Source organism: Tychonema sp. LEGE 06208 (genome assembly GCF_015207505.1).
Classification (GTDB): domain Bacteria; phylum Cyanobacteriota; class Cyanobacteriia; order Cyanobacteriales; family Microcoleaceae; genus Microcoleus.
Genome location: NZ_JADEWT010000008.1, coordinates 1 through 57,671, shown reverse-complemented (window position 1 = coordinate 57,671; position 57,671 = coordinate 1). Strand labels below are relative to the sequence as shown.

The 57,671-nt window shown below is 45.2% G+C and carries 47 protein-coding genes, 1 tRNA gene and 1 riboswitch (1 of these 49 running past the window's edge); of the genes, 30 read left to right on the top strand and 18 right to left on the bottom strand.

What is annotated here, in order from left to right; genetic code table 11:
* The 10 genes from IQ263_RS03845 to psbM form a co-directional block, all read left to right on the top strand.
* Nucleotides 1-315, top strand: the 3' portion of a protein-coding gene (locus IQ263_RS03845) for a class I SAM-dependent methyltransferase (RefSeq protein WP_194066255.1). The gene continues 453 nt to the left of window position 1, outside the view; only the last 315 of its 768 coding nucleotides appear in the window; the start codon falls outside the window, past its left edge; its stop codon occupies nucleotides 313-315.
* Between the two features lie 341 nt (nucleotides 316-656).
* The gene (locus IQ263_RS03840) at nucleotides 657-3,215 is read left to right on the top strand and encodes an AAA-type ATPase lid domain-containing protein (protein WP_194066254.1); all 2,559 of its coding nucleotides are present in this window, start codon (nucleotides 657-659) and stop codon (nucleotides 3,213-3,215) included.
* 27 nt (nucleotides 3,216-3,242) lie between these two features.
* Entirely contained in the window at nucleotides 3,243-3,464 is a 222-nt protein-coding gene (locus IQ263_RS03835) for a hypothetical protein (protein WP_194066253.1), read from the top strand.
* A gap of 83 nt (nucleotides 3,465-3,547) precedes the next feature.
* Entirely contained in the window at nucleotides 3,548-3,886 is a 339-nt protein-coding gene (locus tag IQ263_RS03830; RefSeq protein WP_194066252.1) for a hypothetical protein, read from the top strand.
* Nucleotides 3,887-3,947: 61 nt separating this feature from the next.
* The gene (locus tag IQ263_RS03825; protein WP_194066251.1) at nucleotides 3,948-4,280 is read left to right on the top strand and encodes a DUF433 domain-containing protein; all 333 of its coding nucleotides are present in this window, start codon (nucleotides 3,948-3,950) and stop codon (nucleotides 4,278-4,280) included.
* A gap of 6 nt (nucleotides 4,281-4,286) precedes the next feature.
* Nucleotides 4,287-4,640: a DUF5615 family PIN-like protein gene (locus IQ263_RS03820; RefSeq protein WP_194066250.1), complete on the top strand. Its 354-nt coding sequence runs from the start codon at nucleotides 4,287-4,289 to the stop codon at nucleotides 4,638-4,640.
* A 239-nt stretch (nucleotides 4,641-4,879) separates the two neighbouring features.
* Complete coding sequence (locus IQ263_RS03815; protein WP_194066249.1) at nucleotides 4,880-6,265, top strand: TIGR03279 family radical SAM protein; 1,386 nt, start codon at nucleotides 4,880-4,882, stop codon at nucleotides 6,263-6,265.
* Nucleotides 6,266-6,404: 139 nt separating this feature from the next.
* Nucleotides 6,405-8,300: a TolC family protein gene (locus IQ263_RS03810; RefSeq protein ID WP_194066248.1), complete on the top strand. Its 1,896-nt coding sequence runs from the start codon at nucleotides 6,405-6,407 to the stop codon at nucleotides 8,298-8,300.
* A 238-nt stretch (nucleotides 8,301-8,538) separates the two neighbouring features.
* The gene (locus IQ263_RS03805) at nucleotides 8,539-8,835 is read left to right on the top strand and encodes a 2Fe-2S iron-sulfur cluster-binding protein (RefSeq protein WP_194066247.1); all 297 of its coding nucleotides are present in this window, start codon (nucleotides 8,539-8,541) and stop codon (nucleotides 8,833-8,835) included.
* Between the two features lie 373 nt (nucleotides 8,836-9,208).
* A complete protein-coding gene (gene psbM, locus IQ263_RS03800) occupies nucleotides 9,209-9,322 on the top strand; it encodes a photosystem II reaction center protein PsbM (protein WP_193970859.1) in 114 nt (37 codons plus the stop codon).
* Nucleotides 9,323-9,875: 553 nt separating this feature from the next.
* Here the strand turns inward: psbM and IQ263_RS03795 are convergent.
* Nucleotides 9,876-10,730, bottom strand: a complete 855-nt coding sequence (locus tag IQ263_RS03795; RefSeq protein WP_194066246.1) for a universal stress protein — start codon at nucleotides 10,728-10,730, stop codon at nucleotides 9,876-9,878.
* Between the two features lie 146 nt (nucleotides 10,731-10,876).
* Here IQ263_RS03795 and IQ263_RS03790 point away from each other — a divergent pair, with 146 nt between their 5' ends.
* The 4 genes from IQ263_RS03790 to IQ263_RS03775 all read left to right on the top strand — a co-directional run bounded on the left by IQ263_RS03790 (nucleotide 10,877) and on the right by IQ263_RS03775 (nucleotide 16,977).
* On the top strand, nucleotides 10,877-11,377 hold the full coding sequence (locus IQ263_RS03790) for an acyl-CoA thioesterase (RefSeq protein ID WP_194012814.1): 501 nt from the start codon (nucleotides 10,877-10,879) through the stop codon (nucleotides 11,375-11,377).
* Nucleotides 11,378-11,565: 188 nt separating this feature from the next.
* The gene (locus IQ263_RS03785) at nucleotides 11,566-12,630 is read left to right on the top strand and encodes a DMT family transporter (RefSeq protein WP_194066245.1); all 1,065 of its coding nucleotides are present in this window, start codon (nucleotides 11,566-11,568) and stop codon (nucleotides 12,628-12,630) included.
* A gap of 22 nt (nucleotides 12,631-12,652) precedes the next feature.
* A complete protein-coding gene (locus IQ263_RS03780; RefSeq protein ID WP_194066244.1) occupies nucleotides 12,653-13,828 on the top strand; it encodes a D-alanine--D-alanine ligase family protein in 1,176 nt (391 codons plus the stop codon).
* 419 nt (nucleotides 13,829-14,247) lie between these two features.
* Nucleotides 14,248-16,977: a right-handed parallel beta-helix repeat-containing protein gene (locus IQ263_RS03775; protein ID WP_194066243.1), complete on the top strand. Its 2,730-nt coding sequence runs from the start codon at nucleotides 14,248-14,250 to the stop codon at nucleotides 16,975-16,977.
* 197 nt (nucleotides 16,978-17,174) lie between these two features.
* Here the strand turns inward: IQ263_RS03775 and IQ263_RS03770 are convergent, their stop codons facing one another.
* From IQ263_RS03770 to IQ263_RS03730, 9 genes are all read right to left on the bottom strand, one after another.
* Nucleotides 17,175-18,131, bottom strand: coding sequence for a DUF6282 family protein (locus IQ263_RS03770; protein ID WP_194066242.1), 957 nt, complete (start codon nucleotides 18,129-18,131; stop codon nucleotides 17,175-17,177).
* A 59-nt stretch (nucleotides 18,132-18,190) separates the two neighbouring features.
* Nucleotides 18,191-19,096, bottom strand: coding sequence for an alpha/beta fold hydrolase (locus IQ263_RS03765; RefSeq protein WP_194066241.1), 906 nt, complete (start codon nucleotides 19,094-19,096; stop codon nucleotides 18,191-18,193).
* A 14-nt stretch (nucleotides 19,097-19,110) separates the two neighbouring features.
* Nucleotides 19,111-19,557 carry a SufE family protein gene (locus IQ263_RS03760; protein ID WP_194066240.1) on the bottom strand — a complete coding sequence of 149 codons (447 nt, stop codon included), beginning with the start codon at nucleotides 19,555-19,557 and terminating at the stop codon, nucleotides 19,111-19,113.
* 357 nt (nucleotides 19,558-19,914) lie between these two features.
* Nucleotides 19,915-20,109: a hypothetical protein gene (locus tag IQ263_RS03755; protein WP_194066239.1), complete on the bottom strand. Its 195-nt coding sequence runs from the start codon at nucleotides 20,107-20,109 to the stop codon at nucleotides 19,915-19,917.
* Entirely contained in the window at nucleotides 20,100-20,564 is a 465-nt protein-coding gene (locus tag IQ263_RS03750) for a hypothetical protein (protein ID WP_228049776.1), read from the bottom strand. Before IQ263_RS03750 ends, IQ263_RS03755 begins: the two co-directional genes overlap by 10 nt.
* 79 nt (nucleotides 20,565-20,643) lie before the next feature.
* A complete protein-coding gene (locus IQ263_RS03745) occupies nucleotides 20,644-21,084 on the bottom strand; it encodes a hypothetical protein (protein ID WP_194066238.1) in 441 nt (146 codons plus the stop codon).
* The gene (gene metE, locus IQ263_RS03740) at nucleotides 21,068-23,314 is read right to left on the bottom strand and encodes a 5-methyltetrahydropteroyltriglutamate--homocysteine S-methyltransferase (RefSeq protein ID WP_194066237.1); all 2,247 of its coding nucleotides are present in this window, start codon (nucleotides 23,312-23,314) and stop codon (nucleotides 21,068-21,070) included. The genes IQ263_RS03745 and metE overlap by 17 nt, the downstream gene beginning before the upstream one ends.
* 592 nt (nucleotides 23,315-23,906) lie before the next feature.
* Nucleotides 23,907-24,053: riboswitch (cobalamin riboswitch) on the bottom strand.
* A 24-nt stretch (nucleotides 24,054-24,077) separates the two neighbouring features.
* The gene (locus tag IQ263_RS03735) at nucleotides 24,078-24,242 is read right to left on the bottom strand and encodes a hypothetical protein (protein ID WP_194066236.1); all 165 of its coding nucleotides are present in this window, start codon (nucleotides 24,240-24,242) and stop codon (nucleotides 24,078-24,080) included.
* A gap of 227 nt (nucleotides 24,243-24,469) precedes the next feature.
* Nucleotides 24,470-24,616 (bottom strand): hypothetical protein, encoded by a 147-nt coding sequence (locus IQ263_RS03730; protein ID WP_194066235.1) that lies wholly within the window; start codon nucleotides 24,614-24,616, stop codon nucleotides 24,470-24,472.
* 316 nt (nucleotides 24,617-24,932) lie between these two features.
* Here IQ263_RS03730 and IQ263_RS03725 point away from each other — a divergent pair, with 316 nt between their 5' ends.
* The 5 genes from IQ263_RS03725 (at nucleotide 24,933) to IQ263_RS03705 (ending at nucleotide 34,406) form a co-directional block, all read left to right on the top strand.
* Entirely contained in the window at nucleotides 24,933-25,106 is a 174-nt protein-coding gene (locus IQ263_RS03725; RefSeq protein WP_228049775.1) for a PleD family two-component system response regulator, read from the top strand.
* The gene (locus IQ263_RS03720) at nucleotides 25,093-25,701 is read left to right on the top strand and encodes an adenylate/guanylate cyclase domain-containing protein (RefSeq protein WP_194066234.1); all 609 of its coding nucleotides are present in this window, start codon (nucleotides 25,093-25,095) and stop codon (nucleotides 25,699-25,701) included. Before IQ263_RS03725 ends, IQ263_RS03720 begins: the two co-directional genes overlap by 14 nt.
* Before the next feature lie 108 nt (nucleotides 25,702-25,809).
* Nucleotides 25,810-26,745: a spermidine synthase gene (locus IQ263_RS03715; protein ID WP_194066233.1), complete on the top strand. Its 936-nt coding sequence runs from the start codon at nucleotides 25,810-25,812 to the stop codon at nucleotides 26,743-26,745.
* Nucleotides 26,746-27,032: 287 nt separating this feature from the next.
* Nucleotides 27,033-32,204: an AAA domain-containing protein gene (locus tag IQ263_RS03710; RefSeq protein ID WP_194066232.1), complete on the top strand. Its 5,172-nt coding sequence runs from the start codon at nucleotides 27,033-27,035 to the stop codon at nucleotides 32,202-32,204.
* A 273-nt stretch (nucleotides 32,205-32,477) separates the two neighbouring features.
* Nucleotides 32,478-34,406, top strand: a complete 1,929-nt coding sequence (locus tag IQ263_RS03705) for a phospholipase D-like domain-containing protein (RefSeq protein WP_194066231.1) — start codon at nucleotides 32,478-32,480, stop codon at nucleotides 34,404-34,406.
* Between the two features lie 95 nt (nucleotides 34,407-34,501).
* Here IQ263_RS03705 and ccmS read toward each other — a convergent pair whose 3' ends face one another.
* The 6 genes from ccmS to IQ263_RS03675 all read right to left on the bottom strand — a co-directional run bounded on the left by ccmS (nucleotide 34,502) and on the right by IQ263_RS03675 (nucleotide 43,173).
* A complete protein-coding gene (gene ccmS, locus IQ263_RS03700) occupies nucleotides 34,502-34,933 on the bottom strand; it encodes a beta-carboxysome assembly chaperone CcmS (RefSeq protein ID WP_194066230.1) in 432 nt (143 codons plus the stop codon).
* 167 nt (nucleotides 34,934-35,100) lie between these two features.
* Nucleotides 35,101-36,900: an ABC transporter ATP-binding protein gene (locus IQ263_RS03695; protein WP_370588956.1), complete on the bottom strand. Its 1,800-nt coding sequence runs from the start codon at nucleotides 36,898-36,900 to the stop codon at nucleotides 35,101-35,103.
* A 208-nt stretch (nucleotides 36,901-37,108) separates the two neighbouring features.
* Nucleotides 37,109-38,572, bottom strand: a complete 1,464-nt coding sequence (locus IQ263_RS03690) for an RtcB family protein (RefSeq protein ID WP_194066228.1) — start codon at nucleotides 38,570-38,572, stop codon at nucleotides 37,109-37,111.
* Nucleotides 38,573-38,872: 300 nt separating this feature from the next.
* On the bottom strand, nucleotides 38,873-39,778 hold the full coding sequence (locus IQ263_RS03685; RefSeq protein WP_194066227.1) for a hypothetical protein: 906 nt from the start codon (nucleotides 39,776-39,778) through the stop codon (nucleotides 38,873-38,875).
* A 652-nt stretch (nucleotides 39,779-40,430) separates the two neighbouring features.
* Nucleotides 40,431-42,266, bottom strand: coding sequence for an APC family permease (locus IQ263_RS03680; RefSeq protein ID WP_194066226.1), 1,836 nt, complete (start codon nucleotides 42,264-42,266; stop codon nucleotides 40,431-40,433).
* Nucleotides 42,267-42,333: 67 nt separating this feature from the next.
* Nucleotides 42,334-43,173, bottom strand: coding sequence for a prephenate/arogenate dehydrogenase (locus IQ263_RS03675; RefSeq protein ID WP_194066225.1), 840 nt, complete (start codon nucleotides 43,171-43,173; stop codon nucleotides 42,334-42,336).
* Between the two features lie 38 nt (nucleotides 43,174-43,211).
* On the opposite strand from IQ263_RS03675, the gene IQ263_RS03670 reads away from it, so the two are divergent.
* The 11 genes from IQ263_RS03670 to IQ263_RS03620 all read left to right on the top strand — a co-directional run bounded on the left by IQ263_RS03670 (nucleotide 43,212) and on the right by IQ263_RS03620 (nucleotide 54,192).
* On the top strand, nucleotides 43,212-44,777 hold the full coding sequence (locus IQ263_RS03670; RefSeq protein WP_194066224.1) for a pentapeptide repeat-containing protein: 1,566 nt from the start codon (nucleotides 43,212-43,214) through the stop codon (nucleotides 44,775-44,777).
* 95 nt (nucleotides 44,778-44,872) lie between these two features.
* Entirely contained in the window at nucleotides 44,873-46,435 is a 1,563-nt protein-coding gene (locus IQ263_RS03665) for a pentapeptide repeat-containing protein (RefSeq protein WP_194066223.1), read from the top strand.
* Between the two features lie 313 nt (nucleotides 46,436-46,748).
* On the top strand, nucleotides 46,749-48,278 hold the full coding sequence (locus tag IQ263_RS03660) for a pentapeptide repeat-containing protein (protein ID WP_194066222.1): 1,530 nt from the start codon (nucleotides 46,749-46,751) through the stop codon (nucleotides 48,276-48,278).
* A 22-nt stretch (nucleotides 48,279-48,300) separates the two neighbouring features.
* The gene (locus IQ263_RS03655) at nucleotides 48,301-49,812 is read left to right on the top strand and encodes an ATP-dependent DNA helicase (protein ID WP_194066221.1); all 1,512 of its coding nucleotides are present in this window, start codon (nucleotides 48,301-48,303) and stop codon (nucleotides 49,810-49,812) included.
* 65 nt (nucleotides 49,813-49,877) lie between these two features.
* Nucleotides 49,878-50,090: a DUF2839 domain-containing protein gene (locus IQ263_RS03650; RefSeq protein WP_194066220.1), complete on the top strand. Its 213-nt coding sequence runs from the start codon at nucleotides 49,878-49,880 to the stop codon at nucleotides 50,088-50,090.
* Between the two features lie 109 nt (nucleotides 50,091-50,199).
* A tRNA-Val gene (locus IQ263_RS03645) sits at nucleotides 50,200-50,271 on the top strand.
* Between the two features lie 127 nt (nucleotides 50,272-50,398).
* On the top strand, nucleotides 50,399-51,199 hold the full coding sequence (locus IQ263_RS03640) for a TIGR04255 family protein (protein WP_194066219.1): 801 nt from the start codon (nucleotides 50,399-50,401) through the stop codon (nucleotides 51,197-51,199).
* Between the two features lie 4 nt (nucleotides 51,200-51,203).
* The gene (locus IQ263_RS03635) at nucleotides 51,204-51,608 is read left to right on the top strand and encodes a hypothetical protein (protein WP_194066218.1); all 405 of its coding nucleotides are present in this window, start codon (nucleotides 51,204-51,206) and stop codon (nucleotides 51,606-51,608) included.
* 6 nt (nucleotides 51,609-51,614) lie between these two features.
* Nucleotides 51,615-52,196, top strand: a complete 582-nt coding sequence (locus IQ263_RS03630) for a hypothetical protein (RefSeq protein ID WP_194066217.1) — start codon at nucleotides 51,615-51,617, stop codon at nucleotides 52,194-52,196.
* 173 nt (nucleotides 52,197-52,369) lie between these two features.
* Nucleotides 52,370-53,311, top strand: a complete 942-nt coding sequence (locus IQ263_RS03625; RefSeq protein WP_194066216.1) for a nucleotidyltransferase domain-containing protein — start codon at nucleotides 52,370-52,372, stop codon at nucleotides 53,309-53,311.
* A 119-nt stretch (nucleotides 53,312-53,430) separates the two neighbouring features.
* Nucleotides 53,431-54,192 (top strand): nucleotidyltransferase domain-containing protein, encoded by a 762-nt coding sequence (locus tag IQ263_RS03620; protein ID WP_194066215.1) that lies wholly within the window; start codon nucleotides 53,431-53,433, stop codon nucleotides 54,190-54,192.
* Nucleotides 54,193-54,344: 152 nt separating this feature from the next.
* Here IQ263_RS03620 and IQ263_RS03615 read toward each other — a convergent pair whose 3' ends face one another.
* Both IQ263_RS03615 and cobJ read right to left on the bottom strand, forming a co-directional pair.
* Complete coding sequence (locus tag IQ263_RS03615; RefSeq protein WP_228049774.1) at nucleotides 54,345-54,932, bottom strand: hypothetical protein; 588 nt, start codon at nucleotides 54,930-54,932, stop codon at nucleotides 54,345-54,347.
* A gap of 778 nt (nucleotides 54,933-55,710) precedes the next feature.
* Nucleotides 55,711-57,534 carry a precorrin-3B C(17)-methyltransferase gene (cobJ, locus tag IQ263_RS03610; protein ID WP_194066213.1) on the bottom strand — a complete coding sequence of 608 codons (1,824 nt, stop codon included), beginning with the start codon at nucleotides 57,532-57,534 and terminating at the stop codon, nucleotides 55,711-55,713.
* Nucleotides 57,535-57,671: the final 137 nt, after the last annotated feature.

Sequence of the window (57,671 nt, the reverse complement as noted above, 5' to 3'; positions counted from 1 at the left end):
AAAGTTGATGCTTACAACTATATTGAAAAACTGCGCGATCCATCTCACACTCGCGCTTTGACTCTGGAAGAGTTGCCAAAATTAGTTGCTGATGCCAACCTTCACAATGTGAACTTGGCATTTTACAAAGTAGAATTAGAACTAGAACAGCAGTTAGCGGCTTCTTTTCCAAACCCAGGGGATGGCGATAAGCTGCGACAAATTGTTAGAGATGATATTGGTGTTGACAGTCTGGGAATTGGCGCACATTTGCGAGGGGATGCAATTCATTATGCGGTTCCCATCGCTGTGATTGTGGGGGAAAAAGCAAAGTGATAGTTAACAAGTAAAGGGAGCATCTCAGTTTGGCAAAAAGATTTTTTTTGTAGTGAGAGCGTCCCCCCTCGCGAGTGGTACAATAGGCGAGGGGGGGCCCTCGCACTATAAGTAGAAAGGCGTAAATATTTGTAGTTGGGATGAGGCAGGAGTCAGGAGACAGAATGCAGGAGGGATTGGGGTTTGAGCCTCATTTATCTTTCTTAACACAGTTGTGTTTTTCCCCACCGACTTACTTAAATGCCAAACTGAGATGCTGCTACTGGTGGCAAAAATCAATTAAAATTAAATAATTTATCCTACACCAAGCAGCACAATTCTATTTTCGCCGAGGCTAAGCGATGTCTACCGAAAAATTAGTTAACTGGCTCGAATCAAACACCGAATTAGGCATATTATCCCGCGAGATTTTACAGGCGATCGCGCTGGAAATGGAAATGGCAACTTTTCCCACGGGATTTCGAGTGGTAATCGAAGATACGCCCGTCACCAATCTCTACATCCTAGAAAGTGGACAAGCCGATCGCTACCGGCGCAAACAACCCGGTTTAATGTGGGGGAGTAGTTTGTTACCGGGGGCGATCGTCAATTTATCAGCCCTCCAACGATCGCAACCGGCAGATAGTCGAATTATTGCCCGTACAGAATGTCAATTTTGGGTAATTAGTGCCTCGCGCTGGCGCAGTTTGCTAGAAAGATATCCACGCATCACCGAAGCCTACGCTCAACGCTTGGCCGCGAAATTAGAGCAGCTAGAATCAGAAATCGCCTACGAAAGAGAGCGTCAAAACGCCCTCCGCAGCTATCTAGTACCAAGGGCGAAACGCGGAGTAATTGGAAATAGCCGTTATGCAGTGAAATTGCGCCAACAAATTCGCACAGCATCAAGTGACAATCGATCGGTATTAATCTCTGGCGAACCTGGTTTAGAAAAAGATAACTTAGCAGCTTTAATTCATTTCGGTTCCCACCGCCGCAACGAACCAGTTATTCAGATCAAAAGTGCCTTGCTGCAGGCTAATGGAGCAGAATTATTCGGGCGTTTGGGCGGCAAGCCAGGATTGTTGGAATGGTTGGGCGAAGGGACGTTAATTTTCAATGACGTGCAAGAATTACCAGCTCAATTATGCCCCCAAATTCAGCAACTATTAACCGAAGGAACCTATACATTAGTAGTCAAAGAAGGACAAATACCACCGCCACCGCGTTCTACTAATGCCCGCATCATTTTAATCTCAGAAATTGTGCAGCCCAAGCTAGATAAGCTGACACAACACAAGATTAAAGTCCCATCCTTGCGGGTACGAAAAACAGATTTAGAAGCACAAGTCAACTATTATCTCAATATCATTGGTCGCAAAAAGAAATTAGTCAAGCCCCAAGTCACACCAGAAGCAATTCGCCGCTTGCAAGCCTACGATTTCCCCGGTAATTTGCAGGAATTGCAGGGAATGGTCGATCGCGCTTTAGTTCAAGCCCAGGGAAGTCAGGTACTAACCGAAGAAGTATTTTGGGCTCAGGCGGCGAAAAAACAAAAATTTCGCCTGAATTTATTAAATATCTATCCTAAATTTAGGCAATTTTTACGGAGTGATTGGTATCCAGATCGCGTGAATTATTGGTTTACCAGTTGGGTATTTGCATTAGTAGTAATCATCCTATTTGTTGCCCCCCAAGATAGAGAGCATAATTTTGCTCTGAACATTTTCTGGGCCTGGTGGTGGCCGTTGATGTTATTATTATTCCCCCTTGTCGGGCGATTGTGGTGTGCCTTTTGCCCCTTTATGATTTATGGGGAAATCGTCCAAAAACTATCGCTGAAAATTTTCCCGCGAACTCTCAATAAATGGCCCCGCCAACTAGCTGAAAAATGGGGTGGTTGGTTTCTATTCGGACTATTTACCCTAATCTTTCTCTGGGAAGAGTTGTGGAATTTAGAAAATACCGCCTATTTATCCAGTTGTTTGTTGTTGCTAATTACGGCGGGGGCGGTAATTTTCTCGCTAATTTTTGAAAGGCGGCTTTGGTGTCGGTATTTATGCCCGATCGGAGGGATGAATGGATTATTTGCTAAACTTTCAATCATTGAACTGCGCGCCCAACAAGGAACCTGCGCCGCGGAATGCAGCACCTACCAATGCTATAAAGGCGGCCCAGGCTTGGGGGAAGGATTAACCACTAATGGATGTCCAATTTATTCCCATCCCGCCCAATTAACTGATAATAAAGATTGCGTCTTGTGCATGACTTGCTTAAAAGCTTGTCCCCATCGATCGGTAGAATTAAATGTGCGCCCTCCGGGAATCGAATTATGGACAACCCATGTTCCTCACAGTTATGAAGTTGCCTTGTTATTTCTATTATTAGGCGGTATCTATCTCCATCGCTTACCGGAAATCGATAGTTTATTGGGGCTGGGCATCAATTTAGAGCAATTTTTACCTCACTTAGGAATGTCGCTCGCGGTGTTAATTATTCCGCCGCTGATTCCCTTAGTAGCTTACGCCGTCATGCAGGCAATTTACCGATTGGGACAAGCAAAAAGTATCCCATTTACAACCTATAAACCTCTCTCATTTGTCTCTCTCGCCTACGGATATCTACCTCTAGTTTGGGGCGGTAGTTTGGCTCACTATTGGCGATTGGGTTTGCAGGAAGGCGGGCGAGTGATTCCGGTAACTTTTGCCACTTTCGGACAAATTAGAGATGATTTACCGAGTTTTGTAGGAGATCCAGCGGTGATTAGCTTTTTGCAAGGTTTTACTTTAATTCTCTCATTGTTGGTGACGATATTTGTGACTCAGAAAATTGCCAAGCGATCGATTAAATCTTTGATTCCTCAGCATTTAGCGAGTTTGTGCCTGATGGTGAGTTTGTGGTATGCGATCGTGGGTAACTAATGTAAAATAAAACCAGGAGGATTTACTATGACTTCACAACTTCAAAAAGCGATCGATCTTGCTCAGTCAATGTCATTGACAGAACAACTTGAACTACTTAAAACACTATCCACTATTATTCAACGCACCCATTCTCTGGAAACTCAAGCTACGACAACAGAGGAAGATACAGATTTTTTACGCCTCAGCTTTCGCCAATCTTGGCAGCAAGCCATGACTGGACAAACATTACCCCTTTCTCAACTTTAGGAGGGTTTAGCACAACTTCTGAAGAATCAGATGCTTTAGTCTTTTCGTTATAATCCCATGAGTAAACTGGCTGGAAGCAAACTATGTCAATACCGAAAAAAGGAACAAGAAAAATTATTGTAGATGGGGAACCTTTCGTCTGGCTAATCCGAAGACAAGCTGCTAATCTGCAAGCAGAATCGGGAAATCTTCATGTTGCTGTCGAACACGCTGATAGATCGGGATCGGTGTTAGTTATTATCACCGATAGAGCTCATTCTCAAGGTTGGAATCCAACAACTAACTGTACATTTATGCCAGTAACACCCTCTGATGTAGCACAATGGATACGGCAAGCGGTGCAACTCGGATGGCAGCCAATGCGATCGGGAATAACTTTTCAGGTGCAGATTGCAGGAGGATGTGCAGAAAAAATATATTAGAGCCGGGAGTGTCGATCGGCTATGCTGAAGATAGAAAATTCACACCGCCCTCAATCTCAAAATGCTACTCGTTCCTACGGCTGAACCAATTCCGCTTGTGGCTGATGCAAACGGTGTCATCCGCATTAGCACAACCAGAGTCACCTTAGATACAGTCCTTACAGCTTTTCTAGAAGGAGCCACAGCAGAAGAAATCCGGGAACAGTACCCGTCTCTTGAACTTTCGGATATTTATTTTGCGATCGGCTACTACTTGCGACACCAATCCGAAGTTGATGCTTATCTGATGGAACGTCAACGTCTTGCCGCAGAAGTTCAGCAGGAAGCAGAAAAGCGTTTTAACCCAGTTGGAATACGCGATCGCTTATTAGCAAGACGCAACCAAAAAGGGTAGTTTTATATGCTGCGATTATTGGCTGATGAAAACTTTAACAATCAAATTGTTCGGGGTGTTTTGCGGCGGAATCCCGATGTTGAGATTGTCCGCGTTCAAGATATAGGACTCAGAGAAGCAGACGATCCAACAGTCTTAGAATGGGCTGCGCTGCAAGGGCGGGTTGTACTAACTCATGATGTAGCAACCATGACAAACTTTGCCTACGATAGAATCGAAGCTGGTTTGGCGATGCCAGGGTTATTTGAAGTCAGCCGCCGTGTTGCAGTGGGTTTGGCGATTGAGGAAATTTTGCTGATTTCTGAGTGCAGTCTGGAAGGAGAATGGGAAGGACAAGTGCGATTTTTACCTTTACGCTAACTGCCATAAAATTGTCATAATTCAATTAATGATACAGATTTAATGTGACTTAATAAATACAATAAATCATTTGAAAGCTTGTGGATTGTGGGTCGATCGCACTTCACAAACACATATTTTTTACTAGGCATCCTGCTTGACAAATGGTATAAATTATGATATGAGTTGAGACTTGATTAAAATAGAAAATTAATTTTTGAATAGCAATTTATCAAACTTGAAAATGCAAGCGCGAACTTATGAGCGAATCCTCAACCAAACCCGCCAGAATTACCAAAGTTATTCCCGACAGCATCGCAGCAGAAATGGGATTTGATGCCGGAGATTCCATCGTCGCTGTCAACGGCCAAAAACCCCGCGATTTGATCGACTATCAATTTCTGTGCGCCGACGAATTTCTGGAACTAGAAGTTTTAGATGCCAAAGGCAAAACTCACAAGTTAGAAATAGAAAAAGAGTATGACGAAGACTTGGGTGTGGAATTTGAAACTGCCCTCTTCGACGGACTAATTCAGTGTAACAATCGCTGCCCTTTTTGCTTTATCGACCAGCAACCTCCGGGAAAGCGGGAAACTCTGTATTTCAAAGATGATGACTACCGCCTCAGCTTTCTTTACGGCAGCTATTTGACTCTTACCAATCTGACTGAAAAAGAGTGGAACCGAATCGAACAAATGCGGCTTTCTCCTCTCTATGTTTCGGTGCACGCTACGGAACCGGACGTGCGGATTAGGTTGCTGAAAAATTTCAGGGCTGGGAAGATTTTAGAGCAAATTAAATGGTTTCAAGAACGCCGCTTGCAAATTCACGCTCAAGTTGTGGTTTGTCCGGGAATTAATGATGGCGAACATTTGGAACGCACTTTGTTGGATTTGGCAAAGTTTCATACCGGAAATATTCCCGCTGTGGCATCGGTGGCGGTGGTGCCGGTGGGTTTAACTCGGTTTCGCCCTGCGGCAGATGAATTAATTGCTGTAACTGCGGAAAAAGCGCGGGAAGTTATCGCGCAAGTGCATCAAATTCAAGGGGTTTTGAGTCAGGGAAAAGCAGGCGGAAAAGCCAAGAAAAAGAATTCAAAATCTGGCTGTATTTGGCTGGCTGATGAATGGTTTTTAATCGCGGGTTTAGATTTGCCGTCGGCGGCTGATTATGAGGATTATCCCCAAATTGGTAATGGTGTGGGTTCTATCCGCCAGTTTATTGGGCAGTTTGAAGCGGCTTTTGCTAAGCTGCAACCGCTGCCGGTTATTCCGCCGCGCCAGTTGGTTTGGGTGGTGGGGAATGCTGTTGAAAAGGCTTTTGGGCCGATCGTACAACAACTAAACCAAATTCCCGGCTTGTCGGTCAACATGGCCGCACTCTCCAGCCGCTACTGGGGACAAACTATCACCGTCACGGGTTTGCTCACCGGGCAAGATTTGCTGGAAGCTTTGCAGGGGCGAGACTTGGGAGATGGCATCTTGCTGCCTTCGGTTATGCTAAAACAGGGTGAACCTCGTTTTCTCGATGACATGACCGTAGAACAGCTAGCTAGCTCGCTGAAAACCCGGATTTTGCCGGTGAGCGGAGTAGAGGAACTAATCTCAGGGGCGATCGGTCTGGCAACTGCTGAAGTTCAATTCTAAATTTTGAATCAAGCATTCAAAAGTTTAAGATGAGTAGGTAATTGTGACTTGTAAATGTTTAGTCCCGGCTACAGACTCGAAAATTGAGAACTCAATCTTGCTCTAAAATTGTCTCTAGAATTGCAGTAATTAAAAAATTATGCGTGTTTTTCGTCAAATCGTCGTGGTCGGAGTGGGCGCTGCAATTACTTTCAGCAACGCCGCACAAACTGCTTCGGCCCAGCCCCCGGCTCAATCTCTCGACAGCTCTGCCAGCTTGAATCAGCTCGAATTAGGCCCGAATATTCGATCGACCTCAAACACAGCGTCAGAACCAGCATCAGAGCCCGAAGAGTCGATCGCCCTTAACCCCCCAACCTCCGAGGCGGCTCCGCAAGGGGAAGCAAATATCGCAGCAACTGAGCCAACCAAGCCCGAGCAAGCATCAAAGCCCCAACAGGCTGCTCCGGCTTCCCCTGCAACTCAGTCTGCACAGAAGGCGCAGTCTGGAACGCCCGCAAATACAGTCTCTCAGCAGCCAATTCCGAGCGGCCCCAACAGTGTTCCGGCGCCCAATTTGCCAGCACCAACTCCCCGCGGCACTCCCATCGAAAGTTTCCCCCCAGTCACCCCGAAGGGCATTTTAGAAACCAACCCTCCGGCTTCCCTAGAACCCAACCCGAATCCGCTGCTGTTTCCGACAAAGCCCGAGGATGTCAGGATCGAGCAAACAGAGTCAATTACCTTGCAGCAGGCTATAGACATCGCCCGCCGCAACAGTCAAACTTTGCAAATCGCCGAGAAACAACTCGAACAAAGTCGAGCGGCCGTGCGCGAACAACAAGCTGCTTTATTTCCAGACTTGACTTTTCAAATGAACGCGAGCCGCCAAGTCAGCGCCAGCGGACAGATTGGGGTGCAGTCCCGGCTACGCCGCAATGAGACTTTGCCGGCCAACCAACAACTGCCGGCGAATTCTCCCGAGTTCGACAATTTCGGCAGCACCAGTCTCAACAACAGTTTGCAGTTGAGCTACGACCTCGACATTTTCGGCCGCCGCAATGCTAACATCCGCGCGGCTAGGGAACAGTTGCGCTTTCGGGAACTGGATTTGGAGCGCCAAGCCGAGCAACTCCGCTTCGACACTGCTGAGGCTTACTACAATTTGCAAAACTCCGACGGACAAGTTGCTATCCGCCAAGCTTCTGTGAGAAATGCCCAGCAAAGTTTGCGGGATGCTGAAGCTTTGGAACGGGCCGGGGTAGGAACCAGGTTTGCGGTATTGCAAGCTCAGGCAAATTTGGCTAACGAACAGCAGCAACTCTCGGTGGCCCGCCGCGACCAGCGAGTGGCCCAGCGCCGGCTGGCTGAGCTTTTGAATATCAGCCAGTCGGCAAACTTGACGGCGGCTGACCCGGTGGAGCAAGCTGGCTCTTGGCGACTGTCTTTGGAAGAGAGTATCGTGCAGGCTATTAAGAATCGCCCTGAGTTGGAACAGCAGTTGGTACAGAGGGATATCAGCAAGCAGCAAAGGCGATCGATTCGGGCGGGGGGACTGCCTCAAGTCAGTGTCAGCGGTTCCTACAACTTCCAGGGGGTAACTTCTGACAATCCAGACCCGTTTTCAACTCGCGGCTGGGCGAGTGGCTATGCGCTGCAAGCGAATTTGACTTGGAATATCTTTGATGGGGGTGCGGTGAGGTCGAGGATCCAACAGCGGGATGCTGATATTGCGATCGCCGAAAGTCGATTTGACCAACTCCGCAACCAAGTGCGCCGGGAAGTGGAACAAGCCTATTTTGGCTTGGAGTCGAGTTTTGAGAACATCGAAACTTCTGAGGCGGGGGTTTTGCAGTCGAGGGAAGCTCTGCGTCTGGCGAGACTGCGGTTTCAAGCTGGCGTGGGTACTCAGACGGATGTGATTCAGGCGGAAACTGATTTGACTAGGGCTGAGAGAAACCGATTGTCGGCAATTGTCACCTACAACCTGGGGCTTTCGTCTCTCCAGCGGGCTGTGAGCAATCTTCCCAGTAATAACCTCTCGGATGCTCCTTGATAGGAGTTTGCCCCAAAAAATGCCACTGTAGGTTAACTCCAAACCCATATCCGATCGGTCATTCCCAATTTTCAAATCTCAAATCTCAAATGCTATGAGATTGGGTTGGGTTGGCTTGGGTTGGGTTGGGGCGATCGACCTTTCATCGCAAAGGATGAGACATCGGGTATGAAACGTTCGACACATTAGTTAATATTTGGTTAGAGAGCTCCATGTCAACTGCGTTAAGGAATCGGTAATGGCCAATATCAAGTTTGTGAAGGAAAATCAGGAAGTCATCGCAGCAGATGGAGCCAATTTGAGGCTCAAAGCTCTAGAAAACCGCATCGACTTGTACAGGTTTTCGGGAAAGATGATGAATTGCGGGGGCTACGGTCAATGCGGCACCTGCATTGTGGAAATTGTCGAGGGAAGTGAAAACCTCTCGCCCCGTACTGATTTTGAGAACCGCAAGCTCAAGAAAAAGCCCGAAAACTATCGGTTGGCTTGTCAAACTACGGTCAACGGCCCGGTGAGCGTGAAGACTAAGCCGTAGCTAGGGTTTGCCAAGTTCTAGGGAAGAAGTCATTAGTCATTAGTCATTAGTCATTAGTCATTAGTCATTAGTCATCAGTCATTAGTCATCAGTCATCAGTCATCAGTCATCAGTCATCAGTCATCAGTCATCAGTCATCAGTCATTAGTGCTGTCGCCTCCGAGCTTTCCGTACAACGTCATCAGTCCGAGGGAAGGAGGAAGAGGGAAGAGGGAAGAGGGAAGAGGGAAGAAGCTGTAGACTTCTGGGGTTCTCGGGTTCTCGGGTTCTCGGGTTCTCCGAGGCTCCTTCTGTCTTCGAGTTTTCCTTTGGCCTTTGAGTGGTATCCTAGTAGTGTGTGTTTTCCTATTTTTTGATAGAGGCGGGGGTCTTCATGGAAGTTAATGATTTAGGTTTTGTGGCAACCATTCTGTTTGTATTGGTTCCCAGCGTTTTTCTCATCATTCTGTACATTCAAACGGCTAGCCGTCAAGGTGGAAAAGAATAGCAATTGCTGCTATTTTTGTCTGGCAAAAGCTAGTTGTAAAAAAAAAGCGCCAACAGTTTTTTTCTGGGGCGCTTTTTTTGTGAACTGTTTGGAAACGAAAATTTAATTATATCAATTCCGGTTGCACTTCTTATGATGTTGACTGTTAACTGTTAACTGTTGACTGTTAACTGTTAACTGTTAACTGTTGACTGTTGACTGTTGACTGTTGACTGTGAATCGAACAACTGAAAATTGCACCGATATAGGTGGTGACTTATAAAAATCATTTATGAATTTCCCTCTAAGTTATCACCTGACGATGCAGCCGGAAACGATATTACTTAGGAATGCAATTTAATAATTGCTCGTTACCAGACTTTTGTCGGTGACAAGCAAAACAAGCAAATCGCTTAAGCGATTTGCTTGCCATTCCTAGGAAGATTTTAGCTACTTTCTTGACAATCTCAAAACTGACGCACGCCGGGAATAAATGGTGCTGAGGTTTTGAGATTGCTCGCGGACGATCGAGAATTACTCGCACTCGCCGCACCCCACCGCTGGCGATGAGAGTTTAGCCCACGACTGTGCGGGCTAGCAAGACGGGACAGTTGGCGTAGACTCTCACGTAGTCGGAGAGGGAATTTCCTAGGAGTCGATCGAGATCCAAAAAGTTTTTGGCAACGTTGGGCCGCCGATCCGGGGAACCGATTACTAATAAATCGGCATTCACTTCGTCTGCAATCCGACAAATTTCTTCCCCGGGCTTACCTGTGGCACTCACGCAGCGGTAGCTAACTCCCAGTTGTTTCGCGAGGGCTACTGCGGAAGCTAATACTGGATCTTTTTCAGCATTTGCTGTTACATCTTCGGTGGATTTTCCAGTCAAATCTTTGGTGACGTGCACTAAAATTATCTGTCCGCCGTTGACTTCTTTGACAAAAGATAGGGCTAGTTCTAAGGATTGTTTGGCGGATTCAGATGGGTCTAGGGCCACCATGACGCGCCGGATTTTTTTGACGTAGATGTCGTCTTTGACCAACAGCATCGGTCTGGATGTTAGCTGGAAAACGTACTGGCTGACTGAGTTTTCCAAAATCGATTGCAGCCGTCCCAATCCCCGAGAACCCATAATCACTAAGTCGGATTTTTCTTCTTCTGCGACTTGGCAAACTGTGGTTTTTGGGTCTCCCTGTTTCAGCCGGGGATTGACTTTGTTGGGATCGATTTTTAAGGACTGGACTGCTTGTGCTAAAATCTTGCCTCCTTCTTCCAACTTTTGGGCCATGCCGTCGGATGTCACTTGGGGCGGCACGACGTGCAAGACGGTGACAGAGCTTTGTTGCAAGGAAGGGATGTCCATCAACATATTAAACATCTCTTCGCACAAGCCACGACCGGCGACGGCTACTAAAATTTTTTCTATCATGGTTGTTTTTTGCAGTAAAAACAGTTGAGTTTTCTTGTGCGACTCTCTCACTAGGGTGTTGGTACTCTAGTGGGTCAATGTCAAGCATAGGCCTGAAGTTTGCTTTATGATTTGTAGAAATGTAGCGTTTTGGAACAATTTGTAACGTGTTAGAGAACGATCGAACTCAACCAGAACTCGCACCGACTGGTGCTATTCAAAATCGACCCGGTATGGACTCTGAGGGCTGGTTTGAATATTTGGTGCGAGTCTACCCTCACCATACTGACTATTCGGGTATGGTTTGGCACGGGACTTATCTGGCTTGGATGGAGGAAGCGCGGGTGGAAAGTTTGCGCTCTCTCGGTATTGAGTATGCGGAGTGGGTGGCGCAGGGTTTGGAATTGCCGGTGGTGGAGCTTTCGCTGCGCTACCACCGCTCTGTGCAAATGGGTCAATTGGTGGCTGTCAGAACGCGGGTGGCGGCGAGTGAGGGTGTGCGGCTGCTTTGGGATTACGAAATTCGATCGCCCGATACGCAGGAGTTATACGTGACGGCGCAGGTAACTTTGGTTGGTGTCGATCGGGACAAGGGCAAGATTATCCGCCAATTGCCGCCGGCGCTCAAGGAAGCTTTGACAAAACTTTCTGTTAAACCTTCAACCTAAGCTCCTGTTAATTATCAAACATATAGTCCTGCACTGGTCGCCAGAAACTGGGTTTTTTGCCAAAAATTTGGTTGTAGCCCTTGATGCCAACAAAAAACCCGGTTTCTTAAGTAAGGAGTGTGTAATTCCTGACCGGGTTTTGGCAGTCTTCTAATTTATACTTTCAGCCTTGGTGGGACTTTTCAATAATGTCAAAAAAGTTGGAATTAGCCGAAGAAAATATTGACATTCAGCACAATATTTTGGCAAATAATCAGTTAATACCTGCGTCAATAGCAGAAGAAACAACTATTGTTTCTGGAAACCCGGACAATTTAAATAACGGTGAATTAGCTGACGAAAGTCAAGGTAAAATTTGGGCGATCGTCTCGCTGTCTGCGGCGCTGCTGGCGGTGTCCCTGGCGGCCATTTTTATTCGGTTGAGCGAACGGGAAATCAGTCCGAATGCTACGGTTTTTAACCGCTTGTGGATAGCAACTGCGGTATTTGGAATTTGGAACGGGGCGGGGGAAGCGCGCCGCCGAATGTCTGGGAATGTAGTTGAAGGGCGATCGAACTACACTCTGAAGGATGTGATGTTATTAACAGCCGTCGGCGTGGTTTCTTCTGCTTCTCTCGGTTTCTGGGCCTGGTCGCTAACTCAAACTAATGTCGCTAATTCTACCGTACTTCGCAACTTAACTCCTTTATTTACTACTTTGGGGGGATGGCTGCTGTTGGGACGGCATTTTGACGGCAGGTTTTTGCTGGGATTGGTAGTGGCTTTATCAGGCGCAATTGCGATCGGCACTACCGACTTGCAAATCGCCGGAGACAATTTTACCGGGGACATTGCTGCTTTGTTATCCGCAATGTTTTATGCAGCAAATCTGCTGATTGCGGAAGATTTGCGAACCAAGTTCCCGGCGACAACTATATTGATGTGGCGCTGTTTGATTGGTAGCCTCTTGATTTTGCCCTTGGTTTTGCTGGAGGGCGATCGAATTTTCCCTTATTCTTGGGAGGGATGGCTGACTGTAATTGCCTTAGCCGTGATTTGTCAAGCTTTTGGCCAAGGACTTCTCATCCACAGTCTCGGCACTTTGTCATCGGGATTTGTCGCCCTTTTTCTGCTGCTAGAACCAGTAATTACGGCGATTATTGCCTGGATGCTATTTTCCGAAAATTTGAGCTTGTTTAATTGGTTCGCTTTCTCTGTAGTTTTGGCTGGAATATATTTAGCCAAATCGAGCAAATATGCCGATCGCAAATAAAACAAAAAAGGAAAAAAATTAAATGGTAGCAACATCAACCGGTATAAATTCCTGGCATTACGAATTGAGTTTGCTCCCTCAATACTTAGAAAAGCTGTTTGCCAAACTGCGGATTGCTGTGGTGTTTGGTGGCAACTGCGATCGCCAGGGAGCCGTAATTTACAAAACGCACAATCCCCGTTCTTGGAAAAGCTACGAAATCGTCGCCCGCGAGATTGCCCGAGCATTAACCGAAATCGGCTTTCAGCACGTCTGTGTCATCCCTGATGACATGAACTTACCCGCACAACTAAAAGAACAAAAAATCCATTTAGTCTGGCTAAATACGGGCGGAGTGCAGGGCTACAATCCTGTTTGTCACACTCCCGCCTTGTTAGAAATGTTGGGAATGCCCTATGTCGGTCACAATCCTTTAAACAGTTCTACTTTAGACAACAAACACGCTTTTAAACGGGAACTGCAATCAGTCGGAATAAAAACCGCTCCGTTTATGACTTGGCATCCTTCCCAAGGAATTTTTCAGCCTAATTTCCACGAGCGTTTTGCCATAGTCTTCGGTGATTATCGAGGGCCTTTTATTGTCAAACCAGTATCCGGCCGCGCTTCGCTGCAGGTTCATTTGATTGACAAAATTGAGGGTTTATCTCAGGCGGTTTCAGAAGTTCACCGAGAAACTCATAATACGGCTTTAATTGAAAAGTATTTGCCAGGAAGAGAATTTTGTGTAGCGGTTTGTGGTTATGTAACTCATGCTAAAGGCTGTTTTACCAAAAATCCAAAACCCTTTGCCTTTTCCACGGTAGAACGAGTTTTTGAACCGGAGGAACGCATCTTTACTTCTATGGATCAAAAGGCGATTACGGCCGATCGCGGGCGGTTGATGGGGGAGGAAGAACCAGAACTAAAACAAAGGTTAATTGAGTTAGCTTGCAAAATATATTGGGAGTTTAGTTTGAACAGTTTGGTGCGGATTGATGTCAGGAGTGATGCTGAGGGTTCACTTTATGTTTTGGAAGCAAATCCGAAACCGGATCTAAAACATCCAGACGAAAATGTGACAAGTTTGGTTACTTTGGGCTTGGCGGAATACGGGATGAGTTATAACGATTTAATTTTTAGTTTGCTGGCGGATAGGTTGGATTATTTGTTGACTCAACATATCGCGATTATTCCTCATATTGTGGATTTACTTCGCTAATTGAACTTTGACAAAACATCTTGTAGGGCGTGCATTGTACGCCGTTGCATTCAAATTTATTGCCAATCTACTGTTGGAGGATTATGCCTTCGCTCCCCCGGTGACCCCGCATCGAAAAGGGGAGCGGAAAATATCAAAGTCAACCCCTACTCCCAGACTATCCGGGGGAGTATGGGGGTATGGAAGGGGGAGCGAGACGCGCGTATCAACGAGAAATACAAAGGTTTTTAGGGTTGACTGGACACCAATGCAACAGACATCTTACCTGTTGAATTTATGTAAATAAATATAAATTGCCGAGCCAAGTAAAAAAAAATGCGCGCAAGTTGTGATAGCTTTGAGCAAGAACAGGATTTGTGGATGTCCATTTTTTGGGCAAGCATCAGGGCAATTCAATTTATATAGATTAGATAAACCAAATGGAAGCATTACTTTTATTAATAGGATTTGGAGGCGGTGCATTAGTCTGCTGGCTAATTTTGAATAAGCGAAATTCACGAAATTTGGTGCGGATGCACGGCTCGCAGGAGGCTATATCGAAGTTAGCGTCGCAGTTGGATGCCAGAACTTCGGAATTGCGCCAAAAGACTGAGATGGAAAATCAGCTTAATTCTGAATTGTCTCAGTTGCAAAATCGCTTGGCAAGTGTGACTGGCGAGCAGGATTTATTAAATAATCAGGTGTCGGAATTGGAAGGGTTTATGGCCCAAATTGCTGAAGAGCGATCGCAAGTTGATGCTTTGATTGCTGATTTGCAGTTTCAGTTAGAAAGCGCAGGGCAAGCTCAGTCGCAGTTACCGGAATTGGCGGAACTTCAAAATCGGCTAGAAGTTGCGACTCTGGAGCGATCGCAACTTGTAGCTCAAATCCTGGAAATGCAAACAGAGCGAGAGGCGCTGGATGCAGAGATCGCTCTATTTCGCGATCGGCTGTCGGAATTTGACAGTCAGTTGGAAACAGCCAGTCAAGGCAAATTGCAGCTACAGTACCAGTTGTCGGAAATTCAAATTAAGTTCGAGCGCTCAATTCAAGAGCGGGAGCAACTGCATTCTCAACTGTCGAATTTGCAAGCTCAATTGGAAAGTGCAGAACAAGAACAGGAAATACTCAATTCTCAATTGGAAACCGCCCGCCAACAAGCAGAACAAACTCTATCTGAATTATTAGAGTTGGAAACACAGTTAGAAGCTGCCAATCGAGATAAAATGCAGTTAAACTCTCAATTGTCTGAGCTGCAAAATCAATCACAGACAGTTATTGGAGAGCGAGAACAACTGCTTTTGCAGTTGTCAGAATTGCAGGCTCAAGTAAATCCCAGCGAGGGAGATAACTCCCAACTTATATCTCAATTATCGGAACTGCAAGCTCAATTAGAAACTGCTAACACTGAGCAATCGCAGCTTGCGGCTCAACTCTCGGAATTCCAAAGTCAAATCGAGCAAGCAAACCAAAATCAAAATCAACTACAATCTCAAATATCCGAGTTAGAAACCCAGTTAGAAAGCGCGCATCAAATTCGCTCAGAATTAGAATCACAACTTGCGGCTCAACTCTCGGAGTTCCAAACTCAAGTCGAGCAAGCCAACCACAATCAAAATCACCAACAATCTCAGATATCTAAGTTAGAAACTCAGTTAGAAAGCGTGACTCAAATTCGCTCAGAATTGGAATCACAGCTGGCGGCTCAACAGTCGGAATTCCGAACTAAAATTGACACAGCCAACAAAAATCAAAATCAACTGCAATTTCAAATATCCGAGTTAAAAAGTCAGTTAGAAAGTGTAACTCAAATTCGCTCAGAATTGGAATCAAATCTGGCAGCTCAACAGTCGGAATTCCAAACTCAAGTCGAGCAAGCTAACCAAAACGAAAATCAACAGCAATCTCAGATATCCAAGTTAGAAACTCAGTTAGAAAGCGTAAGTCAAATTCGCTCAGCATTGGAATCACAGCTGGCGGCTCAACAGTTGGAATTTCAAACTCAAATTGACACGACCAACCAAAACCAAAATCAACTACAGTCTCAAATATCTGAGTTGGAAAGTCAGTTAGAAAGCGTAAGTCAAATTCGCTCAGAATTGGCATCTCAGATGGCAGCTCAACAGTTGGAATTTCAAACTCAAATTGACACAGCAAACCAAAATCAAAATCAACTACAATCTCAAATATCCGAGTTAGAAAGTCAGTTAGAAAGTGTGACTCAAATTCGCTCACGATTGGAATCTCAGTTAGACACTGCTAACAGAGAACGATCGCAACTTGATGCTCAACTCTCAGAACTTCAAAGTCAAATCGAGACAGCCAACGAGAATCAAGCTCAATTGCAACGTCAAGAATCTGAGTTAGAACCTCAGTTAGGAACAGTCAATCAAGAAAGCTTGGAGTTACAATCGCCAATTGTCGAAAAGGGCGATCGAGAAATTCCCAAGGCTGAATTAGCAGACAAAATTGAAAAATCCACCTCACAACCAATAGTTGATAAAAGTCAAGGCCTTATCGTTTGCCAAGAAGGTCAAGGCGATTATACTACTATTAGCGAAGCCGTAAAAAATGCGGCTTCGGGTACGCACATTTATGTACAGCCCGGTTTGTATCGAGAAAGTTTAATCATCGACAAATCTGTGGAAATTATCGGCAGCACAGAAGCGGGTAGCGTCACTGTGGAAAGCACCGACTCAAACTGCATTCAAATGCAAACCGATAGCGCTTTAGTCCGAGGTTTGACGCTGATAGCCACGGGGAAATATTATGCTGTAGATATTCGTAGAGGCGAGTTAATTTTAGAAGACAGCGATATCACTTCTGCCAACTATTCTGTGGTGGTAATTTGTGGCTCCGAGGCGAGTTCGGTAATCCGCCGCTGTCAAATTCACGATGCAATATGGAACGGGATTTTTATCTCGGATAATGGGAAAGCAACGGTGGAAGATTGCAATATTTATAATAACGGCAGTCTGGGAATCGGTGTCGGATTGGGAGGAAAATTGATCGTGCGCCGCTGTCGGATTAATAGCAATGAAGGTGAGGCGATTGTAGTTTACAGAGATGGCATTGCTACAGTAGATGATTGCGATTTAACGGGTAATGCTGGCGGTGCTTGGCGGATTGCAGATAACGGATACGTGCGCGGTAAAAATAATCAAGAATAGAAAAAGTCATTAGTCAGTTGGCAGTTGGCAGTTGGCAGTTGGTAGTTGGTAGTTGGTAGTTGGTAGTTGGCAGTTGGCGGTAGTCATTAGTCCTTAGTCCTTAGTCCTTAGTCCTTAGTCCTTAGTCATTAGTCAACAGTCAACAGCTAACAGCTAACAGTCAACAGCTAACAGTCAACAGCTAACAGCTAACAATTCTAAATCCCTAACAAGCGAGCGGGATTTTTTTTCATCATTAAATCAATTTCAGGTTGAGAAATGCCTTCATCCATCAACTTTTCTACAAATAATTTGTAACCTTCTGCAGGTAAAGGATCGGGTTTTCTTCCCAAATCTGTGCTCAGAACAAAATGCTCGGCTCCGATGAGTTTAATGGCTGTTACCATCTGATTAATGGAAACGTGATGCCAGTTTTTATGTCCGTCATCGGCGGCATTTTCTCCCATCAAATCGTTGACAAATGCTAATTCTAGAAACGCTCCCATCTGGGCTGCTGTTTGCATATTTTCTAGGGACAAACCGGGTACATCTGCCATTGCGTGGGTAATCAGGATGTTTTTAATGTTGAGAAGTCTGGCTTGCCGGACAACTGCCATAACTTCTGCTGAGGAAATGTGTCCGGTTTCCAATACTAAATTATCTCTAGCTACTATCTTGAGTACCGCTGCTGTTTCTGGTAAAAGTTTGCCGTTTTCTGCTACTTTAATCCCGATTCCCGATTTGTGAAAAACCTTTAAATGATGATTGGAATCAACGGTTGGCAGCCACACTACTTTACCGTATTTGCCGCCGATGCGGTGCATTGCTTCTACAGCTTGGGGATTAATCCCGCCTACGGAATGATTGAGAACAATTCCCCCGAAAACTTCGATTTGCGGTACAATTTTATTGACTAGAACTGCCCGTGCTGCGGTGCTGCCATAGTGATTTTTTAAGACAACTGCTTTCATGTGCGCGCTGGTGGCAAATTTAGCTACCTCAAAATCATCCAACCTGCGGGGAATCACATCAGGAGACGAATGGATGTGAAAGTCGATCGCACCTTCAATGATACTTTTTTGTGAGTCCATCGGCTGCAACTGTCCGACAGCATAAACTGGCAGACAAAACCAATAGCAAAAAATTAAAACTAACGTAAAAAAAATAGCCTGCATTCATCCCCTCTTTGCTTCTCTCCTCTGCGCCCTCAGCGTCCTCTGCGGTTCATTACCTCTTAAATAAAAGACTTAACCGCATTTGCCAAATCTTCTGCAAACTCTTCGTGCAGGCCCAAAGTTCCCGGAATAACTCGCGATTCCACTCCCGGTAATTGAGCTAATACTTCCATTTCCGCCTTTGATTTGGGCGGCGCTTTTTCCGCAACTACAACCATCACCGGTACTGTTAATCCTTGGAAGTTGGCGACAAATTCTTCCCGCGTTTTTGCCGGATCTAAACCTCCGGTGACAAAAGCCGCCGAACCAAATCTCGCGCCTGCTTGTTGAGTGACTTTCCGCTTATTTTGAATGAAATCCGCTGTGACTTTGGCGGCATCGGCGTAGACGTGGCGGCGGTACATCAAACTCAGGAATGACGGCGCAGTGTTCAGTTTGTACAGGAATTGACCGATTAAGGGCGATCGTACTAATTCTCTCACCATTCCGTGCCAACCCCTTTGCTGTTTGCTCATTGTCGGCAAAGGCCCGCGCCAAGTCGGTGCAGCTAACACAATCTTTGACCAAACATTCGGCTTTGATTGCGCTAATTGCATCGCATAACCCGCAGCGTGACCGGCCGCAACTACAGCCACAGGACTGTTAAAAACTGACTCTACAAAATCCTTCAAAAACTGATGGTATAATTGCGGTTCGTAGTCGGTGCGCGGGCGCGAAGATTCGCCGAAACCAGGCCAATCTACACTCAAAACTTGAAAATTTGGAGCTAACAACTCTGCTAAAGGACGCATTTCTTCCCGCGTTGAAACCGTACTGAAAGCCGGCAGTAACAATACGGGTTTTCCTTCTCCCCTGGTTTCGTAAATAACTTCAATCTGTGTTTCTTTCCAGTTCCAGAGATATTTCTGAACTGTCGCGGGATAGTTGCTAGAATTAGATTTGGTTAAATCGGCAGTCTGAATCATGGCTGTTTTTCCGGTTAGTTTGCTTCTGCTTGCGCGCTCAATTCGCAAGCCACTGCTTTATTTTTCATCATTTGAAAGATGTTATAAAATCCGTTAGCGCGGGAAGGTGTCAGGCTCACATTCAATCCCGTATCTTGAATAAAATCTGGGGTAATGCTAACTATTTCAGCAGGCGTTAATCCGCTCAAGCCTTCCACAAGCAAGCCAACTAATCCTTTGACTAACTGAGCGTCAGAATCGCCTTGATACAAAACTTTTCCGTCGGTCAAATTTGCGGTAATATAAACTTGCGATACGCAACCAGAAACTTTGTTTTCTGGGAGTTTATCGCTTTCGGTAAATGCTGGGAGTCGCTTTGCATACCACAGCAGTTGTTCGTAGCGCTGTTTCGGATCGGAGTGTCGCTGGAAGCGCTGGACGATTTTAGCTAGGGCTGCGGGTAGCGCGGTATTTGCGGACATGATTTCGAGTAGCGGTTGAATTTGCTGATCTTGTACATTCTATTGTACCAGTAGGGCGATCGATATAGTCCTGGACGCATCGATCGCCAGAAATCGGGTTTCTGACACCCGCGCACATCCAAGAAACCCGGTTTCTGCGATAATTTACGCATCCCCACCAAAATTGAGGAATAAACCGGGTTTCTGACACCCCGCGCACATCCAAGAAACCCGGTTTCTGCGATGCTGTTGTTAGTGTTTTGCGGTACTAAATTAGTAGCAAAAAAATCAAAAGCGACAGTATTTTCCGCTGTGACAATAGCGCAACAGATTAGCTCAAAAACCCGGTTTCTTTGGTCTTGATGCGTCAGTCCTGAATTAGTCAGATCGTTCAGAGAGAGAATCCTGTTCAGGAAGATGCAGCTTTGCTATTTGCGATCGCACTATTGCTATTCGGACAAACAATGCACCGCTAGCCAAACCGATCGCAAACCGAAACCCCAACACTAAAAAACCCTCTAACTTGCGTTCGGCAACTGGTTCCATCCCAACTTTGTGTAGTATCAATTGCATCGTAGATTTTCTTCGTTCAAACGGGTGAACTGAGGTTGGAATTCTTCCCATTCTTTGCAGATTTGCTCGTAACATTGCGAGGGCGAAATCGGTAGATTTCGCAGATAAAAGAACGTGACTTCCCGACCGGATTCCAGCAGCAGAATGATGTCTTTACTAGGGTTATAGGTATCTGCAGCTTGCAAAATATGACCGTTCATGTGGTGATTTTGCAGGATAGCGGTGTCGGGAGCCAATAACCAAGCATTGAGAAAGGGAGCCAAACGACTGCGGGGAACAAAATGCGATTGGAATGTTTCACCAGTAACTCCCATCAATGGGTTATTAAGACTACAAATTACTGCGCCTCGTTCACCATTCAGATAGCCAACCCAAGCGTTATAGCCTAACACCAGCAGATTAGTTGCAATAAAGGATTGCTGCCAATCTTCGCTATTTGTTTCAGATGTCATCATGTATTAAATATCCAGTATCAAGTTATCAACCTATGCGAAATATGAATCGAGTTTAATTTAGGCATTAAGATCGGAATTTTTACGGTATCAAACTTGGTTGAAATTCCTCCCAGCGCCTACAGACTTGTTCGTGGCAATCGGCAGGAGAAATGGCTAGTTTCCTTAATAGATTTACCTCTGTTTGACGACCAAATTTCAGCAATAGCAGAATATCTTGCTCTGGATTGTACTTCACAGTTGCTGCTATCACAGATGGAATATTCGATGAGTCAACGGATAGCGATCCCAGATAAAATTGCATCAAATTCACAGGAATAAACTGAATTTGAAAAGGAATTGATTCGAGGCTTGTCATTGTAGAATCAAGAACTTGAGTATCTACATCACAGACCACAACACCCCGCCCGAAAAACTCAAATCCCTTCCATGCTGTATAACCAATAACCAGCAAATTGGTATGAATAAATCCCTGTTGCCAATAGCCAAAATTTCCTTGCCAAACGCTATTTTCCGGTCGCATTTACTTCCTCCCGCAGGATTTTGGCAGCTTCCACCATATTTTTTAGCGCCGGAATTACTTCTTCCCAACGTCGTGTTTTCAAGCCACAATCGGGATTTACCCAAATTTGTTGAGTTGGTAGATTAGCAATGCCAGTTCGCAGTTGTTGCAAAATCTGTTCCGTCGTTGGCACCACTGGACTGTGGATGTCATACACGCCATTACCTACTTGATAGGTGTAACCTGCGGCGGTTATTTCATGCAGCGTTTGGTTATTGCTGCGGCTATTTTCAATCGAAATTACATCGGCATCTAACCGTTCAATATCTTTGATGATATCGCCAAATTCGCAGTAGCACATATGCGTGTGAATTTGAGTTTGAGGATGAGCGCTTGCGGTAGCCAGAAGAAACGCATCTACAGCCCAAGACAGGTATTGATTCCAGTTTTCTACTTTCAGAGGTAAGCCTTCGCGCAATGCTGGTTCATCTACTTGAATTACTTGCGCTCCTGCTGCTTCTAAATCTGCTATTTCATCCCGCAAGGCCAAAGCTATTTGAAATGCTTGTACTTGTCTGGAAATATCGGTGCGCGGATATGACCAATTTAAAATTGTTACGGGAGCTGTTAGCATTCCCTTAACGGGTTTTTGCGTCAATGATTGCGCTACTTTGAACTCGCGCACAGTCATTGGATCAGTGCGAACAACATCACCGTAAATAATCGGCGGACGCACGTAACGGCTGCCATAGCTTTGTACCCAGCCATTTGCCGTGAAGGCGAATCCATCCAACTGTTGTCCGAAATATTCCACCATATCGGTGCGTTCAAATTCGCCATGCACCAACACATCTAGCCCAATTTCTTCTTGGATTTTAATGCTATCGGCAATTTGAACGTCGATCGCAGCTTGATAGTTTTCTTGACTCAATTCACCCTTTTTGTAGCGCAGCCGCAGTTTTCGCACTTCCGGGGTTTGAGGAAACGAGCCGATCGTTGTGGTGGGAAAAATGGGCAGAGAAATCTGTTTCGACAACCGCAAGCCGTAGGATAATTTGCGTTGAAAGTCATTGGTTGTCAGGCTGTTCAGACGTTCCTGCACGGCAATATTGGTAGGGCTAAACTCCTCGAAGGTTGTCCAGGCATTGCTAATTTTAGCGCGATCGCTTCCAGTCTCTTCTCCGGCTAAACTGCGTGCCAAAAACTTCACAGCTTGCAGTTTTTGTTCGGCAAAACTCAACACGTTGCGGAGAGGTTCTGGCAACTTTGTTTCCCGTGCGGCATCGTAGGGAACAAACTGCAACGATGCCGACGGCTGAATTACAATATCGGGCGTAATTTGCTGAATCTCTTGCAGCACTGGCAGCACTTGTTCGGGACGAATTTGCCAAATATTGCGAGCATCTACAATTCCCACACCCAATCGTTTATCAGCCGGAAATCCCTGTTCTTTAAGCAATTTCAAATTGCATCCGCGAGTAAAGTCTAAGCTAATTTTAGCAACTGGTAACTGTATCACCCAAGGATAGGTATCTCCTAAATCATCAAAGTAAGTAACTAAATCGATGGGAAGTTTAATTTCAGCTAAGGAACTATAGGTTGACTCAAAGGCTTCTTTGAATTGACCAGCATCACTTAGAACCAAGGCAGGTTCGTGAATTTGCACTTCAGAAATACCCAAGTTTTTTAAGGCTTTCAGCAACGCCAGATAACGCTCTCGTAATCTTGAAATTGCTTCATTTAAGGGTATGTCAAACCGACTTAATCGCAATAAAGTAATGGGGCCTAAAACAATAGGAATTACTTTTTCGCCTAATAAAGTTTGAGCGCGATTAACCGTTTCGAGAAAGTCGCTAAAATCAGCAGGCTGCCATTCTGAGGGAATTTCTGGCACCAGGTAGTGATAGTTGGTGTCGAACCATTTAGTCATTTCTAGTGCAGGTATCCCTTCTTTGCCCCGCGCCATTGCAAAGTAGCGATCTAAACCTGATAAATCCCGAAAGCGATCGGGGATTAACCCCAGGCGAACTGTCCAATCCAGAACACTATCGTAGAGGGTAGTATCGCCAACACCGATGCGATCTATACCTGTTTTTAGCTGTATTTGCCAGTTTTCTATTTCTACTTTTCTGACTGTTTGTAATAAATTATTGGCATCTAATTTGCTACTCCAAAATGCTTCTAGTGCGATTTTAACTTCGCGATTTTTACCAATGCGAGGATATCCAATTGTTGCAGTTGAAATTGACATGATTTTTCTCTCTTAAGTATGGGTTTCAATAGCATCATCAGTACAAATAGCGATATTACAAAGAGCGATCGCAATTGATATCCTGTCCGATTGGTTCGTAGTGCGGACTGAAGTCCGCAATGTTGAGCGGGCTGAAGTCCGCACTACAAAAGGTTTTTGTGATGGTAATGAACCGGACATTAGATGACTGAATTTTTACTATTGATATTTGCTGAATGATCGAGTTGAGTCTTTGATATTCCATAGAAACTCTGTCGGAAACTAAGGGGTATCCGATGCAGAATTTTCTACAGCAATGTCATCAGAATGTAATGTGATGCCTCAAAGGTGAAATCGTCTGAATATCTAACATCGCTATCACAAAGCTGTTAGAAATTACAGCAGGCAAAACCCCGCGCAATATTTCTTGCGTCTAAAACTAGATAATGCTGTTGAGGCTAACTTTTTTAACTCGTTATGTTGCTCTAGAAACCAATTGCACCAAAGGTTTCTCACGGGTTAAGGAGCATAATAGCCGATCGCGCAGCATCTGGTGAAAAACAATCGAATCGAAAACAAAATACTGAAGACATCCGTACCTCGCAGATGGGTTAATAGAACGATACAATCGGCGGGCATCCTGACTAAGAAGCTACTCTACGCTTCATCACAGTTGCGGGACAGCGCCGGGTTTGCACCGAACTTTCCCCCTTTCGTCTAGTGGCTGATCTCCACCAGAACCGATTAGGTCATACCATAGCACATTTTCCAAAATATGCAACCCCTAAGATCGGGTCGGGCGATCGAATATCATCAATAATCTTGAACACCTGCGCGATTTGAAACCGGGTTTTTCATCAAAATCCTTCGTTGCAGCCAGCAAATCAGGCCCAAACCCGGTTTCTTTGGTGTCGATGCGTAAGTCCGGCTCGAAATCATTTTCCTGCATCTTTAAGATTATAAATTAACGGCAGAATGGGATTCCCGCAACCAAATCCTGGAAGTTATAATCATGAAAGATGCACCGCCAAAATATTATCAGCGCCTGGTTTTTTCAAATGTTTAATTTTCTCACTTCCACCCTTTAAAAATATGTTTCGTTTGAGTCTTGCGAAGTTAGGATGAGTCGCTGCTAAGCTCATCAATATTTAAATTGTATTTCAACAAATAATCAAATTATTGCAGGGTGGAAGGCGATCGCCTCAAGTCAAGTCCAAGGGCGGCAAACGGCGCAACTATCGCCGGGAATTGACCCAAAACTGACAGTCGCAGCCAAACTAGCAGCGCCGCTGCATCGCTTTCTTCTGCCGTAAAATCCAGCATCGCCACCTCTTCGTCACCAAGCCGCTAAGCTGTTGTGCATCCCAATTGTGTATGGTGAGGGGGAGAGGGGGAGACGGAGAGAGGGGCTATTCGGCTTCGCGAGGAGGTAAAGAGGGGGAGAAGATTTTTGTTTGATCTATAGTCAAAATATACAATGTTTATTTGCACAACAGCTTACCAACAACTTCTCCGTTGAAAATTTGCTGCAGCAGCTTTTCCGGGAAGGCGATCGCAAATTCATCCAATGCGGGTAAAATAATTTCAGCAATGATAACTCACAGCAGCGAACGAGTTCACCTAAAAAACCAGGTGGGGAGTGATAAGTACAGTTTTAGTGGTGGAAAATTCCCACAGCCAGCGAGAGTGCATTTCACATCAGTTGAGATGCAACGAATTGAACGTAATTCAGGCAGATCGCGGCTTGGAAGCGCTGAATAAAATTGAGAAAAGTTACCCAAATTTAGTATTATTAGCTAATGAAAACAAATAACCGCAGTTATTTAAAAAAATTGCTGCAAGAAAGAAACGAACACCCCGAAAGAATGGCAGAAATTGATGAAAAAATTAATGCCACATTCCGCCAAACCCACGCAATTTTAGTAATGGATATGTCGGGGTTTTCGCGAACCACTGTCCGCTACGGAATCATCCACTTTCTGGCAATGATTCACCGGATGCACGGAATTGTCAAGCCCGTAATTTCGGAATATAGCGGCATTGTTGTTAAAGAAGAAGCCGACAATATTTTTGCAGTATTTCCCGATGTGAAATCGGCTGTTGAAGCTGCAATTGACTGTCTGAAACAAACGGGGGCTGTAAACACAACTCTGCCGCCGGAAATGGATATTTACCTCTGCATTGGAATTGGCTACGGTGACATTTTGATGCTAGAAGGAGAGGATATGTACGGATCTGAATTCAATCTAGCATCCAAGCTGGGAGAGGATTTGGCGGAACGGGGAGAGATTTTGCTCACCTCCGCAGCGTTTGAAAATTTGGAAGGCGAGAAGGAAGATTGGGAAAGAGTTGATTTTTCGATTTCTGGTTTGGAGTTAGTGACTTACAAGCGCGTACAGCCTGCTTAATCAAACTCAAGAAACCGGGTTTTTTGCTGAATCTGCGGGCGGCGAAGCAGAATTTTCTCCAAAAACCCGGTTTCTGACTGCCCCTGTGTGCCATAAAATTTGAAATTAATGATTGACCAACAAAAAAACTGGCAAACTCTCAATTTAGCGAATATTCAACAGCGGCTGGCTTGGGTACAACAACAGCCGGATGGAGTTATTTTTTGTCAAGAGTCGGGAGTTCACTATGTTACAGTTAATAAAGATAAAAATAAAATAAAATTCTCTTTGGTAGAGAAAGTGAATTTGCATACAGATTTGTTGCAATCTGTCATCGACCTCAACAATCCCCTGCATTTAGTTTCTGAATATACCCAAGCGATGATGTTGGGTTTAGTTTGGCAAAATCAACCCCAAAAAGTCTATATAGCTGGGTTTGGCGGTGCCAGAATTCCGTTAATCCTGCACCATTATTTGCCGGAAACTGTTATAGAATGTGCTGATGTAGACCCGATCGCGATTTCAGCAGCCACAAAGTGTTTTGGAGTGCAGTTTGACAGCCGACTCAGCGTCACAATCCAAGATGGGAGAGAATATCTAGAACAGAAAAATCCCGATATTAAGTACGATATCATCATGACCGACGTGTTTTGTGGCAACGGTTACTCTTCGCACCGGCTGGCTACCAAAGAATTTTATCAACTCTGCCAAAAACACTTGTCAAGCGCCGGAGTTGTGCTGGTAAATCTGCTGCAAAGAGATGAGTTTTATGCCGAAAAGGTGAAGACTTTTCAAAGCGTGTTTTCTCAGGTATGCGTGTCTCCTTGGAAGGATATTAATAGCGTTTTAATTGGGAGTAACAGCCCTAGTTTAGAGAAAAGCGAGATTGTTTCCAGAGCAAAATATTTGCAAGATGGGCATGAATTTTCATTTTCCTTAATCGATAGGGCGCTTGATATTAGAGTAGGTAGAGAATTGGCGGAATCTATAGCTAATTTAGATCAAGCTCAAATTTTGCATGACGATTCGCCGCCTGTTGGTTATTTTGATTCTTGGTTATTTTGATGGCATAAAAATTAAGGTCTATCGAGCGCGATTAACAGCCGGAGAGGGTTTGCAGGCTTTCTCATCTTTATGTAACAGTTTCATTTTCCGTAGGCAAACCCCGGCGTTAAGCAAAGCTATCCCTTTTTCCTTAGCACTTCCCGTTCCCCCTAGGGGTTCCCGTAGGGTAGGGTAGGGAATCGCTTCCAAAGTGCGGTGAGTATGTTAACCGTAATTAAACAGTGTTAAACTGTAGTTAACTTCAGAAACCTAAAAATCAACTTCCCGATCGCCCCCCACAATTATCTATGGCTACTTTCTCCGCCGATCCCGACAACTTTGGTGAGTTATTGACAATTGTTAAAGATGGATCTGAGATCGCTTTGACAGCAGGGGAATATAAGGGGCCATTTACCATTGAAAAAGCGATCGCGCTGCGGGGGGAAGGAGAAAACACCGTCATTTTTGCCGCTGACGAACCTGTTTTGAAAATCGCAGTCTCCGGAGTGAAACTGGAAAACTTGAGCATCGAGCGGAATGTCGGCGGGAATACGGGAGAAGTTGCGATCGAATCCGCACCGCATACCGCACCTGTTTTAGATAGAGTAAGATGTTTGGGAAGCGCTCCCAACGTCCAATGGCTGGGAGTAAGCTGGGATATCCCCACAGCAGTCCATTTTGGGGAAATCCAAACTAACCGATATTTGCAGCGAACCGAACAACTGCAACTCGGCGGCGACTGCAAAGTTTCCTGCTCTCACCCTTGGTTAAAAGTACAGCAGCCTTACCTTTCTTGCGGGTTGCAAAAACTAGATATTATCCTCAATTCCCAAGATATTCCCGCCGGAACTAATCTATCTGGCTCCATTGTTTTGCAAGCATCTAACCACCAATTTTTAATAGAAATTTCGGCAATTGTTACAGCCCCTCAAATCAGTAATAATCTATCTATTTTTTCATTGCCAAGTGCAACAGAGCCTAGAAATAATAATGAAAATTGGGGATATCGGTTTTTAGGCGATCGGGCGACAGATAACTTAATCCGCGAGCTAGAAGGTAAAGATGCTCTCTTAAAGTATCCTGAATTTAGCGATCGGCGCGATCGTGCCGCCGAATTGCTTTCAGATATTCTCGGAGACGAACCCAGGCCTTTCTACGTCCGTCGCAAAGGGCCGGGAGAATCACCGGGCGAAGAAAAATGGGAACTGGCGATCGCCACAGACATCGAAACAGCCAACTTACCAGAAATTTTGAAACAACGGCAAAAAACCTTAAGTTTGTTAGCTCTGGTAACAGAAGATAGACATAATAACTTGCGGTTGCTTTCAGCTCGTTTAGTATCCCCAGAACGGGGATACAATGACGGTTTTTCTGTTCTTTTTTCCCTGGGACTGCACCTCGATCGCCAGTCTCGAATGCCCGTCCCAACTTCGGCTTTAGAGCGCATGAAAACAGTTCCCTTTTGCGGGGATTGCGTGCCAACCGAAGAACAGTTAAAAGCTTGGAAAGCCTTTTTAAAGATAGAAGAGCGAATTGCTAAAACGCGAGAATTTTTCGTACCTTTTTTCGGTCATAATTACGGCTCTGCTACCCGCAAAATTACTTTTGAGATTAACGCATCTTTAGCGCAACTCGACAAATCATCAGGAACCGCTCTCAAACAAGATGACTTTTGGACGAGAGCAGCTAAGGCGAGAAATGAGGATATAAAACTTGTAGTTAGAGTTGAAGAAATCCGCGAGCAAGACGATCGCACATCCGACGATCGAGAATCTGTCCCGCAGCTTTTCAAGTGGCAGGCAATTTTGTTAGGTTCGATCGAAGAGGTTGACAAAGCAAAGGGATTTATCCGGGTGAGACTGGATGCTGAGTTAGTAGAAAAAATAGGAGAAGGAAACTATCAATTGCCGAAAACAGGCTTTTTGTCTTTCGAGGCTGCGGGAGATTTAACTCAAATTAAACGGCAGAAAAAAGCTTTAGACGATTTGCAAAAGGGAATTGCTCAGAATCCCTATGTAGGCGAATTTTTCTTCGATGCTTCCCAGGCCAGAACCCCGCAAACAACGGTTAAACTGAAACCAGAAGATTTGTTGTTATCTGGGGCAAATGCCGACCAAATTGCAGCAGTAGAAGCTGTATTGTCTGCACCCGATTTAGTGTTAATTCAAGGGCCACCTGGAACGGGAAAAACAACAGTCATCGCTGAAATTTCCTATCAAATTGCGCTGCGGGGCGGGAGGACTTTAATTGCTTCTCAAGCAAATTTAGCTGTTGATAATGCTTTGAGTCGCTTAATTCACAGTCCCGTTATCCGCGCTTTGCGAAAGGGGCGCGCGGAGCGAGTTGAAGAGGAAGGTTTGCCATTTGTGGAAGATAAAGTAATTGGCAATTGGCTGAGAAATACGGCTGATGACTGCGAGCAGCGGTTGGCAAAACAGCGAGAAAATATAGATTTTTTCGGGAATTTGTTAGCAGGATCGCAGCAGTTTGATGTGTACCTGCGATCGGAAGAAAAGTTGCAAGAAAATCACAAGAAGTTGCGATCGCGCAAGGCAGAGTTAGAGGAAACTTGTAGGCTTAAGGAAAGTCTCTATCGAGAAGCGGAAGCTAAACAGCACGAAATTGTTGAACATATCCTGCCTACTTTGGAATTGCTAATGTCTCAACCTTCAATTAACTGGGAAGATGAGAGTGTGATTAATTTATGGAGAACAGCTATCAAAGTATGCAACAGTACCGAACTCATTAAACTTGGGTATAGTTCTGAAAAAAGCTTTAAGGTAAAAGTAGAAAATGCAGCTAGAATGGCCGCCGATTTAGGTGTTCAAAACCCTCCAAATTTATGGCTGAATTATTTGAGTTTAGCAGCTTGGTTAAAGGAACAAGGTCTTCCACAGATTAAAAGGTCATTGTCTCATTCTAGAGAGGCGATATCATCCATCAGAGAAGCGGCAGAATCTGAACGATCGCTCCGCGATAAGCCAGCCGCAGTTCAACTTTTGGAAACAAATTATCAGCTAGGTCTGAATAACCAAAAAAATATACAAAAAAATATCAACTCTTTGGAACAGCGAAGTTTAAAAATTGTTGCAGTCAGACCTGCAATAGATCGCTGGAAGTCCACCGCTTACGATCGCGTGTATGCAGCGATGAAGCAATGTCTAGAAACTGATCGAGTCTTTACAGACGATTTGATGCAATTACCGCTGGACGTGGTATCATTTGTAAAGGCTAATTCCGCGCCGTGGCGATCGCATCTCGATCGGTGCAAATCAAAGATTGCTAATTTAAAAAAAAGTGAAGTCAAGAAAATTTCTGCATTTGAACCGCAACTAAACGAGGTAGCAAAAGAAGCGATCGGCGGGATTTCTACTACTGCGCGAAACTGGCTTAACCAACAACAGGAATTAGAGCAAGATCATAAAAACTCTGTTTTGAAAGCCCTAACAAAATGGGAATCCACAGCTTATCAGAGCGTATATGAGGAGTTAAAAAAATGCGTGCAAGAGAAGCGTAAATTTACAGATAATCTGATTAAATTGCCACCGGAGTTGCTGGCGATTGTCCCTGCAAAACCTCAGCCTTGGCGTTCTAACGTCGATAGGTGTCGGTCAAAAATTGCTAGTTTAATTGCCCAACAAAATGAAGTGCCAATATCCAACTTTGATGCGGAATTAAATGTGATTGCATCGGAGGCGATCGAGGGCATTGCCACCAGCATATCTCAATGGCTGGAGCTGGAGCAACCGGAAACTGAAAAACAACTCCAGAATCTTAAACAACAGCTTAACAAGTCTCAACAAGCAACAACTAAGCAACAACAGGAAATAGCAACTGCTAAAAAGCAGTTAGAGCCTCTTGAGCGTGAATATCGAGCCAAGGCACAAAAAGCGGTACAAGTCTTAGCAGAATTGAGCCAGCGATCGGGTATTCCAGCGAACTTACGCAGTTTAGTTATGCGCTATCAATCTTTTTCTTCTCTTTCACAAGCGATCGCTAACACACCTGTATCAGAATTTACGCAGCGAGCGAAGTTGTGGGAAGATCGGATAAGTCAGTTTGAACAATTAATTTCCTCCCTCGATCCATTATTGGGACTGCTAGTAATAGAAGAGGCTATAACAACCATTCAAGCCAGCTTGCAAAAAGCAGCTAGTCAAGCTTTCAATCAACTTCGAGAATGTCAAAATCTGGTTCAGGAAATGGATGTTGAACTGCAACAAATCCAACAACAACAGCAACTACCACCCACTTTAATTTCCGATCGAGAATGGTGGGAGTCAGCGTGGCAAAGTATCCCCGATCGCCTAAAGCCACCAATTCCCGACAGCGGCTTATACGATCTCAACTTCTTGCACGAAATCAAAACACAATTCGATGCTTGGCACCAACAACGCGATCGAGCAGAATCCCACCTCAAAGGCTATGAAAAACTAACTCAAGATTGGATCGCCAAACTCCGCAGCCCCTCGGAACAAGATCGGGGCGAATTGAGACAAGTTTACATCGACAATGCCAACGTCATCGGCATTACTTGCAGCCAAGTAGCGGGGTACGGCTTCAAAGAATTTACCAATTTTGATGCAGTCATCATTGACGAAGTGAGCAAATGCACGCCTCCCGAAATTTTGATTCCTGCACTCAAAGGCAAAAAATTAATATTAATTGGCGACTACCGCCAGTTACCGCCAATGCTACATGAAAAGAGTTTAGAAGAAATTGCCACCGAAATGGGAAGCGAACCCGAAGATATCAGCTTTTTGGAAGAATCTCTATTTAAGAAACAATTTGAAGCTGCGCCAGAAAGCATCAAGCGGCGGCTGACTGTTCAGTATCGGATGCACCCCTACATTATGGGAGCAATTAATCAATTTTACGACCATAGCTTGCGTTGTGGGATTGTGGAGCCTGAAAAAGTGCGATCGCACAATTTAGCTGGCGACATTATCCGAGAACAACATCACCTAATTTGGGTGAAAATGCCGCAAGAACCGAGTTTTGCAGAGCAGCTAGAAGGCACATCAAGATATAATCTTAAAGAAGTCGAAGCGATCGACATTCTCTGCGAGCAAATGGAGGACGTTTGGAGCCTGAAAGTTGCCGAAGGACAACCGAAAAAAGAAATTGGCATCATTACTTTTTACGGCGCTCAATTGAGGCGCATTGAAGAAATGCTCGGCGATCGCAAATTCCCCTCACTTTCCATTAGAACGGGTACTGTTGACCGATTTCAGGGCATGGAACGCCCGATTATTATTGTCAGCATGGTGAGGAACAATTCCGATGGAGATATTGGTTTTGCGAAAAAGCCAGAACGGGTAAACGTTGCCTTTTCCCGCGCTCAGGAATTGCTAATAATTGTGGGATGCCATTCACTATTTACCAAGCACAAAGGCAAAGTCGGAGGTATGTATTCCGAAGTAGCAAATATTGTACGCCGCAATGGAGGAATGATTGATGTTTCTAGCATCTTGGGCTAAAATTGGTAGCAAATTCAGAATTGCCGAGGAAAATCAACCTTTAGCGACTGAAATACTTATTCCTTAAAATCCAATACGCTTGGGTTAACACTGTTAATTCCCCGGAGATCCCCCTAAATCCCCCGGATAGTCGGGGGACTTCGCAGCACCTTCTTGTTCCCCCCTTTGTAGGGGCGGTGCCCCCGTGCCCGCCCTCAAGGCGCCGGGGGGATCGGTCTTATCTGAACCGTATTGCCTTAAAATCCGCAATTCACTAAAGCTTTATAAATCAAGATGTTTTTAGTATCCTCCCCTAAACCAATTAACCCCCAATTACAGGAATTTGTCAAACAAATTGAAAAGCAAAGTCCGGCTGGCATATCAGTGCTAGCTGCCCGACAATTTCGCTGTTGTTTAGAGCAAATATCAGTAGAAGTTACTATTAGCGAACCCCGCAAATTTAACATTCTTGAAGAGTTTATTCTCCGCGCTGGGATGGAGATGGAATTGACACCAACTGAAAATGAATTAGCACAAGCTTTGGGACTCGACCCTGTATTCGTGCAAAATACTGCTACGACGCTGCGGAGTTTAGAAACTTTAGCTTGGACACCGGATTCCCAAATTATTCTAACTTCTCAAGGGAGACAATTTTACTTAGAAGGTTCTGTACCGCAACCGCCGCAAACGAAGCAGATTTATGCGATTTCCGACCCCTTGCAGGGAAATCTATTTTTTCTATCTTCCCCTTTAGAAGAAGTACAAATCGAGCTACCAATTTTTGAAGATTTGATTACCATCGAAAATCGGTGTCAAGAAATATCTGAGTTAGGACTTGAGGAACTCCAACGAATTATTCAGGCTTCTAGTTTAGGCTTACACGTTCCTGAAGATGGTAAAATGATTACTGCTGCTTCTTTTACCCAGGAGAGTCAAGCTATCTGGCAATCTGTGGCAATTTTTGTAATTTTTGATGCCCTTGAAGATGCGGTTAAACTGCAAGTAAGACGAGGAAAGCAAATTTTACACTATGCTTCCGATCTGCTTGACATTCTGCAAACTGAAGGTAAACTTTCTTTGCAAACCTTGCTGCATTTGAGCGATGAAACTATTGCTGCGGAACGGGAAGAACTCCTGAATCGGCGAAATAAAGAAGTTGAAGCCAGACTTCAGAAAATAGAACAGCAGGCGATTGAAAATGTTAAAGGATTGAGGGAAACAGAGACGCAAGCTGCATCAAAGGGAAGTCAGGAAAAAGACCAAGTAATTTTACTGCGTGACAGTCAAATTCGGCAGTCTTTTTTAGAAACATTGAGGAAGGGGAATTATCAAGTCTTAATTTATTCTCCTTGGGTGAGCAAGGAAGTGGTAGATAATGAGTTTATTCAATTACTTCAAAATTTGGCTAATCGGGGAGTTTGGATTTTAATTGGTCACGGTATTTCCCGGCGACAGCAGGATGAAACCCGACCGATTCCGCCGCAAGTCGAGCAAAAGCTGAGAGAAATTAAAACGCGGGAAGGTTTGTCAGCAGTGCAGGTATTTTGGCTGGGAAATTCTCATGCGAAGGAAGTTGTAGTCGATCGAAAAATACATTTGTGCGGTTCTCACAATTGGCTATCTTATCGGGGCGATAAGTTACCGCGCGGCGAGACGGTTTATCAGGTTACGGCTACTGATAAAGTTGAGGAAGCCTATGATTTTCTGGCGGTTCGGTTTAAGGATTATGCGGGCAAATTATGGGAGTCTGCGGTGCAAAATCGGGATGCTAATTTAGCTGAAACATCGCTTTGTACTTGGGGGGCGTTGGGAATGGAGGAAATGGCATTAAATGAATTGCAACGCGCTAATTGGTTAGAACTTTATCCGGTGTGGCTAAAGCTGGTTTGTCAGGGATTAAGATCGAAAAAAATATCGCCGGATTCAGCTTATTTGGCAACAGGGATTTCAATGGTGAGTCAATTTTCTGTGGATGACTCTAATATAGAGCTATTGCGATCGAATTTGTGTCAAGTAATGGGTGCGATCGCATCCTTAGATCGCCGCCAAGCTTTGAAGTTATTAAACGAACAGATTTGGTCAGAGTTCCGCCGTTTGGGTATTCCAGGCTCGGCGTTAGTAAAGCCTGATGATTTTCTGTTTAAATATGCTGTAAAAGAACCCGATCGCCCTCAAACAAAATCAGGTAAAAAAGCATCTCCTAAAAAAAAGAAAGGTGTATAGCCAGCCTAAATCATCTGTACAAGTAGGCCTGGGCGAAGCAGAGGGAGTGCCCCCCGTGCCTGCCCCGGCAAGTAGGCAGGGCTGTATTTTTTGGATTATTTCATATATTCAAGCATCTGCTGTTCCAGCTTAGCCAACAATGTATCGACATCAGTCGCTGCTTGCTCAAAACAAACAGGAGGTTCAGGCTTAGGTTCAAATAAAATTAGCTTGATTTCACCTTCACCGATCGCCACAATTGCCACTTCTTTTTCAGGTTTGTGAGCTTTTAAAATTCCTAAAATTTCCTGAATATGATTTTTGACTTGGCGGTTCAACTCCTCGATCGCCTCTTTTTTACAATACACGAAACGCGGATTTTCTACAACATCAATGCCCAAAACATCCTCACTTTCTTCGCCTCTCTCCAAAAATAGCCCCCAAGCCAAAGCAGCCAATTCTTGTTTGTTATCTTTGACAAATGTATCCAACTTGCTGCGCCAGCTATTGGGATTGGGTTTGGACTGGGGGCTATCAAATAAAAACATTTTCTCTCTTTGCTTGTAGAAACTAATATCTTACGGTTATTTGTTATTGGTTACTTGTTATTGGTTATTTGTTATTGGTGATTTGTTATTAGAAGAGTGTGAATAACTAATTACCAATGACCAATGCCCAATGACCTGTTTGGCCAATGCCCAAAACCGCTGCGTTTCTATCTTATACCAGATTGCACGCGCCAGAGCGACGCATAAACTCCGTCATGTTCGATAAGTTGTTCGTGCTGCCCCGATTCTACCACTAGCCCCTCTTCCATGACACAAATGCAATCGGCATTGCGGACTGTAGAAAGACGGTGGGCGATCGCAATTGTAGTGCGATTCTTGGTAATTCGTTCGAGCGATCGCTGAATTGCCGCCTCCGTCTCGTTATCCACCGCTGAAGTAGCTTCATCAAGAATCAAAATCGGCGGATTTTTCAAAACAGCCCTCGCAATAGCAATGCGCTGTCGCTGTCCCCCCGACAATTTTTGACCGCGTTCCCCTACAATAGTTTTGTAACCGTCCGGCAATTGCGCGATAAACTCGTGAGCTTCCGCAATTTTAGCAGCATTTACTATCTCTCGATCTGTTGCCTCAAAACTGCCGTAAGCAATATTTTCTGCCACCGTACCGTGAAACAAAAACACATCTTGACTCACCAATCCGATCGCTCTCCGCAAATCTTTCAAATTCAGGTTATTTAATTCTATACCGTCGAGATAAATCTGACCGTACTGTACCTCGTACAGCCTCAAAATCAATTTCACCAAGGTACTTTTTCCCGAACCAGTTGCGCCCACAATCGCAGTAGTTTTACCCGCCGGCAGAGTCAGGGAAAAATACTGCAAAATCGGCTTTCTTTGATTGTAAGAAAAGGTAACATTTTTAAATTCTATATCGCCCTTAATCGAACTAACCGGCAACCGAATATCGCCCGTGCGAATGGCGATCGGCGTATCCAACAAATTCATCACTCGATTAGTAGAAGCCATTGCGCGCTGGTATTGATCCAGAGTATCTCCCAGGCGAGTCAGCGGCCACAGCAAACGCTGGGTTAAAAACACTAAAACGCTGTAAGTTCCCACAGACAACTGGCCCGCCACAACCTGCAAACCACCCAGAAACAGCGTTGCAATAAACCCCAAGAAAATCACCACCCGAATCAGCGGAATAAAAGCAGCCGAAAGTGCGATCGCCCGTTGATTGCTTTGGCGGTAAGCTTGGCTTTGTGTTTCGATGCGCTGAGTTTCGTAATCTTCGGAAGTAAAACTTTTAATAGTAGTAATTCCCATCAAATTATTCGACAGTTGCCCGTTTAGAAAACTCACCTTTTCCCGCACATCAGCATAGCGAGGAGCGAGGCGATTTTGAAAGGCGATCGAACCCCAAATAATAAAAGGTATCGGCAGCATTGACAGCCCAGCAACACCAGGAGACGCAGCAAAAAAAGCCGCGCCGATTACGACAACGGTTGTAATTACCTGAATCACCTCATTAGCGCCGTCGTCCAAAAAACGTTCGAGTTGATTGATATCATCGTTGAGAATAGAAATCAAACCGCCCGTGCTGCGTTCTTCAAAATAAGCTAATTCTAATTCCTGCAAATGGCTGTAAGCTTCCAGGCGCAAATCGTGTTCGATATCCTGAGCCAAATTGCGCCACAAATAATCATAGGCATATTCAAAAACAGATTCCAACGTCCAAACAATCGCGCTCAAAAGAGTGATAATTGCCAGTTGCCAAAAAACATCTTTGATGCCCCACTGAGCGAGGATAGAATCTTGTTGTTTCACCACTACATCAACGGCAATACCGATTAATGCTGGCGGCGCTAAATCAAAGAATTTATTCAGCAGCGAGCAAATACTTGCCAGCCAAGTTTTGATGCGGTAGCGGCGGCCGTACTTCAGCAGCCGCTTCAGGGGATGGACAGGTTTTGATTGATCTGGTGACAATTGAGGATTGGGGGTAATTGGGTAATTTTTAGATTTTCACTTATTCTCACAGTTTGAGAAACGGGCAAGATGCCCGTTCCACAACTAAGAAATTGTCTTTGAGAACGGGCTTTTAGCCTGTTCCGACTCGGCAAGATGCCCGTTCCACAACTAAAAAATTGTCTTTTAGAACGGGCTTTTAGCCTGCTTTAGACACAGTTATTGAGAATGGAAAAATAGCCCCAGGCTACGCTTTAAATGTTAACACGGGCTTCATTTTAGCGACTACACCAACTATTTGCGCCTCAACTTGAGCGTCAATTACTGGTTGAATTGGCTTGTAAGCGGCCGGTGCTTCTTCGATTCTGCGTTCTTCGCGCAAGGTAATGCAATCTACGTCGCTTAATCCCAAAGCGGAGTCAGTTTTGTCAACACCTTTGCGACTCATATCGAAGCGCGATCGCGCTCTGCCAGCACCGTGAGAGGCCGATCGCAAAAATCGATCGTTCCCCTTCCCAACCAGCAAATAAGAGGGCGCGCCCATCGAACCCGGTACAATTACAGGCTGACCATCAGGTGCGGGACAAGCGCCTTTGCGAGTCACCCAGCCGGCACCTTCAGCTAAAGTAATATTGTGAGGCAAATCGTATACTAAGGGAGCTTCGACATCGCCGAAAACTTGTCGCAAACGCAAGCGCAGAAGTTCTGCTAGCAGCAAGCGGTTGATAAAACCGTAGTTAGCGGCTGTTGCTTCCGCTTGCAGGTAGCTGCTCACAAGTTCGGGATTTGCTGCGACAGACAGCGGAAACAGCCCGGATTCTGGATGTTTCAAAGTTTTTGGCCAGGCTTCGCAAGCTCGATCGCGCCACATTCCGCCAATATATTTACCGACATTCCGCGAACCGGAGTGAATCATGAAAGCGATTTGTCCCGATCGCACACCCCAAGTATAAGCCGTAGCCTTGTCCACAACTTCCTCAACCACTTGAATTTCCACAAAGTGATTGCCACCGCCGATAGTACCTAAGCCGCCATCCCTGACTAAGCCGTCATTTGGGACTAATTCTTCGGGAGCCCATTTGACATCGCCATTCATGGAACCGCCGAGGAAAGTGCGATTGCACTCTGTCACCAACTGCTCGAAATCAGAATTGGCCGCGCTGCCGGTTGGCTTGTCCCGCAAAGCCTCCAGCCATCCGGGAATCCCGTGTTGGAACATCGCGCTAGCAGTTTTTGCAGTCATGCTGACATCGCGAGTACCGAAAAAGTAATCGCCTTTGAGCAATTCTACAAAGCGATCGCGCTGACTGAGGAATTGTTCGATCGACAAATCCGCAACGTGCAAGCGCATCCCACAGTTGATATCGGAACCGACAGCCGCCGGAATCACCATTCCTGCTGTTTGGGCGATCGAGCCAATTGCCACTCCCGCATCCCCCGGATGGAAATCTGGAGTAGCGCAGGCGCGACAAACGCAACCACCTTGAGGGTGTCGAACATTCGCCAAATTTGCCAACTGTTTGAGCGCCTTTGCTTCCACAGGAAAATCCTCTGGGAGCAAAACTTCTGCTGTTGTAGCACTAGCATCCTGCCAGTATTTTTCCAGGGAACTCTTGAGAGAAATAGAGTAGACTTTGTTGCTGTAACTAACATCCAGACCTTGCCGAGACAAAGCTCGCAAAAGCCGGTTCATTTTTTTTGGCTGCTGCATAAATAGTCTGTTGCGGGTTGCTATGCAACCCCCACAAATTGAAGAGATGTTGTAGTTAGTAAAAGACTTTGGTTCAGCAGCCGCAATCTTTTTGGAGAAAGGTTGAAAGGCAACTTTTTCACTTACTACAATCCTGACACATCATTTTTGATATGTCAAGCTAACCTAAAACGCTTTTCTGTTAGATCCCCGACAACTTTTACGTGTTGCGGGGTTCTGAGTGTTCGGTTTTTTTATTGACTCATGCAGCGTAATTCCTGTCCAATTAAACTTTAAATTCAAGTGAGCTGGCTAGCATTTTTAATCGTTTGTTGACGGATCAAAATGTTTTTTAAACTCCCGCCAATAACTCCCAGCTTTTGTTTCTCCTAAAATCATTTGCATTTTCTTCAAACTTCCACTTTTGATCGGTGGCTTTCCATAATAAAGGAATTGACTTATGTCCTTAGAAAGGCATGGGTTCATAAAACTTTCAATATCTTGGCGCTCCAAATATTTCTTACGCACTTCCTGCAAATATTCGTCTTGAGCATTTGTATGAAATATCGTCCAAGTTGGGTCTTCTATTTTACATAAAGTATAAACCTTGTGGCGCTCCATATATGCGCTAAATGCTATTTCAAGCAAAAACCTGCTAAATTCATGTTCTCCCTGAAACCCAGAAGCAATATACTCTCCCGCAAATTCTTGCATAACTGCGACGAACGTACTGCGCTTCATCAAAGAAAAATTGATAGTACAGGCTTGACTGAAGTACCATCCAGACTTAGCCTCGAAATGTGGATAGCTTCTATTAAAAGCACCGCCCACTGCAAAAACGTTATCTCGATCGAGATCGTCGATCGCTTCCTCCAACCAACGTTCGTGACCTTCTCTGTAAGGTAACGTATCAATTTTGAACCACAATATATAAGGATTGCTAGCAATTACTCCGGCTGTATACTCCTGAATAAAACACCTCTCCTTGTCATTATCTTTATGGTGCGGGGGAATGATTTGCAGCTTATCAATCAAACCATCTTGATACAGTTCCCAATAAAGTTTTTGAGTGTCGCTATCGCTGCCGCCGTCAACAACAACAACTTCGCCGGGCTTGCCACCTAAAAAATCAAACCAATCCAGCAGAATTTTTTTATAGGCTAACCGATTGCCAAAATTTGCTGACACCATTGAAACTTGGCTTAGCTTACTAACGAGTTCGCTCATGATTTATTTTTTTGCTGCTCATATTATTTGCACAGGTTCATTATAACTTACTGATATTTAGACAAGTGTAATTTATCAGAAAATTTATTTTTTTTAAAATCGGGGGGCTTCGAGACTCTATTTTCAGTAAAGCTGGACACATACACCATATTCCATGTATATGTGGTACACACCATCTTGTAGTAAGTAAGGTGCGTCGCCATCATCAACAATCTGCAAGTTTCATTGAACCTGCGCCGGCAGGGACCCACCCTACATAATATGTACCACACAATATAGCTGCTACGGTACTTCACGAACTTGGAATATGCTGTAACTTGTCACAAAGCGATTTATTTCGGTTATTAAAATTAATCAAGGTGTCTGAGAACCGGATTTTAATTAAACTCTAATGTGTCTATATCAAATGGAACGAGCATGAATTTTGGCTCTACCTTTTGAGATGCGGAAAATATTCCGATATTTATAGCACTTAAATGGCCTGTTATGGCAGATGGGGAGAAGGGGAAAGGATTTGATGCTTTTGCCACAAAGATTGAAAGATACCATTGAAATTCGCGATAGCTTAAATAAACCTTCTCTCCAAATCTTACCCAGCAGCCATACATTTGTTTAACGAGCGTAAAATGGCAAATCTTTAACTAAATATTGCTTAAAGAAAATACCTCACCGTCGTCACCACCAGACTTTTTTTAGCCCGCAAAGCCGCCTTTAAAAAGAAAGCAGTTTGATTGTGCAGCAGTCCCTCCCACCAATTTCGCGTCACAAACGCCGGAATAATCAGCGTTAAGAACACTCCCGGCCGCCGCTCTTCAAACAAAGCCAAAAAGTGAGTTAAAGGCTCACCAACAGAACGGTAAGGCGATTCCAGAATTTCCAAAGGAATGTCAGACTGCAAATCTTGCCAAGCCGCTTGCAATTTTGCTATGTCTGTCAAACCAATATCTACGTGAACCGCCACAACCTCATCAGCAATTAAACGAGCGTAATCCAGCGCATCCAAAGTTCCCCGGTGCAACTGTCCGACTAGCACCACTGCCGGATGTTTCACCTCCTTAACTTTAGGTCTCCGAAGATAGGATTTAGGTGCGATTCCCTGAATGCTCAAGCGAGCTGCTACATAGCGATAGTGTCGGTTAATAGCTAAAAATAGACTGACTACGATCGGAATAGTTACTACCACAACCCAAGCTCCCAAAAGGAATTTGGTAGCGACAATTACAGCCAAAACTCCCGTGGTTGCCACTGCACCAATACCGTTCATCACAGCACTAGCTTGCCAACCTTTACCTCGCTCCTTAAACCAGTGAATTACCATTCCCGATTGAGACAGAGTAAAAGAAGTAAAAACTCCAACGGCATACAGCGGAATTATTGCAGTGGTATCGCCTTGGAAGATGATAATTAACAAAGCCGCGCAGAAGCTGAGCAGATTAATGCCATTAGAATAAACCAGCCGATCGCCCAACAGCGACAACTGCCTAGGCAAAAACCCGTCCCGCGCCAAAAAATAACACAGTCGCGGAAAATCCGCATAACTCGTATTCGCCGCCAACAGCAAAATTAACAGAGTTGCAACCTGCAAATAGTAATAAAATATGCCTACTCCAAAAATATCTTTTCCCAACAAAGAAAGCAGGGTTTCATTTTCTTGAGGAATCACTTGATAAATACGAGCCAAGTAACTAATTCCTAAAAACATTACCCCCAGAATTACGCCCAAATAAGTTAAAGTTAGGCGCGCATTCTTCCATTCAGGAGGTTTAAAAGCCAACACACCGTCCGATATCGCTTCAACTCCAGTCAGCGCCGTACAGCCAGCAGCAAAGGCGCGCGCGATCAGAAACAATCCCAAAGGTTCTTTAGCTGGAATATTTTCTAATGCCGGCAAAACATGACCTGTTGCCTGTTGGAATAAACCGCAGCCAATCAAGACAAAAATACCCACGATAAACGCATAGGTGGGAACCATAAATATTTTGCCAGATTCCCGCAAGCCCCTGAGATTGGCAAACATGATTAAGACAATACAAACTAAGCATATTTCCACCGTATAGGGCAGCAGCGAGGGAACCGCTGAAGTCAAGGCTGCCACACCAGCAGAAATACTCACCGTAACTGTGAGTATGTAGTCAATCATCAGGGAAGCTGCTGCGATCAAACCCGGATAAGTACCCAAATTTTCTCGCGCTACAATGTAAGCGCCGCCGCCCTTTGGATAAGCTTTAATCGTCTGCCGGTAAGACAGGGCCACGATCGCCAGCAGTAAAACAATAATGCCCGAAATAGGTAACGACCAACTCAAACTGCTGCTCCCCGCTAGTAAGAGTACCAGCAGAGTTTCTTGAGTAGCGTAGGCAACAGACGACAGTGCATCGGAAGCAAGAACAGCAAGTCCTGTAGCGTTGCTCAGACGTTCGTGAACAGATGCGCTGGTGGGCAAAGATTCACCCAGTAAAACCCGCTTGAGTCGAGAATAGGTGTACATTAAAACTCAATATAGAGGCGTCCACAAATCATAATCGAGATGGGGGCAGTTTTAAGCAATTTTCGGCTCACAAGTTATAATTATTTCTGGCTTTTTGAGTATGCTTTAGCTTATGTTCGAGAGCTTGCCAATTTTCGGATGCGATATCGTTGATAAACTCGTCGAGACTGTCGCGGTAAATAGAGAGCGATCGCAGCAATTCCTCTCGATTGTATTTCGCCACCATCACTCCCAACTCCGGGTTGCCGCCCCCTACGCGACTCGTGTCCCGAAAACCCGAACTCGCCAAATGTTGGGCTAAATTAACAATATCCCGATCGCCCTCAACAGCGCAGGCAGCAACCAGAGTCGCGCTAGTCATCAGCGGCAAATGAGAAATCCAAGCCACAGCTCGATCGTGCTCCTGTGCTCCGCACCGATAAACTTTAGCGCCCAACAACCGCGCAATTTCCTCCACCTTCTCCACAGAGTGCAGCGGAGTCTGGGGAGTCGGAGTCACGACATAAGGCCGCCCCACAAACAAATCCCTTACCGCCGCCTCAATGCCGTTTTGTGCAGTCCCCGCCATCGGATGTCCCCCCACAAAATTCGGCCACAGAGAGGACACAGCTTGTACTATGGGTGTTTTTACGGAACCGACATCGGTTAGAATAGTATCAGGGGAAAGATAGGGCACCAACTCTCGGACGATCGACTCGATCGCTCCTAACGGCGTGCAAATAAAAACCAAATCGGCTCTTGCCATCAGAGACAGGTGTATGCTGGCTTCAGAGACAACACCGCTTTCTTGCGCGCGATCGCAAGTCTGCTGGCGACTCGAAACCCCAAAAACATCAAACCCGCGCGATCGCAAATCCAGAGCGATCGAGCCACCAATTAAACCAAGTCCTACAATACCGATATTCATAGCAATAAAATGGGGATAAATGATACGGTGCCGCCCCCATGACAGTCGAGGAACTCCTGAAAAAATATGCCGCCGGAGAAAGAAACTTTGCCGGAATCAACCTAACTGAGGCCAACCTCAGCGGCGTCAACTTGAGCGGAGCCAACCTCAAGGGTGCGAATCTGAGTGTAGCAAACCTCAGCGGAGCCAACCTCAGCAAAACCGACCTGACCGGTGCCAAACTCAACATCGCCAGACTCAGTGGCGCCCATCTCGGCGGTGCAAACCTCACCGACGCCGACCTCAACGTCGCCTACCTAGTGCGAGTTGACCTCAAAAGAGCCAACCTCACAGGAGCCAAACTGATCAGAGCCGAGCTAATTCGAGCCGAACTCAGCGGAGCCAACCTCAGCGGAGCCAACCTCAGCGGAGCCACCCTCACCGAAGCCACCCTGCGAGGAGCCAACCTCAGCGGAGCCAACCTCCGAGGCGCTCACCTAAGCGGCGCGTACTTGACAGAAGCCAACCTCGAACAAGCCAACCTGCAAGGTGCCGACCTCAGTCGAGCCGACCTCAGCAGCGCCGACTTGCGAGGGACGGAACTCCGACAAGCCAATCTCACTCAAGCCATACTCAGCGGAGCCGACCTCAGCGGAGTCAATTTGCGCTGGGCCATCCTCAGCGGCTGCAACCTGCGCTGGGCAGATTTGAGCGAAGCCAAATTGAGCGGAGCCGACCTCAGCAGAGCCGACCTCTGCCACGCCAACTTACTCAATGCAAGTTTAGTTCACGCCGACCTGTCAAACGCCTATCTGATCCGCGCCGACTGGATTGGAGCCGACTTAACCGGAGCCACCTTAACCGGAGCCAAACTCCACGCAGCTTCGCGGCTGGGTATCAAAACCGAAGGCATGACCTGCAAATGGGTAGATCTAAGCCCCAACGGCGACCACAGCCAAATTTATTGGTTAAACTCGGGAGGAACCAACGAATTTTTTCACGAAACCTTACCCACAGTTCGGATTGTGATTGACTCGCCCCTAGACCAAGGCGCTCATTTTGCCCTAGCTGCAACTTATTACCAAATTGCCCAACAATACCCGACTTTAAGTCAGCCGCCCACCATCGAAGTCAGCTCCAGGCGCACCGTACTCGCCTTTAAAATGGACAGCGACGATAAATTATTTGCCACCGCTTACGTAGCCATCATTCCTTTTAACGACGCCGCCACAACTCAAAAAAACCTGATAGCTTTGATGAAAATGATTCAATCCCACGACGCAGGCAAACTTAACGTTAAAGAATCCAAACACGTCCAATTATCCAGCAAAGATCTCAACCAAGCTATCAGCAAAGTAGACCAAATTAAAATTTCAAGTTCTTTTCCAAGAATCGGCGAAAGCATCAATTTTTTTCAAATCCCTACACAGATGATCTTAATTAATTCCAGCGATCAAAAAATTAGCGTATATCATCACCCAGCCTTCGGCAAGCGCCAGCTCAAAAAAAAATACGCTCCGAACAATGCAACCACCGCCAAGTTAGCCGAAAATACAAAATTGGGTCAAGCTAATATCAGCAGCATTTTGGATTTTATAAAAGGCTTCCACAATATAGATGTCTAAGCATATTGCATCAAGTTACAAAAAATGCTTATTCTATTTAAAGGTTGGCACAACAAAGCTTTGTTCTAGCTAACACATCAGGGAAAGTGAACAGCATGGACGCCGAAGAACTCATAGCCAAATATGCAGCAGGAGAAAGAGACTTTACTGCCATCCTCCTGTGCGAGGCAAATCTCAGCAGGATCGATCTAGCTGGGGCTAATTTCAGCGAGGCAATCTTGAGCCTAACCAACATGAGCGGCACCAATCTGTCAAACGCCAACATGAGAAAAGCCAAACTCAATGTTGCTAGACTCAGCGGTGCTAATCTCAACAAAGCCAACCTCAGCGGCGCTATTCTCAACGTAGCTAACCTGATTCGAGCCGACCTCAGCGAAGCCCAACTCGTCGAAGCTACACTGATCAGAGCCGAATTGATCAGAGCCGACCTCAGCGGTGCAAACTTGAGCGGTGCGAACCTCAGCGAAGCAGATTTGAGAGAAGCAACCCTCAGAGAAGCCAATCTAGAGCAAACTGACCTCAGCGGGGCTCACCTCAGAGGCGCTTGTTTGACAGCGGCCAACTTGGAACGGGCTAACTTGCACAGAGCCGACCTCAGCAGGGCGGACTTGCGAGGAGTAAACCTCTGTAATTCAGAACTCAGACAAGCTAATCTGTCTCAAGCCAACCTCAGCGGCGCTGACTTGCGAGGCGCTAATCTGCGGTGGGCCGACCTCAGCGGGGCCAACTTGACCGGCGCTGACCTCGATGAAGCGAGATTGAGCGGGGCGAACTTGTACGGGGCAAATTTGAGCAATGTCAACCTGTTGAACTCTACTCTGGTACACGCGGATTTGACTCAAGCGAATTTGATTCACGCTGATTGGGTGGGCGCAGATTTGACCGGGGCGGCGCTGACGGGGGCAAAAATTTATGGGGTGTCGAGGTTTAATCTGAAAGCAGATGATATTACCTGCGATTGGGTTGACCTCAGTCCCAACGGCGATCGCAGCCACATCCAGCGGTTTACCTCACAAGAATCTCATCGGTTTTTTAATGCTACACCGCCGACAGTTCAAATTATTGTCGATCGCCCCCTAGACCCCGACGCTAACTTTGCCCTCGCGGCTACCTACCGCCAAATTGCCCGTCAATACTCGGGTTTGAGCCATCCTCCCAGCATAGAAGTTAACTCGCGGCGGACAATCATTTCGTTTAGAATAGATCGGGACGAGCAATTATTTTCCACAGCTTTCGTTGCCATTATTCCCTTTAGCGACGCGGCATTTACTCAAAAAAATCTCATTACTTTGATCAAAATGATTCAACCCCAAAACGGCAATAACCAGGGAGTCAGAGTCTCAAATCTAGTAGTCCAATTGAACGTAATGCTGACCAAAACAATCAGAAAAATAGGGGAATTAAAAATTCAGCCGATTCGCCTCGAACGCGAATTGATGTCGAGTTTTTTCCAATCGCCTACCCAAACTATACTTGCTAACTCCAGCGCCGAAAGTTTGATGGTTCACTATCACCCAGACTTTGGCAGAAACTTGGCAAATTTGCCTGGAGTCACCAAAACCTCGATCAGTCCTGCAATTAAAGCCCAAAGATTCACAACCCCTCCGCTAAATACGGTGGTTGAGTTTGTCAAAAGCTTTTATCAGCTCGGCGAGTAAATATAGCCGAAGGAAGGAAGTTCGGCAACGAGCAATGTACGGGATGTAACGGATGTAACGGATGTAACGGATGTAAGTCCGTCGGAATCAGGAATAAGGAAGTTCGGCAACGAGCAATGTACGGGATGTAACGGATGTAAGTCCGTCGGAATCAGGAAGAAGGAATCAAGAAAAATGTAAATGCAATTGTTGGCAATAATTTCAGCAATTAAAAATTTAATAACCTTGGGTTTGCTATATAAATTAAGTGGAGATAATTTAGATTTACGCCCAAAATAAGTTAGCCGATCGGCATTTCATTCAGGTAAAAAACATGGAATCTGAAGAACTTCTCAAACGATTTGAACTCGTCAAAAGATACACAGAAGGCGACAGAGATTTCACAGGAATCAATCTGAATGAAGCTAATCTCAGCCGCATCAACCTCAGCCAATCAATTTTAAGGCGGGCTAGCTTATTTATCACCAACATCAGCGGCGCTAACTTGAGCGATGCTGACTTGAGCGATGCTAACCTAAATGTGGCTAGACTCAGCAGCACCAATCTCTCGCGGGCAATCTTAAACGGGGCTAATCTCAACGTAGCCAACTTAGTGAGAGCCGATTTAACTGCGGCTCAATTAATCGGAGCATCGCTGATTAGAGGCGAATTAGTCCGCTGCCAACTCAGCCAAACTAACTTCAGTCGCGCTAATCTGACGGAAGCCGATTTAAGAGAGGTCAAACTGATAGAAGCTAACCTGTGCGGTGCTAATCTTTCCGGTGCAAATCTCAGAGGTGCTTCGGCTTCATCGGCTAACTTTCAAGGAGCTAACTTGCACGGTGCGGATTTGACAAAAGCAGAACTTAATGGCGTGAATTTAATCGATGCGGATCTGAGACAAGCTTGTTTGCAGGGGGTGAATCTCAGCGGTGCCAATTTGAGCGGAGCTAACCTCAAATGGGCTGATTTGAGCGGAGCTAACCTCAAAGACGCAGATTTGAGCGATGCTAAATTGAGCGGAGCTAACCTCAACGGAGCGGATTTAAGAAATACTAATTTAGCAAATACTAATTTGGTTCACGCAGATTTGACAGAAACTAATTTGATTAACGCTGATTGGGTGGGGGCAGATTTGACGGGGGCAACTTTAACTGGGGCAAAACTGTATTTTGTTCCCCGGTTTGGCATCATAGTCGATAATATTAGTTGCGAGTGGGTTGACATCAGCCCTGCGGGCGATTGCTCTGCGATTCAACAATTTAATTCGCCGTCTGAAGCGAGAAAATTTTTAAATCACACGCCGGGATTAGTGCGAATTGTGGTTGATGCAGTTTTAGATTACTCAGCAAACATCACTTTAGCAACAGCGTATAGCGAAATAGCTCGGCATTACCGGGCAATGAGCTTTCCTCCCAATATTGAAGTAGGCTACCGCCGGACAAATATAACTTTTAGATTTGAGAGCGACGAGCATTTATTGCCAGTCGCTTTTTTAGCAATCTTACCTTTTAATGATGCTTTAGAAACTCAGAAAAATATTGTGGCTGTTAGCAAAAATATCGCAAGTCAAAATTTGAATAAAAACCGAATTGTGCAGTTGTATAAAGGATTGAATGCAGCGATAGATAATTTAAGTGAAGCGAAGGAAATGCTGCAAATAACACTAAATTTAGCTCGGGAGACCAAGTTTTTTCAATCGCCTACCCAAACTATTTTAATTAGTTCTGGGCAGGAAAGTTTGACCGTGCAGTCTCACCCGAATTTTGGTGGGCGAGGTGGAAAAAATCAGGAGAATAAATTCAGTGTGCCAGAGCGTCAAAAAGTAGTTGATTTTCTGGCAAGTTTTGATTATGTTGATTGAGCAATATCAACTGTGAAATCGATTGATTGAGGTAGAAGTCCACAACTCGCTGCTCCGCTTCTTGCGATCGCACTCCGAGCCGCACTGGCCCCACCATTTAACGATGGCGCGTCTCGTGGCGCGGGCTTTGCGCTTGGGGCGCAGCGCTCTAATTCAAACGGGGCTGCCCGCAGGAGCTTACCGACAGCGGTATCGAGTCAGTTATTTGATGCCGGTGTTGATGTGGCCCGATCCGGTGATTTTAGTCGCGCCGACACCGCTGCTGGAACATTTGCAGCGGGTGGAAATTCCTCGCTTGCAAGAGTGGCTGCAAACAGAGAAGCCGATCGAGATTTATTCCCATAATGCCGATTTCCAAGGGCTGATGCTCATAGATCCAGAGTCTTGGCTGGCGGATAGCTTGGCGGAAAATTCGGAACTTCGCGGCAATATTCCGACAATTATCGACGGTGTGGATGATTTGGAAGTTTGGACGCGCCAGCAGTTGACTGCGGGTTTGCAACCTCCTGACTGGAATGATTTAATGCAATCTGAGCCAATGCTGGCGGATGAAATCCTCCAAGTGCGGGTACTGCTAACGCGGGCTGTGTTTTTGCATCCAGCTAAGCCTGACGAGTGCTATTTGCTGGAAACGGCAGAGCAAAATATTTTGGAGGGGCTGCTAGGAAGGATCGAGCTTAACGGGCTGATTCCGCCGGCTGCTTGGAGTAATTTTTGGCATTGCTGGCAAACTAACGGCCAACTGCGGTGGGCGCAAATTCATCGATCGAGCGGGTCATTTTCTCTCTACTGCGCGCCGGTGCAGGTGGCGGAGGTTTTGGGCAAAATTTGGTCTGCCGTGCCTGTGGTGTTGATTGGCTGTGCGGTGGATGTGGAACCGAAGGCTCCGATCTTCCGGCAAATGATGGGATTGCCAGAGTTGACGAGTGTGAAGTTTTCGCCCGATCGACAAAACGAATTAATTCAACTGTACATTCCCAACTGGCTGCCGCTGCCGAATACGCCGGAATTTCAGGGTGTTTTGATTCAAGAAATTCGGACTTTGCTGTTGATGAGCGTGTCGGTGGCGGGTTTAACGGTGTTGATTGTGGGTGATGTACCGCTGAGGGCTCGGCTGGCGGCGATTTTGGCTTCTGAGTTCGGTTCTCGGGTGCAGGTTGAAAAAACTGATGTGGGGGAGAATGGGATTTTGGTGACTGGGTGGGAGTTTTGGCGGGAACATCAGGGGGAGTTGAGCGTGCCTCACTTGCTGGCGATCGCCACTTTGCCGCTACCTACCTTGGAGAATCCTTTGGTGGCGGCGCGTGTGGCTGATTATAAGGAGCGGCGTCTAGATTGGTTTCGGTTGTATTTGCTGCCGGCGGCGCTGAATGAGTTGCAACGGGCGATCGCGCCGGTGCGAGAACGTCAGGGGGTTGTGGCGATTTTTGACAGTAGGGTGATTCACCGCAGTTACGGGCAGCAGGTTTTAGCGGCGCTGAGTCCGTTTGCGAGGATTAATTATTTGGATACGACTTGGCTGACGCTGGCCTGAGATGACCTGTTGGCGTATAATTTGGTTGGTTATACAATTGAAATCTGATTTAGCAGACAAAAATTATGGGTGAAGCTAAGCGTCGTAAAGAGTCGATCGGCGACGAATTAGGTAAAGAAGAGCGCATCGTTTCGTGGCTGCCAATCACGAAAACCCAAAGCGAAGATTTTGTGAGGTGGACATCTCGCGGAAGCTGGATCGGGATTAGCCTGTTGGTGGGTTGGTGGATTGTGGTGCGGTTCGTCGGCCCTGCGGCGGGTTGGTGGCAGGTTGATTGATTCTAGGCTCGACAAATGCCTGTCTTGTGGGCATTGTGTCGAGTGCAACTGAATTTTTTGGAAAATTAAGTTGCGAATATCGAGTGAGTGTGATATGTTAACGATCTGCGGGCAATTAGCACAGTGGTAGCGCACTTCCTTCACACGGAAGGGGTCACTGGTTCAAATCCAGTATTGCCCATATTTCTAAGTTGTAAAATTTGATTGGGAAAAGGCGATGGCATCGATCCTGAATGTGATTCTGTTTGGAAGTAAGTTAAGCTAGAGTAATAGACGCTCTTCTAATTGGTAATGGATACTTTAAAAAAATGAAGCTCCCAAACTATGAAAGAGTAATTTATGAGGACAGCCCCCTAATTGAGGTTATTGCTCAACTTAGATTTCCAACTATCCTGAAAATTGCCACCCAACAGCCTGTAGACTTTCAAGATAGTATAAGGTTTGAATACCCAATTTTTGAAACTTCTAGAAATTTGCAGTTCCCGGTTGAGCTATCTAATCTTTTAACCCAATTCAGCTCAAATTTTACCAGTGACTTGACTTCAATTGACTTGACTTATCAATTTAAGTCAGAAGACTTGAGTTGCCAGATATCTTTAGACAAAAACTCTATCACGCTTGCTACGACAAAGTATGAAAGATATGAAAGTTTTATTGATAAATTTAAACGCGCTGTAGAACTTTTTGAAAAGATATATAATCCCTCTTTTTATTCACGAACAGGACTAAGATATCGCGATTTAATTATTAGATCAAAACTAAATATCAAAGACAAAGAGTGGCATGAATTAATACCGCAACATATTGCTTCTGAACTTTATACACCAGAAGTAGCAGATTCAATTCAAAATTTTGTTAAAAATTTACAGCTAAAAACTGAATTCGGTCAAGTTAATTTTAGTCATGGGCTTGTTAACGTTAGGGACACAGAAGGAGGTATAGATGAAACAGCTTATTTATTAGATAGTGATTTTTTTACTGAGGATAAAATAGAAAAAAGTGAAAATGCCTGGAAAATACTCGATAACTACAACCATACAGCCAGAAATCTCTTCCGGTGGGGTATCACGGAAGAGTTGCACAGAGCAATGCAACCTCAACCAATATAATCCTATGCACGTAACAACTGGTGGTACTCAAAGCAAAAATATAATTGGACAAAGGTATGAAGTTTTACCTACTCCTGCTCAGACGCAGTATCGGCACACTTTAGCCTCTGGTACTCCTAGCTTAAAAATCGAAGTTTCCATCGAATCACCTATTAGTGGTGAATGGTTTGGTCAATTCAATCAAAACACCATCACTTGGGTTAAGTGTTTAACGCTACTCCATCTGCTTTTTGCTAACACTCCCGAAGGATTGCAAGAAGCATCTGAAGTGCTTGAACGAATGGTGGAATATTATAGTGACTGTCGGTCGGATTTAGGACAAACTGCCTTACCTAAAGAATTAGGATTACTTACTGGTAGCGTATTACCTAGCGAAGTCAGACCGCCTTTAGTCCTAGATTTTGAGTAGCTAACCATGAGTAAACCTTTGATTTACAGAGCCTCGAATGACAAAGAGGCTCTTAGACAAGGGGAAATTCTGACTGGACTTATACAGATTAAACCAGTTGCAAGTGAATCTTCTCCAAACCTCGATCAAATTCAGTTTAAACCTATTGTTCATCCTTATGCAATTATTGTTACTCAAAACTGTGATTTAGATTGGGACTATAGCGCTAGGCAAAATCGAGATAAACCTAATAAGTTATTAAATTCTATACTTTTTTGTCAAGTATTTACAGCTCAAGAAATTCGCCCCAACCAAAATTCAGCAGATTGGAATTTAGTTAAATCTAATCGTTATCAGCAATACCATTTTTTGGAAAAAATACCTCTAGAATGTGAATCATCTCAGGAAGGCATACCAGAATTAACAGTAGATTTTAAAAAAATTTTTGCGATAGATGCTGATTTCTTATACCATCAAATAAATAATAATTTTTCTAAACGACGTGCTGTGCTTGAAAGTCCATATTTAGAAGACTTTTCACATCGTTATCATGACTTTCATGGGCGTGTAGCACTTCCTGCACAACATGAAAGTGAAAAGGGGGTATAAGCTAAAGCGAAAAATTAAGCAGCGATAAAATTAGAGAACTTTTTGCTTTTTCGCTAAACAGAATTCTGTATGTAGCTGTACTTTTCCGAATTGCTAAAAATTCTCGCTCGAATTTTATACTACATCTATGTTACACTAACATTGTAGCTCGTGCCACCGCAGGAGGTTCCCTCATGGCAAATGCCAATATTTCCCAAAATTTCAACTTAATTATCCCCGCAGGAACCCAAATTGTCACCAAAATTGAAGTCAAAAATCCTGCAACTAACGAATCTTGGAAACCGGGATTAGTAGGTGTCATCGTTCAATCGCCTACCGACAATTCCCACGCATATTTAGTCAAATTCCCAGACGCAACACAAGTTAGCCTGCGGCGACACGAATTCAGCATCCGCAAACAGTTTCAAAGCGAAGGATTGCACTCAGGAGGAGATTTTCTCGCCGAATATAACCTCTATGATTCTGTAATTTACCGCTGCATTGTTGGTTCCAGAGCCTACGGTTTGGATAACGAGCAATCCGATACAGACAGGCGCGGGATTTACCAGCCGCCGGCAATACTTCATTGGTCGCTTTACGGCATTCCAGAACAATTGGAAAACAAGGAAAATCAGGAATGTTATTGGGAACTGCAAAAGTTTCTGGTTTTGGCACTAAAAGCTAATCCCAATGTGCTAGAATGTTTGTACACGCCTTTAGTAGAAACTGTTTCTCCTGTAGCACAAGAATTGCTAGAAATTAGGGAAATCTTTCTGTCTCAATTAATTTATCAAACTTACAATAGCTACGTTTTGTCTCAATTTAAAAAAATGGAGCAAGACTTGCGGAATACAGGAGAAGTGCGATCGAAGCACGCGATGCACTTGATTCGCTTGTTGCTGTCGGGAATTACGGTGCTCAAGGAGGGGTTTGTGCCGGTGCGGGTGCAGGATTTTCGATCGCAATTGCTATCTATCCGCAATCAAGAAATATCCTGGGATGAGGTGAATCGGTGGCGATTGAGCTTGCACGCAGAGTTCGATCGCGCTTTTGCAGAAACTTCCTTACCGGAACGTCCTAATTACGAGAAAGCTAATCAGTTTTTGATTGAAGCGCGTAGAGGTGCGATCGGCTAAAAGGGGCGGGTTTACGCGATCGTTAATTTGAGACATATATGGTTGGTAAAACCCGCCACTACAGCTATTTACGATTGTTTAACCGGAATTGAAATTAGCATTGATAAAATGTTGGAAAAATGATCGAATATATCTCTAATCTAGCCAAAATCATCTCAGTTCGACCTTACCCGCTGCTGTTTGCGACTGTCAGCGGATCGCACTTATACGGTTTTCCTTCCGCAGATTCTGACTTCGACTTGCGGGGAGTACATATCTTACCGCTACCGAAAGTAATTGGACTGATTGCGGGAGAAGAAACAATCGAGGTTTCGGAAGTTCGGGAGAAAATGGAACTCGATTTAGTCACTCACGATCTTAAAAAGTTTCTTGAGTTGCTGTTGAAGCGCAACGGCTACGTGTTGGAACAACTGTATTCGCCACTCATAGTTTACACTACCAAGGAACACGAAGAGTTAAAAGAGCTCGCCTCGAACTGCATTACCAAGCACCACAGCCACCACTATCTCGGTTTTGCTCAGACTCAATGGAGATTGTTTGAGAAGCAAAGCCCGCGTCGAGTTAAGCCGCTGCTGTACGTTTATCGGGTGTTGCTGGCGGGGATTCATTTGATGCAAACGGGGGAAGTTGAGGCGAATTTAGTGAAACTTAACGACAAGTTCCAGTTGTCGTATATTCCCGATTTGATCGATCGCAAGCTGGCTGGTGCGGAAAAATCTGTGCTGGAAGATACAGATATTGAATTTTATCAGCAGGAGCGCGATCGGCTAATCAATGTATTAGAAGAGGCAAGTTTGACAAGTCATTTACCGTCAAATCCTGATGCAAAGGTTGCTCTTAGTGAATTCTTAGTAAAGGTGAGGATGGCATCTGTGAACTAAGCTGTTCCACTTCTAATTACTCGTTTGGTGCGCCGAAGATTGCAGAACATCTATTCCCAGACAAACTAATACTAAAAAAAACGGGTTTTTGATTGTGATTCAAGACCAGAATGCAGTATTTTCGTTCTTCATCAAACCCGGTTGTAAATGATTTACCTTGAGATATTTGTGTTGGCTGGTTCGCTGAGGGCGGGTATGCCGATATTTTCATGTTCGGTAAATTGTGTGTTTTTTCCTTGTATGGAAATATTCCAACTGGCTCCGCCTAAATATGTCTTGATATATGAAGTCAATGCGTGGATAAATACTACGATGCCCAGCATTTCTAATGACTCTTCAACCGTCACTATTATCTTGTAAGGTATATTATCTTCTCCCGCTACAGAAGCTTGGTATGCCCCTACCAATTCCATCCCTAGCGCTCCTCCAATATAAATAACAGTTGCTGCAACAAACAATTTTCTTGTAGGAACAGGAAGGTGGAACAGAAACTTAATGTAGGATAAGAGAAATATCACTACTAGAATGCCCACCGGCACAACCCAAGTAAAGTAAAGAATTCCTGTGGCATTTAGCATGGTTCGCATCGGTTGTACCAATTTTTCGTGCAATTGACCGGCTTCGTCTATAGATATATATAAAAATATGAATGATAAAACTTTCCAGTGATTCTTGTAGCGACAACTATCCAAATTTTTCATATAGGCGATCGTACCCAGCAAGAAAGAACAAAACAGCAATGCCAAAGCTGAGTATGCGGTTGGAATGTTTCGCTCGGAATTAACGCTGAATACCTTGACGAAGTAGTTTTCAGACCGGACACCAGGCAAGAAGTACGCGGCCAGCTCACTTAAGAAAGATATTACAACCAGACAGGTTACAACTCGAAGCAAAAATTGGGTGATAGTCCCAGGAGTTAGAGGAATTTGGAATTTCATTTTTTCTTAACCGTTTGTTTAATTTTTGATTAAGCATATGTTATCCAAAAAAATCTTTTCTCGGTATATCTACGGGAATAGATGAGTTATCGTGGTGAAAAGTTTATTTTTTTTTACGGTAAAGTTGTCGCGGGATTAAGAAATGTAGCAGATATCGATCGCCCTTAATTTTATATTTACAAATTAAAAGATTATTGATTGCAATGTAAATTAGAGATATCCAAAAATGAAGCTGAAATCCTGACTGCGGTTGAGTAGAACTCTAAATTCGATCGATCTCTGACAAAGAAACTCGGCTTCAGACAGCCGATCGCCCTAAGTACGGAGAATTTCTGACATCAAAGGCGATCGCCAATCTCAGTGAACACTCTGAGCTCGAACAAGAGGCAGAATTAACCGGAGATTAACACTCCTAGACGCATTAAGACCGAAGAAACCGGGTTTTTTACCTGATCTTTCTGTCAAAACAGATAATTTTCGTCCATCAAACCCGGTTTCAGACTGCCCATCCCTCCAAGACTAATTAATTAAGTTCGCACTCACAAAAGCCAGTCCTTAAAGATCGGAACCCAAGTTATTACTACAAATTTAAATCGTACCTGCGCGGCGTGTACACCCAAACATCTCCTCCATATTTGCGGGGAATAATCCGAGTTTGACTCGAACCAACAATTACTAAAGTTCTCATATCCGCATCTTCCGGCTGGAATTCGCCGAGGGTGCAAACGCGCACGGATTGGCCTGGCCTGCCGAGGTTTCGCCCCAACACAACCGGGGTTTTAGCATCGCGAGTTTGCAACAAAATCTCGATCGCCCTTCCCAATTGCCAAATCCGCTGTTTCGAGATTGGATTGTAAAATGCCATAACTAAATCCGCCTTTGCAGCAGCCGCAATCCGCTGTTCTATGACCTCCCAAGGCTTGAGAATATCCGAAAGCGAAATCGCACAAAAATCGTGTCCAAGGGGTGCTCCGATCGCAGCAGCAGCCGCCTGCATGGCAGAAATCCCCGGTGCTACCCGAATGTCGATGCCTTGCCATTCGGGTTTGCTGTCAGAGTCGATCGCCTCAAACACCGCCGCAGCCATCGCAAAAATCCCCGGATCTCCCGACGAAACCACGGCGACAGATTTGCCGGATGCTGCTAAATCTAGGGCAAAACGGGCGCGATCGATCTCTTCGCGGTTGTCGGAATCGTGCCGCTTTTGTCCTTCTCGCAGGGTTCCAGCTAAGTCCAGATAAAACTTGTAACCCACCCAATCCGTGGCTTCGCGCAAAATTTGCTTAACTTCCGGCGACATCCAGGGCGCGCCTCCGGGCCCGGTACCGACGATCGCCAGTTTGCCGCGACTAATGCCGATCGCGCTTGCATCAATCGGTTCTGCAGCCAGGGCGATCGCGCAAGAAAAGGCGTTTGTGCGATCGTACCCGATTAATTGACTGTTTGCGCCCGCTGCTGTCAGGCTAATTTGGGCGGCTGTGACATCAAAACTGGAATTATATTGTATTAATTTAACTGTGTCGAATTCCACAAGTTCTGGAAGATTCAAAAAACGCACGGGAACTTTGAAAAATTGACTGATTGCTTCTAAAGTCGGATTTCCCATCTCATGTTTTAAAGCAAAAAATCCGGCAACTGAGGCTGCTGCTAAATCTGCATTTTCTAAGATTTGCTGCACGTAATAAATTGCTTTTTCTGGCTCGATATCTGATAGTTGCGTGAGTGCAAATGTCACAACTTGCGGGTGGTAAACTAAACAATCTGGGGTTGGTACAACTGCTTTTTCGGTGACGCGGATGGTTAATTTGGCTGCGGGGGCGATCCTCTCCGTTGGCGCAGCCCCCCTAGGGGCGGGCTGCGCTAAGGGCAAATTGCTCTCCCAAAGCCAGCTAGCATCCCCTTCAATGCTTACTTTGGCCCCGGCGAGCAAATTTGAAATAAAAGTCTTCGCATCCTCTGGATTCGCCAAATAATAGCCTTGGGGAGGACTCAGCAGGGCGGTGCGAAAGCGGATATCTCCGGTGGTGGTGATGGCGGGCTGCACGCCGAGGGCGGCGGCAATTTCTCTGGCCAAGTCATTTACGCCGTGCAAACCGCCCAGCAGCGGTACAACGGCGCTTCCGTCTTCGGCGACGGCTAAGACTGGGGGTTCGGCGCGTTTGTCTGACAGCAGCGGGGCGAGGGTGCGGATGATGATTCCGGCGGCGCAGATGGCGATGATTGGGGTTTGGGTTGCGAACAATTCCCGCAGTGTTTCGCCGAAGTTGCTAAAGTTGATGTCTGTGTCGGATGTGCGATCGACTAAACCGTAAATCTGGGAACCTGGGAAGATTGCGGAGATGGTTTGGGCGATCGGCAGGCTGTTTTGACCTAAGATAACTATTGCGGGAGAAACTCGATTCACGGTTTTATATAGAGAACGCCACAGAATGATTGATCCTATAATAGTCAAAATATAATTTCAGTGTGCAGCCTATCTTATGTCTCTAAAATCTATCATGAAACTGACCGAACACGCCAAATCTCTTTACATCGAAACAG

What these genes read in the sequence shown, in the direction of transcription:
- IQ263_RS03785 (WP_194066245.1), top strand. Translation starts at nt 11,566, where the DNA reads ATGTCAAAAAAGTTGGAATTAGCCGAAGAAAATATTGACATTCAGCAC.
- IQ263_RS03680 (WP_194066226.1), bottom strand. Translation starts at nt 42,266, where the DNA reads ATGTACACCTATTCTCGACTCAAGCGGGTTTTACTGGGTGAATCTTTG.
- IQ263_RS03795 (WP_194066246.1), bottom strand. Translation starts at nt 10,730, where the DNA reads ATGATAGAAAAAATTTTAGTAGCCGTCGCCGGTCGTGGCTTGTGCGAA.
- IQ263_RS03830 (WP_194066252.1), top strand. Translation starts at nt 3,548, where the DNA reads ATGTCAATACCGAAAAAAGGAACAAGAAAAATTATTGTAGATGGGGAA.
- IQ263_RS03730 (WP_194066235.1), bottom strand. Translation starts at nt 24,616, where the DNA reads ATGCTGGATTTTACGGCAGAAGAAAGCGATGCAGCGGCGCTGCTAGTT.
- IQ263_RS03750 (WP_228049776.1), bottom strand. Translation starts at nt 20,564, where the DNA reads ATGATGACATCTGAAACAAATAGCGAAGATTGGCAGCAATCCTTTATT.
- IQ263_RS03815 (WP_194066249.1), top strand. Translation starts at nt 4,880, where the DNA reads ATGAGCGAATCCTCAACCAAACCCGCCAGAATTACCAAAGTTATTCCC.
- IQ263_RS03825 (WP_194066251.1), top strand. Translation starts at nt 3,948, where the DNA reads ATGCTACTCGTTCCTACGGCTGAACCAATTCCGCTTGTGGCTGATGCA.
- IQ263_RS03780 (WP_194066244.1), top strand. Translation starts at nt 12,653, where the DNA reads ATGGTAGCAACATCAACCGGTATAAATTCCTGGCATTACGAATTGAGT.
- IQ263_RS03840 (WP_194066254.1), top strand. Translation starts at nt 657, where the DNA reads ATGTCTACCGAAAAATTAGTTAACTGGCTCGAATCAAACACCGAATTA.
- IQ263_RS03660 (WP_194066222.1), top strand. Translation starts at nt 46,749, where the DNA reads ATGGAATCTGAAGAACTTCTCAAACGATTTGAACTCGTCAAAAGATAC.
- IQ263_RS03755 (WP_194066239.1), bottom strand. Translation starts at nt 20,109, where the DNA reads ATGCAATTGATACTACACAAAGTTGGGATGGAACCAGTTGCCGAACGC.
- IQ263_RS03670 (WP_194066224.1), top strand. Translation starts at nt 43,212, where the DNA reads ATGACAGTCGAGGAACTCCTGAAAAAATATGCCGCCGGAGAAAGAAAC.
- IQ263_RS03770 (WP_194066242.1), bottom strand. Translation starts at nt 18,131, where the DNA reads ATGCAGGCTATTTTTTTTACGTTAGTTTTAATTTTTTGCTATTGGTTT.
- IQ263_RS03620 (WP_194066215.1), top strand. Translation starts at nt 53,431, where the DNA reads ATGATCGAATATATCTCTAATCTAGCCAAAATCATCTCAGTTCGACCT.
- IQ263_RS03820 (WP_194066250.1), top strand. Translation starts at nt 4,287, where the DNA reads ATGCTGCGATTATTGGCTGATGAAAACTTTAACAATCAAATTGTTCGG.
- IQ263_RS03625 (WP_194066216.1), top strand. Translation starts at nt 52,370, where the DNA reads ATGGCAAATGCCAATATTTCCCAAAATTTCAACTTAATTATCCCCGCA.
- ccmS (WP_194066230.1), bottom strand. Translation starts at nt 34,933, where the DNA reads ATGTTTTTATTTGATAGCCCCCAGTCCAAACCCAATCCCAATAGCTGG.
- IQ263_RS03735 (WP_194066236.1), bottom strand. Translation starts at nt 24,242, where the DNA reads ATGCAGGAAAATGATTTCGAGCCGGACTTACGCATCGACACCAAAGAA.
- IQ263_RS03640 (WP_194066219.1), top strand. Translation starts at nt 50,399, where the DNA reads ATGAAGCTCCCAAACTATGAAAGAGTAATTTATGAGGACAGCCCCCTA.
- IQ263_RS03775 (WP_194066243.1), top strand. Translation starts at nt 14,248, where the DNA reads ATGGAAGCATTACTTTTATTAATAGGATTTGGAGGCGGTGCATTAGTC.
- IQ263_RS03810 (WP_194066248.1), top strand. Translation starts at nt 6,405, where the DNA reads ATGCGTGTTTTTCGTCAAATCGTCGTGGTCGGAGTGGGCGCTGCAATT.
- psbM (WP_193970859.1), top strand. Translation starts at nt 9,209, where the DNA reads ATGGAAGTTAATGATTTAGGTTTTGTGGCAACCATTCTGTTTGTATTG.
- metE (WP_194066237.1), bottom strand. Translation starts at nt 23,314, where the DNA reads ATGTCAATTTCAACTGCAACAATTGGATATCCTCGCATTGGTAAAAAT.
- IQ263_RS03760 (WP_194066240.1), bottom strand. Translation starts at nt 19,557, where the DNA reads ATGTCCGCAAATACCGCGCTACCCGCAGCCCTAGCTAAAATCGTCCAG.
- IQ263_RS03835 (WP_194066253.1), top strand. Translation starts at nt 3,243, where the DNA reads ATGACTTCACAACTTCAAAAAGCGATCGATCTTGCTCAGTCAATGTCA.
- IQ263_RS03630 (WP_194066217.1), top strand. Translation starts at nt 51,615, where the DNA reads ATGAGTAAACCTTTGATTTACAGAGCCTCGAATGACAAAGAGGCTCTT.
- IQ263_RS03665 (WP_194066223.1), top strand. Translation starts at nt 44,873, where the DNA reads ATGGACGCCGAAGAACTCATAGCCAAATATGCAGCAGGAGAAAGAGAC.
- IQ263_RS03690 (WP_194066228.1), bottom strand. Translation starts at nt 38,572, where the DNA reads ATGCAGCAGCCAAAAAAAATGAACCGGCTTTTGCGAGCTTTGTCTCGG.
- IQ263_RS03675 (WP_194066225.1), bottom strand. Translation starts at nt 43,173, where the DNA reads ATGAATATCGGTATTGTAGGACTTGGTTTAATTGGTGGCTCGATCGCT.
- IQ263_RS03650 (WP_194066220.1), top strand. Translation starts at nt 49,878, where the DNA reads ATGGGTGAAGCTAAGCGTCGTAAAGAGTCGATCGGCGACGAATTAGGT.
- IQ263_RS03715 (WP_194066233.1), top strand. Translation starts at nt 25,810, where the DNA reads ATGATTGACCAACAAAAAAACTGGCAAACTCTCAATTTAGCGAATATT.
- IQ263_RS03705 (WP_194066231.1), top strand. Translation starts at nt 32,478, where the DNA reads ATGTTTTTAGTATCCTCCCCTAAACCAATTAACCCCCAATTACAGGAA.
- IQ263_RS03710 (WP_194066232.1), top strand. Translation starts at nt 27,033, where the DNA reads ATGGCTACTTTCTCCGCCGATCCCGACAACTTTGGTGAGTTATTGACA.
- IQ263_RS03745 (WP_194066238.1), bottom strand. Translation starts at nt 21,084, where the DNA reads ATGCGACCGGAAAATAGCGTTTGGCAAGGAAATTTTGGCTATTGGCAA.
- IQ263_RS03720 (WP_194066234.1), top strand. Translation starts at nt 25,093, where the DNA reads ATGAAAACAAATAACCGCAGTTATTTAAAAAAATTGCTGCAAGAAAGA.
- IQ263_RS03635 (WP_194066218.1), top strand. Translation starts at nt 51,204, where the DNA reads ATGCACGTAACAACTGGTGGTACTCAAAGCAAAAATATAATTGGACAA.
- IQ263_RS03765 (WP_194066241.1), bottom strand. Translation starts at nt 19,096, where the DNA reads ATGATTCAGACTGCCGATTTAACCAAATCTAATTCTAGCAACTATCCC.
- IQ263_RS03685 (WP_194066227.1), bottom strand. Translation starts at nt 39,778, where the DNA reads ATGAGCGAACTCGTTAGTAAGCTAAGCCAAGTTTCAATGGTGTCAGCA.
- IQ263_RS03805 (WP_194066247.1), top strand. Translation starts at nt 8,539, where the DNA reads ATGGCCAATATCAAGTTTGTGAAGGAAAATCAGGAAGTCATCGCAGCA.